Below are 57,671 nucleotides of genomic sequence, written 5' to 3'. Positions count from 1 at the left end.
GAGTGCGCTTCACTCTTGGAACAAAAGAAAACATGATAGAATAATTGAAGAGTGGTATAGGATTATAATAGTAAAACTTGGTTGGTTTTTTTAGTTGAAAAAAAGCACTCCCCTTTATTTAGGGTTTTATTCAGAAAAACAATATTGGATTACAATGGAAGTCTTAAAAATAGGAACAGCAGGAAGTGTCGATGATGGGAAAAGTACCTTAATTGGTCGAATTCTTTACGATACAAAATCTCTTACAACAGATAAATTAGAAGCAATTGAAAGAACAAGTAAGCAAAAAGGATTTGATTATTTAGATTTTTCTTTAGCTACAGATGGTTTGGTTGCAGAAAGAGAACAAGGAATTACAATTGATGTGGCACATATTTATTTTTCAACAAATAAAAGAAGTTACATTATTGCAGATTCTCCTGGACATGTAGAATACACAAGAAACATGGTAACTGGAGCTTCTACTTCGCAAGTTGCAATTATTTTAATTGATGCAAGAAAAGGAGTTGTAGAACAAACAAATCGCCATTTCTTTATCAACAATTTACTTCGAATTAAAAATGTAATTGTTGCAATTAATAAAATGGATTTAGTAGATTATTCAGAAGAAGTTTATACTAAAATTAAAACAGATTTTGAAAAATTAATCGAAAAAAGAGAATATAAAGAACAAGAAATTTCATTCATTCCTGTTAGCGCATTAAAAGGTGATAATGTTGTTTCTACTTCTGAAAATATGTCTTGGTATTCTGGAGAATCTATTTTAGAACATTTAGAAAGCTTAAATATTGAGAATATATATAATGAAGGAATAATGCGTTTTCCTGTACAATATGTTATTCGCCCTAAAACAAATGAATATCACGATTTCAGAGCATACTCTGGAAAAGTTTATGGAAATTCATTGACAGTTGGTGATGAAGTTGTTGTACTTCCTTCACAAACTACTTCTAAAGTAAAAGAAATTCATTTTTATGATGAAAAATATGAAACGGCAAATAAAAACACTTCTGTTTCTTTGACTTTAGAAGACGACATTAATGTAAGTCGTGGAGATATGATTGTAAAAGTAAATGAATTACCAAAAATAGAAAAGCAACTTTCTGCCACTGTTTGTTGGATGGATTCAGATTTCTTATCTTCGGGCAAAAAATATGCTTTACAGCATGGTGTGAATAAAGTATTGACAAAAATTGACTCAATTCAACATAAAATAAAGCCAGATTATTCTGGTATCGAAACAGAAGCAAGTCCTGTAAAAATGAATGATATTGTTTCTGTAACCTTAAAATTAAATAAGCCTATTTTCTTTGATTCTTTTAAAGATAATAAAGAAAATGGAGCATTTATCTTAATTGATCCACAATCTAACAATACTGTTGGAGTTGGGTTTGTTGAGTAATTTTAATTTTCTTTCAGTTTATTACATACAAACACGCGTTGATAAGACTAACTCCTTCAAGTTAGTCTTATTTTTTTGTATTATTTTCATAAAAAAAATCTACCAAATTAATGATAGATTTTTAAATTATTTCGTCTTTAAAATTCTGTTATTCTTGTTTCAAAACTTTTATTTGTTCTAAACTTTCTTTTTGATTTTTAATTAATTTTTCTTGATAAACCAACAATTCCTTTTTGGTATAAAAATATCTTCTAGAATTTAAATAAGAACAATCAGAAATCACATTGAACAACATTGTAATATTTTTTTCAAATAAAGATTGTTTACCAACATACTCCCAATCTTTGGTAAGATAAGCTTCCATATTCTCTTTTACTGCAATTATAAATTCTTCTTTTAAAGCTTCATCTTCTAAATAGCTTTTGGCTGTTTCTTTAAGTTTTTTCTCAAAAGAAAATAAATTCGAAAAATTTCTTTTTGCATCTTCAATTGTCATTGATGACTCATGTAAAAACTCCAATTTTTGCATCATTTTTTGATATAACTCCTCTTTTTCATCAAATTCTTTATCAATATCAAACAATTTTTGATACAATTCTTTTAATTTGTTCTTATCCTGTTTTTGTTCTAATTTCAAAAAGAAATAAAATATATTTTGATCGTTTTCTTCAATTATTCTATCTAATTTTTCTTTTTCTTTTTTAATTTTTGAAATCAATGAAGAAGCATCTTTACTGTGATATTTTCTACCATCATAATCAAATGTTTTAATTGAAATTTCTTTAGATTCAATTAATTTTAAAGTTTCCAAATCACGATTATAAGCTAATAAAGTATATACTCGATTTTTAATTTCATCAGAAAATAATATTTTTTCATCAAAATTAACATCCTTAGAACTAGATTCATTTATATCAAAAATTACAGGATTTTTAGTATTATAATATTCATTATATAAATCTGAAAAAGTATTTTTTAAATGATTTTCAACATATTTTCTTTCAAATTCTTGAAATGAAATAGTGGAAGTTTCTCCTTTATATTCTATTTGTTTAAAAAAGTTAAATGTAAATTCTTCTTGGATTTTCTCAATATCTTTAAAAATAGAATTCGCAGATTCTATAGTAGAACTTGTAGTTTTATAGTTTAAATTCTCTAACTTTTCAACTCGATCTTCTGTGCTTGGATGCGATGCCCATTGATCTTTTATAACTAGTTTTGATTTATTAAATTTATTTAAATAATCTAAAGAAACTTGAGGATAATTTTCTTTAATTTTTATCTTGTTGTTTTTTGCAAGAAAATTCATTACATAAAATTGATCTTTATAAAAATTATGTGACTTTATATTTTCATCGTAAAAATCATTATAAAAATGATAAACTTCATTTAAAGCATAATCACATAGGGACATTCTTAAAAGCGACGTTTGTAAAGGTTTACTTCCTGTAATACTTGCAGCAATTTCATCTGCATGAAACTCCATTTCTCGTGACAAAGCCAAATGATTTTTATTTACAATATGATATAATTGAATTAAAATCCATCTGATTCCTAAAACAATATAGGCAGTTATCAATACAAATAAGGAAACAATTTGAGAAATATTTGCTACACCTTGCATCGTTTTATCAAAAAATTCATCATCATTAAGCATGTTGTAAATCACATGATTTACATGATAAACATAACTTCCAATTTTCATTGTTTTCTGAGAAAAGTGTCCAAATTCATGTGCTAAAATACTTTTCAATTCATCTTTTGTACATGTATTTATAAGGCCTAATCCAATATTTAAGTTTTTCTGAACAGGAAAAAACATACTCCAAAAACTAGAATCATAAAATACAGAAGCATTTACCTCAGGAGAAAGGTAAACTTTCTTAGGGAAATTCGTTCCTACCTCATCTACAATTTCATCAATCATTTGAAACAATTCTGGTTGCTCATTTCTTGTAATTTCTTTCAGGCCTGTTCGATCTTTTTTATGAAAACTAAAAACGAATTTTACTAAAAAGATAAAAATTAGAATTCCCATACTTGCAATTCCTCCACCGATAAGAAATGTAAAAATCATCGGTTTTGCAGCGATAATTGAAATTCCTCCATAAAGACATAAAATCGTAATTCCAATAGCAAAAGCTAATAAAATTAGATAACTAATAATAAAAACAATTATTGAAATAATCGCATTTGTGGTTTGCTTTCTAAACTCAAGTGAGAGTTTTACTTCCTTTTCTTTCATAATTTATTTTTTTAAGCTTATTTGAATAAGCAATAGCAAATTTGCTCCAAAAATAGAAAATGATTTTAATAAAACAAGGAAAGACTTCTTTAAAAATAAAGCATAAAAAAACCTGCCTCAAAACGAGACAGGCTATATTGTAACTTAAAAGGGGGATGTTACTTTCTTATCACAATTCTTTCTGAAATTCTCTCTGAGTTATTCTCTAATAAAATAGAATACACTCCAGATTTCATATCTTGAACATCAATTTGTTTTGTTTCTGTATTTCCTTTCTTTACAACTTTTCCTAACATATCATAGATAGTATAATTATAAGTTGTAGAAGAATTAATATTTAATACTGTAGTTACAGGGTTTGGATAGAAACTTACTGTTGAAGTAATTACATTTTCATTTGTATTCGCAAATCTTGCACTTGAAATATTCACTTTATAATCTTCTACTTCACCATAATCAAATGTTTCACAAGCTGTTCCATCTGCGTCATATTTCATTGAAACTCTCATTTTTGTAGTTCCAGTTAATGCACTACTTGGAATCGTGAAAGTAAAACTTCTGTTTGATGATGAAGAAGAACTGTTTTTTACAACATTTTCACTAGATTCAAAAGTTCCATTTTTGTTGAAATCAATCCAAACGTTCCAAAACTCTGTATAACTTTGTCCAGAGAATCCAGCACTTAAAGTAATTGAATTTGAACCTTTAGAAACATAAGCAGTTTTATTTACATCAATATATCCTCCATTATCTGAAGAACTATTTGTCATTCCTCCTAAAGCAACATAATCAATCCACTCATAAGAAGAATCAGATCCTTTTGAAGTACAATAGTTTGTTGGTGTTGGAGTTGGCGAAGTTGAAGATGAACCTCCAAAAGATCCTAATCCGCTATACGTATCAATACTTAAAGAATTCCACTCTCCAGATTTGTTGAAAGTAGTATTTCCTTTACTTACAGAAGATTTTCTTTCTAGAGTTGTATTTTGAGCGAAATAAGTACTTCCTCCATTATAATTTCCAACAACATCAATTAAAGTATTGTTTTTAAATAAACCTACGGGATCATTTCCGTTGAAAGTCAAAGCAGAACTATTTGTAGTTACATCTGCTTTTGATTTTAAAGTAGAAGAAGCATATGTATAAACAATTACATATGTTTCGTTATTTGCTAAAGTTCCAGATAACGAATAAGTTGAAGACCAACTTCCGCTTCCATTTGATTGTTTCTTTAAAGAATAGTTTGATAAATTAACAGTATTTCCTGTTTTATTTACGATTTCAATCGCTTTATTATTAGAAGAACCTTCTACATATTCAGAAATAAATAAATCATCACCTGAAGGCGTTGGATTTGTTGTTCCAGATCCAAATCTGTCTTCTGCTTGTGGTCCTCCCCAAATTGCTGTAGCAAATGCAGGATTGTCAATAAATGGATTTCTGTTTCCTTGTAATCCTTCTAAAACTGGGTTTCTTTGTAATTCTAAAGGAGAAACTGGATCTTCAGCATTCCATTCTAAAAATAATTGTAACATGTTTGAATCAGAACTAGCAGAGCTACCAACACCTACATTTTTTGGTAAACATCTGTTTCCGTAACGTAAATACATATACATAATCATTCTTGCTACATCACCTTTCCACTCATCTCCAGGATACCAATTTCCATTGATAATTCTAGATGTACCTGAATTGTCAACAAATTTTCTATTTCCTCTAGTACTGTTTTTATTAGCATCTGCTGGTCTTAAATTGTGTGCATCCGCTCCAGCTCCAGAAGTTCCTAAATTTGGAGTTCCTAAAGATTTTGGATAAACATGTTCTCTATTCCAAACATCTTGTCCTCCACCATAATCATTTTTACCACGAGTTCTATCATTATGGAAATCGCTATCAAAATCGTTATAACCATAAATTAAAAGAACTTTTGATGAATTTGACGGATCAAGATCTGTTTGCCTCAAAGCATTCCATACACCTGGTGTATAAGAAAGATTTGTGTGATGTGTCGAAGTAATTTTTGAAGCTAATGCATTCTTCAAAGTCGTTCCAGTTGCATCTACATTCACATTATTGTAATATGCCGGAACCTGTGCAAACACACAAAATTGTGTGATTAATAGAATAAAAAAAAGTAATTGTTTCTTCATCTTTTTAGACGGTTTAATTTTTAAATTATCCGGAAACGAAGGTAAATAACTTATATTAATAAATTATTTCGAAAACATTTACTTACTTATTTTAAGTTATTTAAAACGGAAAATATAAATCTCTTAATTTACTTAAGATTAAAAAATTAAGTTAAAATAGTATTAGTTCTAAGTTAACAAAACATAACAATTTCATAACATTAAAGCCTATGATTTTATGCCAAAAATGGAAAAATCTGATAAACAACGGATTATAAAATGCAATAAAAATGTTAAAAAAAAGACTTTGATACTAATTTATCAAAGTCTTTTTTAGCATTATTAATAATAATTCTGCAAACTTTCTAAGTATATCTTTCTTTCATCATTTGTTCCAAAAGCTACATTTCCAAAGAAAATAGTTTCTGATTTCATTCCGCAAAAATCAAAGATTGCTTCATCTGTAACTTGTTTAATACTTTTATGCATTCCTAATTCTTTATAATAATCATAAGGTGCTCCAGTATTGATAAAAGCTTTTGCTGATTTATCTTTAAATAGACCTTCTGCCCCACTTTCATCATAAGTAAAAGCAAAACCATTAGAGAAAACTCTATCAATAAAACCTTTTAGCATTGCAGGCATTTGTCCCCACCATAATGGATAAACAAAAGTCAATTCATCTGCCCAAGAAACTAAATCTTGGTATTTTTTTATGTCTTCTGGAGCTTCTTCTCCTCCATACATATAACCTAAATCTTTTTCATCAAAAACAGGATTAAATTTATCTGCATATAAATCAATTGTCTTGAAAACTTCTCCTCTTTCTTTTAAAATTTTCTCAATTTCTGTAACAATAGCTTTAGAAAAGCTATCTGAATTAAAATGTGTGTATATAATTAAATGATTCATTTTTATAAAGTGTTTTCGTTTTTAAACTTTAGTAAAAGTAGCCTTTAATGCTTATTTTTGCAGCATTCAGACTTACTTTTTGAAAAATAAGTAGTAACGAAAATGTAACCATGACAAAGAAAAAAACGAAAATTCCAAATGCTTGTCCAATTGTAAATGCCTTTCATTTAATTGGCGGAAAATGGAAACCTTATATCATTTATTATTTACAAAAAAAGAACCAGCGATTTGGAAAATTACACTTTTTAATTCCAGATATTTCAAGGAAAGTGTTGACAGAACAATTAAGAGAAATGGAAAGTGACGAATTAATACATCGTAAAAAATTTGATGAATCACCACCAAGAGTTGAATATTCATTAACAGAAAAAGCAAAAGAAGTCATTCCGATTTTAGAAGCATTAGGCGAATGGAGTTTTAAGATTCATAAAGAAAAAATGACGGAAAGTCTGGATGAGGAAATTTATATCGATTATTGTCAAGATTATTTATAAAAAAAGGAAGTAATTTTCGTTACTTCCTTTTTAAATTTTAATTCTATCTCAAATAAAATTACCATAAAGATTGCACAACTTTGGAACCATGTAAAATAGTCATATTACACTTTTTTAACCATACCATCATCGGTTCAAAATCTTTCCAAACTGTTTGTCCTAATCGCCAATGTTCTGCAACACCTTCTTCCGATTCATAAATTTCAACCATCAAAAAAACAGTATTCCCAGTTGGCGTTAACTCAATAGCTAAAGGATCTAAAAACTCAGGCCCGTGTGCTATATCATAAGAAATCATTTTAAATTTTCCTTCTTTATAATGTGTTTCTTCCATAAATTTCGCATGACTTGCAAACAATCGCTTTCCTTCTTCCACTTCTTTTGGTCCTGCAATTACTTGCATTGAAATCAATACTTTACCTAAATTTGACATAATTTATTGTTGTTTTAATTATAAAAACAAAATTAATTTCATTCTAAAGTTCGTTGATAACCAAAGTAAACTTAAAAACAACCAAAATCAAAGTTTTATATTTGTATCATTAAATAAAAGAAATTTATGAATAAGAATAAAATCATAAAATTTGATACAATAGAAGATTTTCTGGATATAATTAATCAAAAATCTAAAAGACCATTTTCAACGTTTCATATGTTTTCATTTGAAGATGTAAATGAAAATACACCAACTTCTATGCCCCCGTATCAGATAAATTTCTTTCAGATTAGTTTTATTGAATCGAGCTTAGATTCTAAAATTAAATTGAATATTTCCGATGATATTTCTATTGATAAATCAGTTTATTTCGTTTCTCCTGAGCATGTTTTTTCTTGGAAATGGTATAGAGATGTTAAAGGATTTCTATTATTTTTTGATACTTCTTTTTTGAATTTTTCCAGAATTAAATTGGAAGAGGAATTTTATGATTTATTTGATTTTAGAAGAGAAAACGTCTTGAATTTATCAACACAAGAAAGTTTAGAAATTAAAGAAACTATTTTAAAATTATACAATGATTTTAAGAGTGATAGTTTATATAAATATCAAATTATACAAACGAGCTTATTAACACTACTTTTCAAATTAAAAAATATTTATGCAAAAGAAAAGCTTCAAGAAAATAAAAAACAAAGTAGAGTTGAACTAAAATATAGAGAGTTTCAAAACTTAATTAAAAATAGTTATATCATTCAAAAAAAAGTAAAATTTTATGCTGAACAACTTCATATTGAACCAAATTATTTGAACGAAATTTGCCAACGAATTGTGCAAAAAAGTGCAAAACAAATTATTCAAGAATTTGTTCTAAACGAAGCAAAAAAAATGTTGATTTATACTTTAGACGATATAGCAGAAATTTCTTTTAAATTAGGATTTAGTGAAACAACACATTTTATAAGATTTTTTAAAAATCAAACAACAGTAACTCCTAAAGCATATCGAAAATTAAATATTCAATGAGAAGAAATAATATCTCAAGATAAAATATTATTTCTTCTCATTGAATAAAGTTTTACTTCTGAAGATGTTTTTTCACTTCATCAGCAAAAACACCAACTTCTTCAACGGCCTTTTCAATTTGACTTTGAGAAACGTTAAATTTATTAGCCCAGTAATTCAATTCCCAAGGTTGATTTACATTAATTTTTTTTGGATCTTCTGGTCCTCTTCTTTTTAAATCATCACTCATAATATTTTTTTCGCCTTAATATTAAATTTTTAACATATTTTCTATAATTATATCCAAATATATATAATTAAGTTAATTATAATACAAACAAATATCATATTTTAAACAAAAAAAGGCTGATTTAAAAATCAGCCTTTTCAGTTTTTTTTATATCTTAATTCTAGTTATTATCTAAATAATCTGGAGTTCCATCATTATCCGAATCTCTTGCATCATCTGGATTTCCATCACGATTTTCATCTGCATTTTCTCTAATCGTTTCTTTTCCATCATTATCATCATCTGGATCTAAATAATTTGGAATTCCATCACCATCTGTATCAATAGCATCACTTGGATTACCATCACCATTTGGATCTGCATTTTCATATTTTGTTAAAATCCCATCATTATCATCATCTCCATCTAAGAAATTCAAGAAATTATCATTATCCGTATCATCATCATACTCACCATCACCATTTGGATCTTCGAATTTACTTAATAATCCATCTCCATCCGTATCTGTAATATTCACATCATCTAGATTAACTTGGAAAACTAAAGGAGAATTTGCAGGAATTAAACCTCCAGCGCTTGTTCCATATCCTAATCCAGAAGGCATTACAATAATTCCTTTTCCATTATCAACATAATCGAAAGTTCCATCATCATTCGTTTGTAAAATTCCTCCTTTAAAGTTTGGTAATCCATGAGCCCAACCTGCAATTACACTGTTTAATGTTAACCAAATATCGTTTTTTCTTTCTTCAAAAACATCTCCGTTTAACAAACTTCCTTTATAATTTACTAAAACAGAATCTACTGGTGTAGGAGAAATAGTTACACCTTCATTTTCTACATAATAATAAAGTGTATATTCAATATTATTTCTTAAAACTTTTTTCTCCAACATCTGATCAAAAAGAGGCGTTTGACTTCCATCTATATCCTTAATTTCATCATCAGTTGTGTCTAAGTAATGTGTCTTTAAATAATCTACAATATCTTCATCATCTGTAATTGCTTGCGCAGCATGATTAAATCCATCATCATCGCTTTTACATGCAATAATAGAAAGGGTAGCAAACAATGCTAATACGATTCTTTTTAATTTCATTTTAATACAAATTTAAGTCCGCAAGATACAATTTTCATACCTTTGTTAAAAGACAAACGAAAAAATTTAGATTATTGTATGAGAATAGATAAATATTTGTGGTGTATTCGTATGTTTAAGACACGTTCAATTGCTACAGATGCTTGTAAAAAAGGACATGTAAAGATTGAAGGTTCGAATGTAAAACCTTCAAAAGAAGTGTTTGGAACAGAAAAAATCATCGTTAGAAAAAACCAAATAAACTACCAAATAATTGTCATGGACATTCCACCAAATCGTGTTGGGGCAAAATTGGTTGATTTATACAGAAAAGATATTACTCCAAAAGAAGAGTTTGAACATTTAGAACTTCTGAAATATTCAAAAGATTATTATCGTAAAAAAGGAACTGGAAGACCGACGAAAAAAGATCGAAGAGATATTGACGAATATACAGATGATACATATATAGAAGAAAATCATGGAACTGAATAAAGAATATTGGGAAAACCGATATGAAGAAAATGAAATTGGTTGGGATATTGGCCATGTTTCAACACCAATAAAGGAATATGTTTTACAATTGAAAAATAAAGATATTAAAATTTTAATTCCTGGTGCTGGAAATGCTCATGAAGCAGCTTTTTTACATGAAAATGGATTTACAAATGTTCATATTTTAGATATTGCAAAAAATCCATTGGACAATTTTAAAGAAAAACATCCTACTTTTCCAAAAAAACATATTATTCAATCTGATCTTTTTCAATATGAAAATTCTTTTGATTTAATTATTGAACAAACATTTTTTTGTGCTTTAAATCCTGAATTAAGAGTTAATTATATTGAGAAAATGCATGATCTTCTTTCTAAAAATGGAAAAATTATAGGTTTACTTTTTAATACTTTTGAAGAACATACTTCTCCTCCATTTGGTGGAAATAAAGAGGAATATCTTTCTCTTTTTAACACACATTTTTCTGCTGTAAAAATGGAAAAATGTTATAATTCTATAAAACCAAGATTAGGAAAAGAATTATTTTTTATTGCTGAAAAATAAAATAATATGAAAAGAAAAAGATGGATTAGAATCATTTTTATAATCGTTTTTGCTGGAATTTCATTTTTTATAAGTTATGGGATTATCTATAATTTATTAATTCCAGATCCGTGCTTTTATCACACAAATGAAATGAATTCTTTTATGAAATTATTTTACGGAACATTTCCAGGTGAAAATGGGCATCCATCACCAAATCTTTTTAATATAATTTCTTCTTTATTTATAGGTGGGTTTATTGGAAATTACACATATTTAAAAGTTTTAAAATTAAAATATACTTAGAGAATAATATAAAAAGCAGAATTGATTTTAGGAAAGTCGATTCTGCTTTTTATTTAATTCAAATTTTCACGAAATTTTGTTGGAGTTATTCCAAGTTTTTTCTTGAAAAGTCTACTAAAATATGGTGGATATTCAAATCCCAGTTGATACGCAATTTCTGTCACAGAATTATTCGAATTCAACAACAAATATTTTGCTTTTTCTATCAATTGATAATGAATATATTCTTGAATATTTTTTCCTGTTTCTTTTTTTAATAAATCACTTAAATAACTGGAAGAAAGATGTAATTTATCAGAGAAATAACGCACATTTGGAATTCCTTTTGTTTCTAAATTTTCTTCTTTAAAAAATTTCTTTAATTCACTTTCAAATCGCGTCACTATATCTTTAGAAATAGAAGTTCTCGTAAGAAATTGACGATTATAATATCTCTTAATATAATTTAATAGTAATTCAATATTTGAAACAATAATGTCATTACTAAATTCATCTGTATTTAATTCACTTTCCTCTTTAATTTTCTTCATAATTGAAGTTATACTTTCTTTTTCTTTCATGGAAAGATGCAAAGCTTCATCTGTTTCATATTCAAAAAAAGCATATTCATGAATTTTCTCCATTAAATTTGACTTGAATAATAAATTAGGATGAAAATAAATTGCCCAACCATTAAAATCTCCTTTTTTTGAAATTCTATCATAAGCAAAAGATTGTCCTGGAGCCATTCCATATAAACTTCCTTCTTGAAAATCAATAAAACTTCTTCCATAAGAAAATCCTTTTGGTGATTTTATTTTTAAAGAAATTACATATAAATCTGAAACAACTTTTTTATGAATCATTTCTTCAGTGAATTCAATTTCAGACAAATCTATAACTAAAATCAAAGGATGCTGTGCTTCTTTTAAATTTGAAGTTTTCGCCAACTCACTCACAGATTTTATATGCAAAATATCTTTCATTATATTTCAAATTTAATTCCTGAAAATTCTTCTGTTTTTCCCCAAAGCTTTTTCGTAATTTCTCTATTATTAGCCATTACATTTATTTCATTCAAAACAGGAAATCCTCTCCAATTTGACATTTTTTCTGGCCCATAATATTCACCACCTTTTACATTAGTATCAGTTGCAGCTCTTAGAGAAGGTAAAATTCCCATTTCTATTTTTTGAGCCATTAAAAAATTCATCACAATTCCCTGAAACCCCATATGTTGTTGCAAATTTGTTGCAGTATAACCTGGATGTGCAAGAACAGATTTCACATGACTTTTCTTTTCTTTTAATAATTTATCCAATTCTATTCCAAACATCATATTAGATAATTTACTTTGCGCATAAGAAGCCATTTTATCATAAGACTTCTCCCAATGCAGATCATTCCAATAAATATCTGCTTTTTTCATTTTTGCAACCAAACTACTTAAAGTTACAATTCTTGAATTTGGTGTTTTATTTAAAATTGGAAATAAATATTTAGTCAAGGTAAAATGTCCGATGTGATTTGTACCAAACTGCAATTCAAAACCTTGTTTTGTTTGTTTTTTTGAATTTGGCATCATCACTCCAGCATTATTAATTAACACATGTAATTCTTGATATTTTCGAAGGAATTCATGAGAAAAATTTTTAATAGAAACCAAATCGCCTAAATCCAATTTCATCAAATCTAAATTTGCATTTGGAACTTCTTTTTTAATCTTCTGTACAGCTCTTTTACCTTTTTCAAGGTTTCTTACTGCCATAACGATTCTAGCATCTTTTTTAGCAAGTTCTTTAGTCGTCCCAAAGCCTAATCCACTATTCGCTCCTGTAATAACAAAAGTTTTTCCCATTTGACTTGGGATATTTTCTGTGTTCCATTTCTTTGCCATTTTCTATTATTTTATAGTTTATGACAAAGTTCTTTCAAATAGTGGTTTTTGAATTATACAAATTTTGGTTTCTATTATAATATTTCTAGATTTTATCATCTAATTTTTTTCTCAAAAATGAAAAGTATAATTAAAGGAAGTGCTAAACCGATTACAAGCCATTTTTCAGTAATAAACAAAGAAGGTTGCATCATTAAAGTTAAAACAAAACCTGTAACAGCTCCTCCAAGATGTGCGTCATGTCCAATATTACCTAATTGCTTTTTCATTCCATAAATTGTGTATAATAAATATAAAATTCCAAAAACATAAGCTGGAAGTGGAATTGGTAAAGGGAAAATTAGTAATTTCATTTCTGGCGAAAGCAAAATAGCTGAGTATAAAACTCCTGAAACAGCTCCTGAAGCACCAATTGCGCTATAATAATAATCATGTTTATGATAATATAAAGACAACATACTTCCAACAAATAAACTTCCAACATAAATCAATAAAAAGTTCCAGATATTTAAATTATAGATTACATTTTCTGAAAATAAATAAAGTGCATACATATTAAAGAATAAATGTATCCAATCTGCATGTAAGAATCCAGACGAAAACATTCGAAACTTTTCCCCTTGTAAAATTGGTCCTACTTGGAATTTATAACGATCAAAAAAATGTCTATCTCCAAAACCTTTCCACGACACTAATACATTTAAAACAATAATTCCTAATACAATTTTGTTCATATTTTTTCTTCTTTTTTTATCAAAGATAAAATTATATCCGATATTTGCATATTTTTAAAGTTATGCAATTAATAGTATTTATCTTAGTTTACCCGATTATTTGGCTTATTTCCATTTTGCCATTTCCTTTATTATATTTATTATCAGACGTTTTGTTCTTTTTACTTTATTATGTAATTGGATATAGAAAAAAAGTTGTTTTTAATAATTTAAAATTAGCTTTTCCTGAAAAATCACATAAAGAATTAAAAAACATAGAAAAAAAGTTCTACAGCCACTTTGTAGATATTTTTTTAGAAATGATGAAAACATTCACTATTTCTGGAAAAGAAATCAACAAACGCTATAAATTTAAAAACATTGAACTTTTAAAAGAATTAGAAAAAAAGAACAAAACTGTTATTGTCATGGGTTCTCATTATGCAAATTGGGAATGGATGGCTCATTTGGCTCGTTTTTTAGATTTTGAAGGTTTTGCTGCTTATACAAAAATTGGAAATCCATATTTTGACAAAGCAATTAAAAATACAAGAGGAAGATTTAATACAAACTTAGTTCCTTCAACAAGAATTAAGAGAAAAGTACAAGATAATTTCGAAAATAATATTTTATCTATTTATGGTTTATTAAGTGATCAATCTCCACAATTGAAAAAAGCAAATTACTGGTCTACTTTTCTAGGAGTAAAAGTTCCAATTTTTGTTGGAACAGAAGTTATGGCTAAAAAATATGACTTTGCAGTAGTTTATATTAATGTGGAAAAAATTAAAAGAGGATATTATGAAGCAACTTTTAAAACTATCACAGAAGAACCAAATTCAGTAGAAAATTTTAAAATCACTGATACATATATTTCACTTTTAGAGAAACAAATTAGAAATAAGCCGGAATATTACTTTTGGACACACAAAAGATTTAAACATATGAATAAAGCACCAAAAAATTAATTTTTTATACTATTATTTATCAATCAGTTAAAAAATTTATTAAAAAAAATAAAAATATTTTTTACGAAAACCCTTGCAAATATCAACTAAAGACGTATATTTGCACCCGTTAAAACAAAACGCTATAACAAGTAAAATGGTGATTGTAGCTCAGCTGGTTAGAGCGCCGGATTGTGGTTCCGGAGGTCGCCGGTTCGAAACCGGTCTTTCACCCTAAGCTTTTTGTTTTAACATGGTGATTGTAGCTCAGCTGGTTAGAGCGCCGGATTGTGGTTCCGGAGGTCGCCGGTTCGAAACCGGTCTTTCACCCTACAAAAAAAGGATTCCAAAAACGGAATCCTTTTTTTGTTTTATGTATTTCTTTTAAAACCTTTTAATTTAGAAAATAAAAAAGCTTAAAGAGTAAACTTTAAGCCTTTTCATATTATAATTGAATATTAATAATTTATCTCGCTGTTTTATAATCAATGTACATTCTACCAAAATTTGGTGCATGTGTTTTAGATAAATCAAATTCTTCATTAAAGTCAGTTGATTGGAAAACTCTTGAAGTTGCACTACTTGATCCAGTAATTAAACCTAAAGCAGCATTTAACAATGGTTCATTTTCATCACCTAAAACTCCTAAATTTCCTGATTGCTCACCAATTTGTTCCGTTGGAGCAATTCCTTGTGGGAAATTTACACCATTTTTATTTTCAATAGAAAGAACAATTGGTTGCATTGCCCAAGTATGATTTGGGTTAGCTCCTTCTCTACCAAAATTCGTAGAATCGTAAATTGTAATAGAACCTACGTATTTTCCACTTGTAGTTTGTCCAATTGTTTTTACATTAATATATGGTAAAAGAGAATTAATTAATAATTCACTAGCAGAAGCTGTATTATTAGTCGTAATTACATATAAATTATCTAATTGTAAACTTTGAATTGCAGTTCCATCTGTCATTGAACTAACAAAATGATTTTCTAAAGTTCCTGGATTGTTATTTACAAAATAATCTTGTACTTCTGCATTCCATTTTTCTTTACTTGCAACTTGTCCTGTAAATTGTCCTGTTACCATACTAGATAAATATGTAGCAGTTCTAACAGAACCTCCACCATTATATCTTAAATCGATAATTAAATCTGTTACGCCTTCTGCTTTTAATTGACCGAAAGCATTATTTAACTCTTTATCATATGAGCTAACAAATCCATTATACATTAAATAACCAATCTTTTTTCCAGATTGTTCGATTACTTCATTAATAAATACAGGATTTTCATCTAATTCTGTTTTTACTAAATCTTTTGTAGTTCCATTTTCAACTGGATTTCCACCATTATAATTTGCCAAACTAATAGTGTACGAATCCGAAGAGAATAATAAATCTCTATAATTAGATTCTGTAATTCCAGTTCCATTTACTTTTGTAAAAATATCACCTCTTGTGATTCCTTTTGCTTTTGCATCTGAATTTGGTATAACATAAATAACTTCACCATAAACTTGAGAAGGCGAATCTTTAAATCTATATAAACGGAATTCCATTCCATTTGATTTTGTTACTCCTTGAAATGATTTTTCAAGTGCAACATAATCATCTACAATCCAAGACCATTTGTCCGTTACATTTCTTTGATATAATAACGATTCAAAAAGTGGATCAGGTTGATAATTTGCGATAAAATTATTTAATTCATCTTGACTTGAAAAACGATCATTTGCTAAATTAGGAACTTGATCTTTCCAAAAATAATACGTATTTAAACCTTTCCAAATAAAATTTTGAACCTCTAAATTTTGAGGAACATTTCCAGAGTTATTCGAAGAGTCATCATCACTACAACTTGCTGAAATAAACAGCAATACCAAACTCATTAATAAACTAATTTTCTTCATTATTTCTTCACTTATATATTCTACATTTCTCGCAATTTAAAAAAAAATTAAATTACTCTGTAACAAATAATCGCAATCCTCGTCGTTATATTGTATTTGCAGTGTTAAAATAATGCTTTATAAAATGAAACAAAGTGAATTTTTAAAATTAGTGATGCCTTTTAAAGATAAGGTTTTTAGAGTAGCAAAAAGAATGCTAGTTTCTACAGAAGAAGCAGAAGATGCTACCCAAGAATTATTCTTAAAACTTTGGAAGAATAAGAAAAGTATTTCTAAGTATAAAAATTTAGAAGCATTCGCAATGACCGTGACGAAAAACTATTGTTTGGATAGGCTAAAATCAAAACAAGCAGGAAATTTAAAATTAGTTCATAGTAATTATAAGGAAAAAGAAACGTCTTTAGATAAGAAAATAGAAGCGAAAGACTCTGTTTCCAAAGTTCATGAAATAATAGAGAATTTACCTGAACAACAAAAATTAATCATCCAATTAAGAGATATCGAACAATACGAGTTTCACGAAATTGAAGAAATGTTAAACATCAAACAAACAGCAATACGAGTTTCATTATCAAGAGCAAGAAAAACAATCAGAGAAGAACTTTTAAAACAACACAATTATGGAGTTAGCTAACATAGAAAAGTTGTTGGAAAAATACCTAAACGCAGAAACAACAATTCAGGAAGAAAAACAATTACGATTGTATTTTACTAATGACGAGATTCCTCCTCATTTACAAGAATACAAGCCATTGTTTAATTATTTTGAAGAAAGTAAAAATGATAATTTCACACAGAACATTCGTCTAAACACTAATGAAAATAAGGAAACGAGATGGAAATGGTTGAGTGTGGCAGCAATGTTGATACTATTTGTTTCCGTTTACACTTTTATTCAAAAGAAGAAAGAATATGAAGCGCAAGAAGCTTTTGCACAAACACAAGAGGCATTGAAGCTCATTTCGACAAACTTGAATAAAGGAACTTATGCAGCAATTGTTCATATAGAATCAATTGAGCAAAACCAAAGTAAAATTTTTAAAAATCCAAAACAGTAAAAAAATGAAAAAATTAGTTTTAATAGCAATATTATTTATATCAGGAATCACATTTGGTCAATCAAATTTATTTTCAAAATTTGATGACAACCCAGATATTACAAAAGTTGTAGTAACAGAACACATGTTTAAATTAATGAAAGAAATTTCTTCTGAAAGTTCTGAAGGAAAAGAATATGCAGATTTAATTTCTGGAATCAAAGCTTTAAAAGTGTATACAACAGATGATCCAGTGATTTCAAAAGATATGAAATTGGAAGTGGATAAATTCTTAGCAAATACAAAATTAAAAGAATTAATGAGAATTGATGAAAAGGATGTTCAAGTTAAATTTTATTTTGCGGAAGGAAAAGATTCTGATCATGTAAAAGAACTTTTTATGTTTGTTACGAATTCTAATCCAAAATCGGATAAAGAAACAGTAATTCTTTCTTTAGAAGGTGACATTGATTTAAAATCAGTTGCAAAACTTACAAATCAAATGAACATTTCTGGAGGAGAACATTTAAAAAACCTAAATAAAAAATAATGAAAAGATTAGTCGGAAATTTTATATGGATCTTTGTATTGGCTTTCACAATTATCTCTTGTGACTCAAAACCTAGCTTGCAAAAGTTTTTTGTGGAAAACCAAAATAACGAAAACTTTATAGTACTTGATGTTCCATCAAGTACTTTAATTAATTTGTCTGATGATATGACTCCTGAAGACAAAAAAACGATTGAATCATTTCGTAAAATCAATGTATTGGCTTTACAAAATGAAAATAATAAAAATGAAGAATTATATGATTCTTCAAAAAGTAAATTAAATACGATTTTCAAAGATGAAAATAAGTACAAGCCTTTAATAAAATCAAATTCAAAATTTGGTAGCTTCGATGTTTATTTTCAAGGGAAAGATGACGCTATAGATGAAGTTATTGTTTATGGTTATGACAAAGAAAAAGGTTTATTAGTTGCTAGAGTTATTGGTAACGATATGAATATTGGGAAAATCACTCAAATAGTAAATAAAATTAAACCTAATGAAGACGGAATGAAATCTCTTACAGGTTTATTTACAAAGAATTTTGAGATCAATTAAGTTTTTGTTTTATAATAATGGATCAAAAGCTACTAGTTAATTCTAGTAGCTTTTTTATTTCTACCTACTTCATGGTATTCTAAAATTTTACCTCTTTTATGGTATAAATAAATCTATAAATCCTCGGAACTTTACATTATTATTAAATTAAAAATCAAAATTATGAATACAGTAAAATTAAAATTAACTAAGCAAGATGGAAGTTCTTATGGTTATGTAGGATTAGTAAATGACCGATTTATTGGAGGAGTTAGTGAAGATAAAGCTGTTATTTTTGAACAGGAGGATTACAAAAATGGGAATTCAGAAGCTTATTATTACAAAGTTAAAGGAACTCACTATTATATGGATCAAAGTTCTAGAGATGGTCATATTTTTAAAGATAAACCATTTCTAAGTGTTCATCAATCATCTATTTATGCATGGAAATATACGGATAAAGAACTTCATGCTTTTATTGCTAATAAAGATTCTAGGCAAGTAATGGGATTACCAAGAAATTCTAGACAGGATCATACTTTACCAGAAAATAGTCTATTTTCAAACTTTGATGGATTTCCACTAAATGTTGATTTGGTTCAGGTTTAATATTAAAAATAAAAAGAGGTTTTCAAATTACAGAAAACCTCTTTTTGTATGTACCAAACTTTAAACTATAACTTAAACATTTCTAAATACTAACTTGTCATCGAAAGCATCTAACATTATTTTACTTTCTCCTCTAACTTTCCCTGCTAAAATTTCTTTGGAAAGTTCATTTAAAACTTCTCTTTGTATAACTCGTTTTACTGGTCTTGCTCCATATTGCGGATCAAATCCTTTTGCTGAAAGTGATTTTAAAGCTTCATCACTTACTTCCAATTTAATATTTTTCTGCGCTAAAAGTTTCGAAACTCCTTTTAATTGTAATCCAACTATCTCAGAAATTTCGTGCTCATTTAATGGTGTAAACATAATTACCTCATCAATTCTATTTAAGAATTCTGGACGAATACGCTGTTTTAATAAACCAATAACTTCAATTTTTGTAGATTCTGTAACAGCTTCACGCTTATTCATATCTAAATCTTCAAAATTTTCTTGAATAATTTCAGCTCCCATATTCGATGTCATAATGATAATCGTGTTTCTGAAATCTGCTAATCGTCCTTTATTATCAGTTAATCGCCCTTCATCTAAGACTTGTAATAAAATATTAAATGTATCAGGATGTGCTTTTTCTATCTCATCTAAAAGAACTACAGAATATGGCTTTCTACGAACTGCTTCTGTTAATTGTCCACCTTCATCATATCCAACATATCCTGGAGGTGCTCCAACCAATCTACTCACTGCATGTCTTTCTTGATATTCACTCATATCAATTCTTGTCAATGCATTTTCATCATCGAAAAGATATTCTGCCAAAGCTTTAGCAAGTTCTGTTTTTCCAACTCCTGTTGTTCCTAGAAATAAGAAAGAACCAATTGGACGCTTATTATCTTGTAATCCAGCTCTTGAACGACGAACTGCATCTGAAACAGCTATAATTGCTTCTTCTTGTCCAACTACTCGTTTATGTAATTCTACTTCTAAATTTAAAAGTTTTTCTCGCTCACTTTGTAGCATTTTCTGTACAGGAATTCCTGTCCATTTTGCAACAACCTCAGCAATATCATCTGCTGTAACTTCTTCTTTAATCAATGATTTTCCTTGATTTTCTTGAAGTTCTTTTTGCAGTTTTTCTAACTTTTCTTGCTCATCTTTAATCTTTCCATATCGTAACTCAGCAACCTTACCATAATTTCCTTCACGCTCCGCTCTTTCAGCTTCTAATTTGTAATGTTCAATTTCTTCTTTTGCAGCCTGAACTTGATCAATTACATCTTTCTCACTTTTCCATTTTGCGTTTATTTCATTACGCTTTTCTTTAATGTTTGCTAATTCTTCTTGTAAACTAGAAAGCTTTTTCGAATCATTTTCTCTTTTGATTGCTTCAATTTCAATCTCAATCTGCATAATTTTACGATCTAGAACATCTAATTCTTCTGGTTTTGAATTAATTTCCATTCGCATTTTTGCAGCAGATTCATCCATCAAATCAATCGCTTTATCTGGTAAAAATCGATTTGTAATATATCTTTGTGAAAGTTCAACAGCAGCAATAATTGCTTCATCTTTAATTCGAACTTTATGATGTGTTTCATATTTATCTTTAATTCCTCTCAAAATTGAAATCGCACTTTCCACATCTGGTTCATCTACTGTAACTTTCTGAAAACGTCTTTCAAGTGCTTTATCTTTTTCAAAATATTTTTGATATTCATCCAAAGTTGTTGCTCCAATTGCTCTCAATTCTCCTCTTGCTAAAGCTGGCTTTAAAATATTCGCAGCATCCATCGCTCCTTGTCCACCTCCTGCTCCAACTAAAGTGTGAATCTCGTCAATGAAAAGAACAATATCACCTTCTGCGGAAGTAACTTCTTTTACAACAGCTTTCAGACGTTCTTCAAATTCTCCTTTATATTTTGCTCCAGCAATCAAAGCTCCCATATCTAAAGAATAAATTTGCTTATTCTTTAAATTTTCAGGAACATCTCCTTTTACAATTCGATGTGCTAATCCTTCTGCAATTGCTGTTTTACCAACTCCTGGTTCTCCAATTAACATCGGATTATTTTTTGTTCTTCTGGAAAGAATTTGTAAAATTCTACGAATTTCTTCATCTCTTCCAATTACTGGATCTAATTTTCCATCAAGTGCAAGTTGATTCAGATTTTTAGCATATTTACTTAGAGAATTATACGATTCTTCTGCACTTTGTGAATGTACATTCGAACCTTTACGTAATTCTTGAATTGCAGCTTCTAAGTCTTTTTTTGTAACTCCTTGATCTTTTAAAATCTGTGAAGTTGTGTCTTTTGTATCTAAAATTGCTAAAATTAAATGTTCAATTGTTACAAACTCATCGTTCATTTTTTTAGCGATTATCGAAGCTTCTGTCAAGGTTTTATTTGCTTCTCTAGAAAGCATTACTTGCCCTCCAGAAACTTTCGGATAATTTTGAATTGTATTATCTAATATTTGATTTAAAAGTGTAACGTTTACATTTAATTTTTTAAATAAAAATGTTGTTACATTTTCATCAACTTCTAAAATTGCTTTTAGAATATGTGCATTTTCTATTTGTTGTTGGCCATTCTCTTGCGTCAATAATTGCGCTCTTTGAATAGCTTCTTGTGATTTGATTGTATAATTATTAAAATTCATAGTCTGTGTTTTTATTCGAATCAGCTTAGTCAAATAGTATTCCTACTTAAAATTACAAACTAAACAAGTCAATTTGTCTTGTATATTCGTTAATTTTATGACAAAATGACTTTAAATTTTCTTATCGAATGAAAAATTTACAGATACTTTAAAAAGGAAGTGAAATAATTTGAGGTAAGCTAAAAATAAAATTATGATTTTTATGATTGAAAAGAAAAAACACCTCTCTTTTATGTACTTTTACGAAAACCAAAAAGCTAATGAGAAATTTCTTTGAACATTTTTTTTTATTCTTCTATAATACATTTTTCTTTTTAAAATATAGAAACAAATTACCTAAAGAATCGACAATTGAAAATCCAAAATTAGAGTACGATTGGATTCGTGGTGGAATACATTGGAATGATGAAGGTTTAACCGATAGACGAGATTTAAGAGAACTTTATCATCCATTCATTTTTATTTGTCTTCACAGAAAAGACCTTGTTACATATCCAAAAGAAGAACTTAAAACCAAAACTTTTAATGTGATTATGTTCCATACTGCAAAATTATTTTTTCCAGATTGGATTGGTTTCTCAAAAGAAAGGTGCTCTTATAATCCAGAGTTATCCAATCGAATTAAAAGAATAGAAAAAGTATCTGATTGGAAAATACAAAAACATTTTGAAGAATTAGAAAGAGATGAAGAAGATTCATAAAATCATTTTGATTAAAATATAATTTTCACATTTTTACGATATTAATCCTAGAAAAAAATAGTAGTTCTGTAATTTTTGAATACATTTGCCGACCAAAATAGCAAATTAGAAATATGGGAATTTTTGGAAAACTATTCGGAACTCCAGAAAATGATATAAATACAAAGAATTCTGTTTCACAATGGATTGAATTAAAAGATTTAAAAACATTAAGTGAAATAAAAGAAATTTCGAAAGAAAAACCAGTTGTCATTTTTAAGCATAGCACACGTTGTGGTGTTAGTCGTGGAGTATTAAGACAATTTGAGAGATTGATGTCTGACTATAAAGAAACAGATTTTTATTTTCTTGATTTATTAGCACATAGAAGTGTGTCAAATGCAATTGCAGAAATATTTCAAGTAATTCACCAATCTCCACAAATGTTAATTATAAAAGACGGAGAAGTGGTAAAACACGAATCACATTATCAAATTGTTGATGTGCCACTTACTAAATATTTATCATAATTAGTAACGTAATCTATGATTTACCCTGCCTAGACTGATTTTAAAGTCTAGGTTTTTTTTTGAAATAAAAAAGGGAACTTTTTCGTTCCCTCCTATTAAATATTTTCTTGATTCATCAATTCTTGAAATTTTTCCAAAAATCTTGAAATATGTAAGCCATCAACTAATCCGTGATGTACATCTACAGAAATTGGCAAAAACCATTTCCCTTCTCTTTCGAAAATTTTACCAAAAGTTATTTTTGGATTGCTCGATTTAAATTTAAAATTCTTTGCGTGTGTTAATCCAGTAAATTTATTCCAAGGTAGCGTTGAATAATGAATTGCATCCATTCTTTTTGCTTCTTCATTAAATCGAATTCCTGTAGAATTTGCAACAGCATCAATTTCTTTCTTTAAATCTTCTAAAAAAACAGAAAATTCTTCTTGATAAGCTACAAAAGAAAATCCAAAAGTTCCATCTTGTCTTCCAATTGTTGAACCTGCATGAATTTTATCATAACAAAACACTTTTCCATCTTCGATTCTGTATCTAAATTCTTCAACAGAATTTGCTGCTTTTAAAGATTTATATAGATAAAAAGCAAAAAATGAAAAACCATTTATTTTTGCATATTTTTTTGCAATTGAACAATCAATTTCCGTTACAACTCCATAGAATGGATCATCATAACTTGTAAAAAACTCAAAATGTTCTTTTCGATTCCAATTTTCTATATCAATTTCTCTTTTCATACTTTTAAAACATTAAAAAGATCTAAAATTCCTTCTAACTCTTCAAAATTTTCATCTTCTACATCATGAACAACTTCATGTTGCCAAGTTGTATGAAAAGGAACATAAATTGCTTTTGCTCCAAGTTTTAAAACAGGAAGCACATCAGAACGTAAAGAATTTCCAATCATTAAAAATTCTTCTGGCTCAATATCTAAATGCTTAATTAATTTTGTATAATCTTTCTCTTTTTTATCACTCATCACTTCAATATGATGAAAATATTTATCTAAACCAGATTTTTCTAACTTTCTTTCCTGATCTAATAAATCACCTTTTGTCGCTAAAACCAAGCGCATTCCTTTTTCATGTAATGTTTTTAGAACTTGTTCCACATTTTCAAGTAAAATCACAGGTTTATTCAACATATCTTTTCCGATTTGAATAATTCTTTCCATGATATTATGTGGAACCTGGTTATTTGTAATTTCCAAAGCACATTCCATCATCGAAAGAGAGAACCCTTTGATTCCATAGCCGTAAAGTTCTAAATTTTGAATTTCTGTATTGAAAAGTTTTGTATCAATCTCTTCTTTATCGCCATAGTCTTTTAAAAGCTCACAAAATTCTGCTTCCGCTTCTCTAAAATAAGTTTCATTTATCCAAAGTGTATCGTCTGCGTCAAATGCGATTGTTTTTATATTGCTATACATTTTTTTAATCTTTTTATCGATTTTAATAAATTATTCAATAGCTCACATCGAATTTTGGAAAAGGTGCTGCAAAGTTACTATTTTAATTTTGATTTTTTCAATCTTATAATTTTCATAACAACGAAAGGAATTCAAAAAACAACATTAAAGTTAAAATTTTGATTTTCAATTATTTATTAATTATTTTTAAAATAAATCTGTACAGATAATTTATTATTTAAGGAGGAAGATTATGGGAATGAAGATTAATAAATCATCGGATAAAAAAAAAGAAAATTCAATAAATAAAGTTTCGCAACTTAAAAAAAAAGAAAATCCGAATTATCAATTTAAAGATAACAGGAATGAAACCACAAAACAATTAAAATTACAGAAGTTAGCAAATAATAATTCTTCTACTTTTAAAAATATTCAATTTCAGAAAACTTCTTCGAATCACAATATTATTCAACAAAAAAATAATCATACTGGACTTCCTGATAAATTAAAAAATGGTATAGAAAATCTTTCTGGATATTCTATGGATGATGTAAAAGTCCATTATAATTCTAATAAACCAGCTCAATTAAAAGCACATGCTTATGCACAAGGCACAAATATTCATTTAGCTTCTGGACAAGAAAAACATTTAGCTCATGAAGCATGGCATGTTGTACAACAAAAACAAGGTCGAGTACAAACAACTACACAATTAAAAGAAAATATAAACATTAATGATGATCAATCTTTAGAAAAAGAAGCTGATATCATGGGAGCAAAAGCATTAGAAACCTCCAACTACTCTACCAAATCATTAACAAAAAGTCATAATTCTGGAATTATTAATCAAAGAATTGTTCAAGGACAATGGTGGAAAACTCCTTTAAGGTATGCAATGGAGCTAAGACAAAAATATACTAGCCAATCAAGTTTTTTACCAAAAAAAGAACATTTTACCAATCAAAAACCAATTCGTTTAGGACCAATAGAACTCAATTTTTTAGCACGTAACTTTGGAGGACAAGAAGTTAAAACAGAATTTACATTTCTAAAAGCAAATTATTTACGATCTAAAAAAGGAATACCTTTCTTTGATTATATATTGAATTGGGCAGTTCCTTATTATGGTTTAAGTAAATCAGATGAAGCATATATAAAATCTAAATTTTCAATTGATTTTCTTGGAGCAGAAAAATCTGCACATCCTGTAGAAAGTGAAAATATTTTCAAGCAACTTGATCTAAAATTTTATCTATTCAAACTAATAAAGGAAAGAAAAATTCAAAGAGTTAAAGAATCTATGTTTGGAAAAGAAATGGGAACTGATTTATTAGAAACAACGAATAAAATAGAATATGAATTTGATACCAATTTTACTTTTAAAGATATACTAGAGGGAAATTTAAATCTTTTCCCAGTATTTGCAGGAGAGCATAAACGAACAAATTCTCGATTAGGTTCTGAATTTGGTTATTCTTATAAAGCTTCTGGAAATATTAAAGAATTGATGTCAAAAAATCCAAAAGAATTATTTTTCTTTAATTTAAAATATCAAAAATTTAATTCAGCTACTAAATTTGAATTAAATCAAATTCCTGTAATATTTGATACTTTAATGCAAGAAGGTAAAGAATTAAGACATACAAATTCTATCAACTTTGGAGTAAATAGTTCTCAAGAAATGGATGTTCTTGAAGTGATGCAAATATTACATGCTCATGATGTAGCTCTAGCAGAAAAATTATTACCAAAACTTATTTTAGCTAGTAGAAATAATAAATTCCCTGATCAAAAGCAAGACAAAGAATTACCAATGGAAATGATTAGAGAACATAAAGATGGTTATCATGAAAATACTGTAGAATTATATAAATTATTATTTAAACATGGTATTTCATTACCACAACTAATCACAATAATTTCTTTCTTAATTCTATCAAGCCAATTGTATAAAAAAACAACAGGAAATAAAGAAACTTCAACTACAGAAACTAAATCTGAATAAATTTATAAATTCAAAATGTACACTTACTTTTATTATCTTGCACATTAAAAAAACAAATGTGCAATTCTTTTTTTAAAATTACTTTTTATATTTCTTTTATTTTATTTTGTGTTAAACAAACTAATGCTCAAAATAATCCTCTACAAAATATTTCTACGAAAATTTCTTTAGATGGAGATTCTAATTTTAGAGATTTAGGCGGAATTAAAAATTCAAAAGGAAAAACAATCAAATCTCATAAACTTTTTCGTTCTGGGCGACTTGCAAGTATTACAGATTCTGACATAGATTCTATTCATAAACTGGGAATTCAACAAATAATTGATTTAAGAACTACAGAACAAATACAACAAACTCCAGACAGGAAAATGGAAGGGATTTCTACAATTCATTTACCTTTAATCGAAGGAGAACTTGCAGGAGGAAATTTAATTGGAAAAATTTTAAAAAAAGAGTTGAACGGAAAAGAATTTATGTTGGAAACTTATACAACAATTGATTCTTTACGCATTGCAAGCTGGACAAAAATTTTCGATTTATTAGAAGAAGGAAAAACAACAGTTTGGCATTGTTCAAGTGGAAAAGACAGAGCTGGAATGACAACTGCATTAATTTTAGCTTCTCTAAATGTTACTGAAAATGATATTTTTAATGATTTTACTGCTTCAAATCATTTTCTTTCAGAATCTAATAAAAGAACTTTCACAGCTTTTGAACAACGTTACGGAAAAGAAGGGAAAGATTTAGTTCGTCCTTTAATGGTTGTAGAAAAAGAATATTTAGAAGCCTTTTTTACAACAATAAAAGAAAAATATGGAAGTGTTACTAATTTTCTTTCTGTTTTAGATGTTGACATAAAAAAAATGCAAAAGAATTATTTAGAATAAGATTTTCAAATGAATCACACAGAAAAATTAATTTCAATTATCCAAAATGATTCTTGGATGATTGAAGTTTTAAAAATTGTTCGTGAATTAAACCTAAATGATTGTTGGATTGGAGCTGGATTTATAAGAAATAAAGTTTGGGATGTTCTTCATAAAAAAGAAAGAACAAAATTAAATGATATTGATGTGATTTATTTTGATTCTATTAAAAAAGAAAAAGAATTTGATCAAGAGATAGAAGAAAAACTTAAAAAATCAAATCCAAATTTAAATTGGTCTGTGAAAAATCAAGCTCGAATGCATTTACGAAACCAACATAATCCTTATTTAAATTGTTTAGATGCCATGTCTTTTTGGACGGAAACTGCTACAGCAATTGCAATACGAATTAATGCTGAAAATCAAATTGAAATTATCGCTCCTTATGGTTTATCAGATTTATTTGAGTTAAAAATTTGTCCTTCATCAAAAGGAAATAAACAAGTTTACAAAGAAAGAATCGCCAAAAAGAATTGGGAAAAAACTTGGACAGATTTGAAAATAGAAAAAGTTTCTTTTTAAAAGTAAAAATAATTAGTTTTAAAAAATGAAAGTAAGAGTAGCCGTAGTTCAAGATAGTCCTATATTTTTTGACAAAGAAAAAACAATTCAAAAAGTTAGAGATATTATTACAGAAAATGCAGATAAAAAATGTGAATTATTTGTGTTTCCTGAAACATTTATTCCAGGATATCCTAGAGGTTTCGATTTTGCAACAAAAATTGGAAATCGAAAAGTGGAAGGAAAAAAATTATATGCAAAATACCATTCTGAAAGTGTTGATTTAGAAAGTAAGGATATTCTTTTATTAGAAGAAATTTCAAAAGAATTCAACACATTTATTGTTATTGGTATCACAGAAAAAAATAACATTAATGGAAGTTTGTTTTGTTCTATGGTCTATATTTCTCCAGAAATTGGATTTATGGGAGTACATCGAAAAATTAAACCAACAGGAACTGAACGTTTAATTTGGGCAGAATCTGATGGAAGTTCTTTTGTAACTTTTGACACAAAAATTGGAAAATTAGGCGGTTTAATTTGCTGGGAAAATTACATGCCTTTAGCAAGAATGGCAATGTATCAGAAAGGCATTCAGATTTATATTGCACCAACTGCGGATGCAAGAGAAGATTGGATTAATACAATGAAACATATAGCTTTGGAAGGTAGATGTTTTGTTTTAGGTTGTAATCAATATTTCCGAAAAGATATGTATCCTGAAGAATTTCAAAAACATATGAAAGATATTCCAAATAATTTTTGTGAAGGTGGAAGTGTGATTATTTCGCCATATGGAAGAATTTTAGAAGGACCCGTTTTTGGAGAAAATAAAGTTTTGATTGCTGAATTAGATTTAAATGAAATTATAGAAACTAAATTAGATTTTGATGTTATTGGACATTATAATCGTTCTGACATTTTTGAATTTAAAGTAAACAAACAACCAGAAATAAAAAAAATTTAAAAACTTCGTTCTTAACTTATGTTAAGAAGTAAAGAAAAATAATTCTATTCATTTGCATTTCTAATCAAAATAATTATTATGAAATCAATTATCATAGAAAAAGCTTATGGAATAGAAAATATTTCTTTAGATGAAACAGAAATTCCAACTTTAAAATCAAATCAAGTTTTAATTAAAGTTCATGCTATTTCATTAAATCAATTAGATTTATTAGTTACAAAAGGAAATTTCGGTAATAAAATACCTCATATTTTAGGTTCAGATGCTGCTGGAATTATCGAAAAAATTGGAAAAGATGTTACAAATTTTAAAATTGGAGATAAAGTTACAAGTCATTTTATTCAAACTTGGCAACACGGAATAATTAAAAACACTGATATCCAAAATTCATTAGGAACAAGTGTTTCAGGAGTTTTTTCTGAATATATCGTGTTGGATGAAAATTCGATTGTAAAAATTCCTTCTAATTTAAATTTAAAAGAAGCTTCAACACTTCCAATCGCAGCACTCACAGCATTTGAAGCAGTTTTTACAATTGGAAAATTAGAAAAAAATCAAACTATATTACTTCAAGGAACAGGAGGTGTTTCAGTTTTTGCATTAAAATTTGCAAAGGCTATTGGAGCCAAAGTTATATTAATTTCTAGTAATGATAAAAAATTAGAAATTGCTAAAAAATTTGGAGCAGATGAAATTATTAACTATAAAAAAGAAGAAAATTGGCAAGAAAAAGTTTTGGAATTAACAAATGGAAATGGTGTTGATGTTGCTTTAGAAATTTCTTGGGCAGACATTAATAAAACAATTGAAGCAATGAAAATTTCAGGAAAAATTGTCGTTGTTGGAATGTTGGGCGGACATAATGTAGAAATAAATGTTTTTAGTTTAATTCAAAAAAGTTTGACAATTACTGCTGCTCATGTTGGTTCTAAAGAAAATTTTATAAAAATGAATTCATTTATTGAAAATCATAACATCCAGCCTTTTATCGATTCTGAATTTGCTATTTCTGAATTTAAAAAAGCATTTCATCATTTTGAAAATTCAAATCATATTGGGAAAATTGTGCTTACATTTTAATTTTTCTACTTACATTTTTTGAGTAAAACTTTGATTTCTCATTCCTTTTTTTAAATTTGTTAGAAAAAAAGAAAATATGTTATTAATTGCCATCTTATTACCATGGTTATCATTTTTCTTAAGAGGAAAAATTTTAACTGGAATTTTATGTATTATTTTACAATTAACCATTATTGGTTGGTTACCTGCCGCTTTATGGGCAGCTTTTTCATACAACAATGCAAAAAATGAAAAAGCAATAAGAAATTTAAAAAAATCAATGTAAAATACTGAAAATAAAAAAGACTGTCATTTGACAGTCTTTTTCTTTATATTTTAAATCAATTATCTAAAATTGATTTTACGCATTCTTAAGCTTTCTGGAGTTACTTCTAAGAATTCATCATCTCTAATGTATTCCATACACTCTTCTAAAGAGAAATCAATTTTTGGAGCGATTTTTACACCATCATCAGAACCAGAAGCACGAACGTTTGTAAGTTTTTTACCTTTAATTAAGTTCACACCCATATCTTCTTGACGAGAGTTCTCTCCTACTACTTGACCTTTATAAATTTCTTGATTTGGATCGATGAAGAATTTCCCTCTATCTTGTAATCTATCAATTGCGTAAGCTGTAGCTTTTCCAGTTTCAGAAGAAACGATTGCTCCATTCTTTTGAGAACCAATTTCACCTTTGTAAACATCATAACCTCTTAATCTGTGGTTGATGATTGCTTCTCCAGCTGTAGCAGTTAATAATTTATTTCTTAATCCAATTAATCCACGAGAAGGAATATCAAATTCTAAGTGTTGTAAATCTCCTTTTGGCTCCATTACCATTAAATCTCCTTTTGCTAAACTAACTAAGTTTACAACTTTACTAGAAGATTCTTCTGGAACGTCTACAACTAAAGTTTCGTATGGCTCACATTTTTTCCCATCAATTTCTTTGATGATTACTTGTGGTCTACCAACTTGTAATTCGTATCCTTCACGACGCATTGTTTCGATTAAAACAGATAAATGAAGAATTCCACGTCCAAATACGTTGAATTTATCCTCAGTATCTGTATCTTCAACACGTAATGCTAAGTTTTTCTCTAATTCTTTGTATAAACGATCTCTTAAGTGACGAGAAGTTACAAATTTACCTTCTTTTCCGAAGAAAGGAGAATTGTTAATTGTAAATAACATACTCATTGTAGGTTGATCTACTTCAATTCTTTCTAAAGCTTCTGGGTTTTCTAAATCAGCAATTGTATCTCCAATTTCGAAACCTTCAACTCCAGTTACCGCACAAATATCTCCAGAACGAACTTTATCAACTTGTACTTTCCCCATTCCTTCAAAAACGTGAAGTTCTTTGATTCTTACTTTCTTCTGAACTCCATCAGCTTTACATAAAGTATAATCTTTTCCAACTTCTAAATCTCCTCTAAATACACGTCCAATTGCGATACGTCCAGTAAATGCAGAGAAATCTAAAGATGTAATTTGCATTTGTGGCGTTCCTTCATTGTAAGGAGCTTCAGGAATTGTTTCCACAACAGCGTCTAAAAGATCTAAAATATTTTCTTTAGGATCTTGCCAATCTGTAGACATCCATCCATTCTTAGCAGAACCATAAATTGTTGTAAAATCTAATTGCTCTTCTGTAGCCTCTAAAGCAAACATTAAATCGAAAACTTTTTCATGAACTAAATCAGGCGTACAGTTTTCTTTATCTACTTTATTTACAACTACGATAGGCGTTAAACCTAATTCAAGTGCTTTTCCAAGTACAAAACGAGTTTGCGGCATTGGTCCTTCAAATGCATCTACTAAAAGTAACACACCATCAGCCATTTTTAATACACGTTCTACTTCCCCACCAAAATCGGCGTGGCCAGGAGTATCGATGATATTAATTTTTACTCCTTTATAATTTACAGAAACGTTTTTAGAAAGGATTGTAATTCCTCTTTCTCTTTCTAAATCATTATTATCTAATAATAAATCTGTTCTTTCCTTTCTCTCATCAAGAATTTTAGCTTGATCGATTATCTTATCAACTAATGTTGTCTTACCGTGGTCAACATGCGCAATAATTGCGATATTTCTAATAGATTGCATACGATTATTTTTGAAGTGGCAAAACTACTATTTTTTTTGAATAAATTTATTTCTATTCTTTTAAGATTTTTTTTCTTAACAGAACTTCTATTTTAATTTAAAATTTCTTTAAGAATCAAATAGTTACAAATTTCAATTCTAACAAGCATACACGTTGAAAATTCAATTCTTCTAAAAAAACTATCTAAAATTGGAAATTTTATTAAAAACTTTACAATTTGTTAAAGTACGAATCGCTTGAAAAAAGTTATATTTGCCTGCAATTAATTTCTAAGTTAGTTGCACCATGATATCAGATACTACAAAGTTTGCTGGAGAAGGATTAACATATGACGACGTTTTGTTAGTCCCAGCTTATTCGGAAGTCTTACCAAGAGAAGTAAATATTCAGACAAAATTTTCTAAAAATATTTCATTAAACGTGCCTATAATTTCTGCTGCGATGGATACTGTAACAGAATCTGCAATGGCTATTGCTATGGCTCGTGAAGGAGGAATTGGAGTGTTACACAAAAACATGCCAATTGAAATGCAGGCAGCAGAAGTACGCAAAGTAAAAAGATCAGAAGCAGGAATGATTTTAGATCCTATTACTTTAAAAGCTACTGCAACTGTTTACGATGCTAAAGTTTTAATGAAAGAATATAAAATTGGTGGAATTCCAATTGTAGGAGAAGACAATACTTTAATCGGAATTGTAACAAATCGTGATTTACGTTTTGAAAAAAGTCTAAATAGAAAAATTTCGGAAGTAATGACTTCTGAGAATTTAGTTACAGTTCAAGAAGGAACTTCATTAAAAGATGCAGAAATTATTCTTCAAGAAAACAAAATTGAAAAATTACCAGTTGTAAATCCAAATGAAAAATTAGTTGGATTAATCACGTTTAGAGATATAATCAAAGTTCGTGAGAATCCTAATGCTAATAAAGACAAATACGGACGTTTACGTGTTGCTGCTGCTTTAGGAGTTACAGGAGATGTAATTCAAAGAGCAACTGCTTTAGTAGAAGCTGGCGTAGATGCTTTAATTATTGATACTGCGCACGGACATACAAAAGGTGTGGTTCAAGTTTTAAAAGAAGTAAAAGAAAAATTCGATTCTATTGATGTTGTAGTTGGAAACATTGCAACCGCAGAAGCTGCTAAATATTTGGTAGAAGCTGGAGCGGATGCTGTAAAAGTTGGAATCGGACCTGGATCAATTTGTACAACAAGAGTTGTTGCAGGAGTTGGTTACCCTCAGCTTTCTGCGGTTTATGAAGTTGCAAATGCAATAAAAGGAACTGGAATTCCTGTGATTGCGGATGGAGGAATTCGTTATACTGGAGATATTCCAAAAGCAATCGCTGCTGGAGCTGACAGCGTAATGTTAGGTTCTCTTTTAGCTGGAACAAAAGAATCTCCAGGTGAAACAATTATTTTCGAAGGAAGAAAATATAAATCATATAGAGGAATGGGATCTGTTGAAGCGATGAAACAAGGTTCTAAAGATCGTTATTTCCAAGATGTGGAAGATGATATTAAAAAATTAGTTCCAGAAGGAATTGAAGGTCGAGTACCTTATAAAGGAGAAATGTTTGAAACAATGCACCAATTTATTGGTGGTCTTCGTGCAGGAATGGGATATTGTGGCGCAAAAGATATAGATGCACAAAAGAAGGCAAAATTTGTAAAAATCACTTCTTCAGGAATTAGAGAAAGTCATCCACATGATGTAACGATTACAAAAGAAGCACCTAATTATTCGAGATAATATCTTTTAATTTAATTTTTTTTGAAAAAAGCAAAGGCGATTATGTCTTTGCTTTTTTTCTTTATTTTTTTTATGAATTACAATTTTATGTTTATAAGAAGAATAATTAGTTTCAACAATAACAAAATAAATTCCAGGATTTTGGATCGTACTTAAATCACAAGTTTTCGTATTTGAGTTTTCATTAATTTTAAAACTTTTATGAAACTGCATTCCATTTGTAATTTTCAAAGATTCAATAGTTTCATTTGCAGGAACTTTAATTGTTATTTTTTCAAAAGTAGGATTTGGAGAAACAACTAATTTCTTAGCATCATAAGAATAAGAAGAAACTGAAATAGGCCAACAATCATCAATAATTTCCTGATAATAATTACATGAATTTTCATTTCCACTTAAAAAAACAGTTCCTTTTATTGCATCTTTTATATCACAAAAAAACTCACAATCAGCTAAATTTTCATTATTAATTAAAGAAACATTTCCACCTATAAAGCATAAATTAGCCAAACCCGATAAATCTGAAAAATTAGTACTTTCAATTAAAATATCACCTTTTATACTCACTAAATTTTGAAAAACATTTAAATCTTCTAATTGATTATTTGAATAAATTCTCAAAGAACCTTCAATAGATTGAATTTGATTTAAGTTTTGAATATTATCAATATCATTTCCTCTAATAATCAAATCTCCCACAATATTTTTGCAATTTTCTCCATCTGGATTATAATTATCGATTTCTTCTTGTGTTGTAAAAAATAAATTTTTCGCACAAGCAATCTCACAATTTTCTTCAATATTTGATTTTGAATTGCATCCTTCTTTATTATTACCAATATTATAACTAGTTGAAGGAGAATTTTCAAGAATATAGCAAACTCCACTACACAAAGAAAGATTAGAATTATTAATAATTGCAACTTGTTCTACAGAATCTACATTCTGAAAACCTGTAATTGATTCTAAATTATTATTATCTCGAATTGCAATTCCTAAAGCATCTTCAAATAAACCAATTCTATTAAATTGAGAAATAGAAATTAAGGACGGATTATTGAAAATTCGAACGCCACTATTTGCTCCAGCACCTAAATATTCTAAACTTTCTATTCCGTTTAAAAACAGCAAATTGTCATTGTATTGAATAATGATTCCAGCACCAACCGTTTTTAAATTATCCAACCCGTTTAAATCTCTTAATCCATCATTATATTGAATCCAAAGTGTTCCTTCTGAATGAGATAAATTATTTAATCCATCTAAATCCACTAATTGATCATTTGCTTCAATTCGAATTTCACTAACTCCTTCTGAATCATCATTTACACTTGTCAAATTTTCTAACCCCTTTAAAGAAATTAAATTTGGCATATTAGAAATTACTAAAGTTCCATTAACCGTTGTTAGAGAAGATAAATTTTCCAGATTTGTAATATCCGAATCTCCTCCAAAGGGAGCTCCAATATTTAAACCTTGATTTACAATAGTACAATTAAAATTGTCTACATCTTGTTGTGTCATCAAATTCATTCCATTACAAGTTTGCGCAACATTTTTAATTGAAAAAAATAAAAATAAAAGTAGAATTATTTGTTTCATTTTTTAGCATTTTTGATTTACTACTTTTAAATTAATATTAAAGAAAAATAAGTTGAGTTAAAAGAATTATAAACATTCTATTTAAAACAGAAATTAGCGCATATTACAATACCGTTAATTTTAACGAGTTTTTTTATTTATATAAAAAAATATAACAGTCTTTTTTTTGAATTCATAAAAATATAAAAATTACTTTTCGATGATATAAGTCATCATTTTCCAAAATCTTTTCAGATACTTTTGAGGTATGAATTTTTAAAAAAACAAAAGTATTATGAGAAAATTGTTTGGAGCGTTATTGCTATTTGCATTATTCTTTTCAACAGGAATGAATGCACAAGAGGATTCAAATTCAGAGTTCAAAAGATGGCAAGTAAGATTTAGAGCTGTAGTTGTTGCACCAGATGTTGATGCGACTGTTGGAGTTATTGGTGGAGATGTTGATATTTCAACGCAAATTATTCCAGAACTTGATTTCACATATTTTTTTACTAAAAATATTGCTGCGGAATTAATTTTAGGAACAACACAACACAATGTACAAGATTTAGGTGCTGATTTATCTGCTTTAGGAATTGATGTTCCTGTAGATGTTGATTTAGGAAGTGTTTGGCTGTTACCACCAACTTTAAATTTACAATACCACTTCTATCCTACTGAAAAATTTAAACCTTATGTAGGAGCTGGTCTTAACTATACAATTTTCTATGGTGTTGATGAAGGATATTCAGTTGCAGATGTAGAATATGATAATGCTGTTGGATATTCATTTCAATTAGGTTTTGATTATAAAATAAGCGAATGTTGGTTCTTTAATGTTGATGCTAAAAAATTATTATTAAAAACGGATGTAACAGTTGATGCATCAAATTTAGCAGATGGATTAAGTATTCCAGCAGAAGTAGAAATAAATCCTTGGATCATCGGAGCAGGTGTAGGATTTAAATTCTAAAAAAAGAAAATAAATACATTTTTCCTTTATTCGATTAATTCACTTTTTTCTTAAGCCGTGTTTCTTCACTTGAAGTTGCGCGGCTTTTACTTTTTACTTTTCATACGATTCCATTTCATTTATTCGTTACAATAATGTAATTTTAAGTAAACGATTTTATAAAATTTCGAATTTATGGCAAGAAAAAATACATTTTTACCAGTATTACTTTGTTTCATAAGCATTTCTCTTTTTTCTCAAAGTACTGTTTATGTTAGCAAAATGGAAGGAATTGACGATGTAAGTAAAATTCGTAAAGCTATATCTTTAATTAAAAATTCCGAAAAAACGACAATTATTTTTGAAGATAAAGAATATAAAATTAGACTTGATGAAGGTTCTTTTTTGATGGATTTATCGAACAAAAAAAGAGTAATGTTAGAATTTAACAATGCAACTTTTGCTTTTGAAAATTATACTAAGTTTTTAAAAACAGATAATTCAGAGCATATTCATTTAAAAAATCTTTCTATCGATTATGTGAATTTACCTTTTTCACAAGGAATAATTACTTCTATTTCAAAAGATCGAAAAACTGTAAATGTTCGTGTTGATGAAGGATTTCCTGCTTTTCAGAGAATTATCAATAATACAGATAATTATTTTGCAATGATTAATGAAAAAGAAGGAAAAAATCCTAAAAAAGGAACACCATCTTTCTTTGAAGTTTCTGAAATTAGTAGAATAAATAATAATACAGCTTCCATCACTTTCAAAAATGGAGGAAATATTGAAATGGGTGACACTTTTTTGTTTGTTGGAGCAAAAAGAGATAATGATGCTCTTTTCACAATCAATAATTCTACGAATATTTCTTTTCTTAATACAACCGTTTTTACAAGTCCATTTCAAGTTATTTTAACGGATAACTCAACAATTGAATTGGAAAATTTTCAAATTAAACCAAAAGAAAATCGTTTGTTTTCCACTTCCGGAAAAGGAATTGTTTTAAAAAATAGCAGAAATGGAGCAACAATCAAAAATTCTTTGTTTGAAGCAATTGGTTCAGATGTAATTTCTGTAGAAAATGATTTTCTAAAAGTGAAAAAGGTAATCAATAAAAAAGAGTTTGTTTTAAAGAATAGAAAAGATTTTTTAATTGATTTAAAAGAAGGAGATATTTTAGCTTTTTTTAATTATGATACAGGAATGAAAGTCGAAGATATAGAAATTGAAAAAGTGCAAATGTTAAATAAAACCGATTTAATGATTACTTCGAAAGAAAATTCTCGCTTATTTAATATTTCGAAGAAAAACATTAAAAAATTGGTTGTATATAATTTATCTCAAAATGCAAAAGGACTTTCTATTACTGATTCTAAATTTGAGAAAAATCATGCAAATGCCGTAGTAATTTTCTCTGGAAATAATATTTTATTGGAAAATTTGTCTTTTGAAAAAAACGTAAAATATTCTATTAAAATCCAGAAGAATATTTTCTTAGAAAATGGTTTAACAATTCATGATGTGATGATTAAAAATTGTCAATTTATGGAAACTTATACAGGTAGAAATGATATCGATAAATCGTATAGTTCTATTATTTTGAGTAATCCTTATTATCAAAAAGAAAACTTAATTCAAAATACAACAGTAGAAGGAAATACATTTAAACAAAAATGTGATATTAGTGCGATGATTTTCCAGAATACAATGGATTTAACCGTAATTAATAATCGAATTGAAATAAGCAATCAATGCAAATCAAATCAAGATTATTTTATTCAATTTCTAGATAAAAACACGAAATTAACAGAGAAAAACAACGAATTTTTAATTGGTAATTAGTCAAATTATGTTGCAGGATACAAATTGTTATATCATTTATGGTTTTTGGGGAATTCTTTTAATTCTTAATTGTATTATTCTTTTACTTTTTCAGAAAAGAAAAAAGCAATTGAAGAGATTCAGTAAGCAACCTATTTTGGATATGCAATTTAATTATACTAAAAAAAGTGTGGCGAAATATTTTAATGAATTGGGAATTGATGGAAGGAAAATTTATAAAAAAATGATTACAAATTTGGATATGATTTTTCCAGTTTTATATTCTTTATTTTTTATTTATTGTTATCTAGCAATTTATTGTTTTCAAAATAATAATACATTTTCAATTTTTCCACTTTTTATTCCAATCCTAGCAATGTTTTTCGATTATTTAGAAAATTTATATTTTTTAAGTTTTCTAAAATTTCATCCAATTTTATCAGAAAAAGAAGTAAAACGAAGTCTCATTTTCACTAGACTAAAATGGATTTTCGTTTTACTTTCTATATTATTTTTGATTTATTTATTGATATTTTAATTATTTGTAATTACCAAATTTTTTACAACTTCAATAGTATAATTTTCAGATGTATGCGAATAACACAATCCATCACCATCTTCATTTAAAAAAGGTGTATCATAATCAATATCATCATAATAATCTAAATCTTCTACACTCAAGTTTACTGTAAATGTAAAATTTCCTTGTTGTTGAATGACACCATAAAAAACGAGAGTTCTTCTTCCTTTAACACGATAATGTAAAGTAGAAGGAAATTCTCCATCAACCGTAAAATGATAATCAAATCTATCATCTCGATAACTATTTTTCACTTCTGCTTCAATTTCAAAATAAATATCTCTATTTGCTCCTACTGTAAAAGGTTTTCTGGATGGTAATTCTGGCCCAGAAGGAATGATACAATCAAAAGGATCACAACTTGTAAATAAAAAAGAAAAACTAAAAAAGAAGATTAAAACAATTTGTCTTGCTAAAGGTAATTTTGGTTTCATATAATTTGGTTTTTCGCTTTTTTAACAAAAATAATACCAATTTAACAAAACACTTCTTTAGTATATTTATTTTATTTAAAATATAAACAAAAACATAAAACTTCCTTTTAAAATTATGTATCTTTAATAGAAGTAAATTAAATTTTGAATTATGAAAATAGAAATCAATGAAACGCATAAAAATCTTATAAGTATTGAAATTTCAGAGGAAATAATCACGAAAGCACAAGTCCAAAAAGTAGAAGAAACTATTAATAATTTAAAAGATGAATTTTCTGATGTTCGTTTAATCATTTTAATTGGAGAACATTCAAAAATTTCATTTAAAGCAGTACTTGAAACTTTAAAAATTGTTCGTGATGATCATAAAGTGATTCATAAAATTGCAATTGTAGGAAATAGTTTATTTATCAAAGAAGGAACAGCTTTGGATAACATCAGTTTACCTTGGACAGAAAAATATTTCAATATTGAAGATTTAGAAAAAGCTTGGGAATGGATTACACATTAAAATAAATAATCAGGATTATTTATTTAATCCTGGTTTATATTTTTATGAAAGGCAAATAAATTTCTGTGTATTTTCCTTCATTAATAAAAGATGTAATCAAAATCTTCCCTCCCATTTTTTTCAATAATTTTTTAATCCATTTAAACTTCAAATTATGTTTATTAAAAACAGTTCCATTATCTTTAATTGTAATTTTTAAAACGGAAGTTTGTTCACTAAAATTTATTTTAATTTTTGTTGGATTTGTCTCTTCTACTAGGATTTCAATTAATTTTTTAAACAAAATAAAAAATTCAGCTTTAAATTCCATACTAAATTCTTCCCAGTAAACATCAGAATAAATTCTAATTTTTTTCTTTTTAAAATATTTAGTTAAAAACTGGATAATCAACTCTCTAAACATTTCTTTATTTGAATAAACTTCTGTTTGATTCCTTAGTTGATGTGTCAAATCTCTAGTTTGTAATTCGATTTCTTCTAATTCATTTATCAGTTTTTGATAAAAGAAAAAATCTCTTTCATTTAGATTTACTTTTGTATAATTCATCAACAAACGAAGTCCCATAAATCGACTTAAAACTCCATCATGTAATTCACTAGAAATTCGAAATCTCTCTTGATTTTTCTCTTCCAACATATCTTGATATTGTTTTACAGATAATTGAAAAATATCCAATTTCATTTGTTGTTTATCATTTTCTAAAACTAATTTATTTCTTCGAATCATTTGAATATAAATGAAATAAAGGAAAACTAATAAAACTAAAACAATCGAAAAAACTAAATAACCTACATTCTGATTTTTAAGCTTTTTATTTGTGCTTTCAATGGAATTAGTTTTGTCTTTTAGTTCTTCAGATTCAAATTTAATCATAGAAAATTTTCCATTTTGCATTAAATCATTTTTACGCTTTTCTTTTCTATAATTGATAAAATCTTTTAGATATAAATCTTCATCTAAAACATCTATTTTTGTCAACAAATCAATTCCTTTTGAATACAATTCTAGATGGTCTATTTTTTTAGCATGAAAAATTGCTTTTTTAATATTTTCTTCAGCTTTATCACAATGTTTTAAAAGAAGATGATATTCACCTAAATGTAATAAAACATGAATTTTATCCTCTAAAATGTGATCCCATTTCCACGTTTTATAAACATAATCTATTATTTTTTTAGATAAAATAAAGCTTTCAAAAATTTCATTACTTGTATCTCCAAGCATCATTTTTGTATAACTCAAATTATCTAAATAATAAGCATATTTTATACTTTCCCAGAATTCATAATTATTAGATTTTATTCTTTTTTCACAGCTTTCAATAAAATTTACATCGAAATATTTTAATCCTCTTTCAAAACTTTTCAGTGCATTTTCAAATTCTCTTTTTTCTAAATAATACCTTCCTTCAGTTATAATACTTACCACTTTTATATCTCTATCCAAGCTTCTTCTAGAAAGATTTTTTAGTTTTTGTAGATAATAATATGCTTTCTCAAATTCACCTAATTGAATATAAATTTCAACCAAAAGATAATAAATAGGTGATTTATTATTGATTTTCTTTAATAATTCAACACAAATCTCTTCAGCGCCAATAAAATCTCCGTATTTAATTTTTATGTCAGCAATTTTAAGTTTTGTATCATAATATTCTTTAAAACCAGAAAATCGAAAATAATAACTCGCTTTTTCAAAATAATATAGAATACTATCTTTTTTTTCGAATTTTTCGTAAGCATTTGCTTTCAAAAAGGAAATAATTCCCATTCCAAAAGTATCTTTTTTTTCAAAACTTAAATCTTCGATTCTTCTAATATTCTTATAAAAAATACTTGGTGTATTTAATATATAACTATAAGATAAAATTGCATTTTTATTTTCATAAAGTAAATCATCATTTATATTGACAAGCGTATCAATTTTTTTCAACAATTCTTTTCCGTCATTTTCGGAATAATCTTGCTTTTTCAACGATTTTCTTAATTCCTGAATACTGTCTAAAACATTAAAAAAAAGATTTTCTTCCGTTTGTGCATTTAAAGGAATTTGTGAGGTAAAAAGGATAAGAAAAAAAAGTAATTTTCTATACAAGATTTTGAATTTAAACTCAAATTGTTAAGAAAACAAATATATAAGATTTTTTTGATGTTAATTTTACTGATTTTAATAAATTATTTCTCTTTATATTATTTTTTTATTCTTATTTATAAATAATTAAAGTTTAAATATTTACAAATATCAATCTTTATTGTGAAATATAATTTTGACTATTTTTCCTTTCTTAAATTCAGTATGCATCATCATTTCTCCATCCATAAGCTGTAGTTTTTTTTGAATTTTTTTAATCTCAGAATTATATTTACTAAAAAAAGAACCATTGTCTTTTATTTCAATTACAATTCGACCAATTTTTTTCTGTAAACTGATGGAAATCTTTGTAGGTTTTGTAATTTTAATATTTAATTCTAAAAAATTATTTAGAATATAAAACAATTTCATTTTATCTTTAATTTCGAAATTTTCCCAAGGAACATTAGAAGTTATTTCATATTTTAAATTTGGTTTTAATTCTTTTAATTTCTCTTCTAATATAATTTCAAAAATTTCTCGAATTTCTAATACTTCCGTGCATTCATTTAACTCATGAGAAATTTCTCTAGCTTTATTTTCAATTTTTTGAAGGGAATTTATTATTCCTTCATAAATTAATTTTTGTTGTTTATCAAGATTAATTTTTGAGTAATTCATCAATAAACGCAAACCTAAAAATCTTGTCAAAACACCATCATGTAATTCACTGGAAATTCGAAATTTCTCTCGAAGTTTTTCTCTTATTAAATTTTCATGTAATTTCTCTGAAAGCTGAAAAACAGCAATTTGCATTTCCTGTTTTTCGTTTTCTAATTGCAATTTTTTATTTCTATTTTTTTGGATATAAATTAAATACAATACAAAAAAAAGTAAGAAAAAAGCAAGAGAAATAGAATATGTTTGGTTTTGTTTTTTTAATTTATTTCTAAGTATTTCTAAAGAAACCGATTCTAATTTTAATTGATCTGCTTCAAAGCGAATCATGGAAAATTTTCCTTTCTTTTTATATTGTTCTTTTTGATATTTTTTATTGAATTCAATATATTCATTTAACATATCGATTTTTAAATCAGAGTCAATTCGAATTATTTTTTTAACACCTTCTTTATAATGTTCGATATGATTGATTTTTTTTGCAAGTGCAATAGACTTTTTCAAATAAAATTCAGATTTTTTAAAATCGTTCAAATGATAATAATACTCCCCTATACTATTTAAAATCATAATTTTATCTTCTAAAATATAAACCCATCCATATTGTTCATAGAAATATTCCGTAACTTCTAGAGCATCAATAAAATCTTGCAAAAACTCCTCATGAATTTCGCCTTTTAACAAATATGCATTATTCAGTTTAGTTAAAAAATAAGCAAAATTCATTTGTTCAAATTCATCTTCTTTTTCAAAGTTTATGTTTTGAAACTTTTTTTTAAAATCAGTATCATATTCTGAAATTACTTCTTTAAAAATTTCAATTGCTTTATCATAATCTTTCTTTTTTAAAAAATATTCACCTTTTGTAATCAAAAAAGATTTTTTAATAATGGAAACATCATCAGAGGTATTTTTTAGATAATCATCCATTTTCAACATAATACTTTCAAATTTATCAAACCATTCCAGTTTTTGATAAATCGTTAATAAACTTAGATATGCGTAATCAGGATGATACTCTGCTTCTAAAAGTTCTATACAAAGTTTTTCAGCACTTATGTAATCTCCAACTCTGATTCTGAAAGTAATTGTAGTTAAAATAATTTTATAGTAATTTTCATCGTTTTTTATCAATTTATATAAATATTTTGCTTTATCATGATAATAAATAATACTATCATAAACACCATATACATTACAAGCTGAAGATCTGCTACGGGAATAATAAGCTAATAAAGAAGTGTCTTTTCTAAAAATTGCACTTTTTTCTAGTTCTCCTATATATTTATAAAAAAATTCTTTGGATTGTGCTTTAAAACTGTAAGAAATAAATTTCTTCCGATATTTTTGATAAAGCTTCTCATCAGAAATTATAATAGTTTCAAAGTTTTTAAGGAATTGTTTTTTATCTGTTGGAGTATATTTTTGATTATACATCAAACGATCTATTTTCTTCAAACTATCAATAACGTTGAAATCAAAAGTTTGTTCCATTTGAGCATTCAATGGAAGAAAATAAAATGTGATAAAAAAAATAAAAAGTAATTTTCTAATCAACGTTTTGGGATTTTCATTTGAAGTACATATACGCAAACAAATATATAAGAAAAAAAAGGTGTTTTTTTAGATTAATAAAAATATTTTAAAATAATTACTGTTAATAATTAAAAAACATTTTGAAAAACAAGCAATTAAACTTTCAAATAAAAACTTGAAAATTTTCCTAAATATTAATTAGAAAATTCGATTCAATTTCTTTATTTTGAAATTTATTATTTTAGCGAAAAACTTGAATACATTGAAGAAAAATATCATTTTCATTTTACATATTTTATTTATCACTTTTGGATTTAGTCAACATAAATATCCACAAAATTATTTTAAAAATCCTTTAGAAATTCCTATACTGCTTTCTGGAACTTTTGGGGAAATGCGAAGCAATCATTTCCATGCTGGTTTAGATATTAAAACACAACAAAGAGAAGGTTTAAAAGTGTTAGCTGCTGCAAAAGGAAGAATTTCTAGAATTAAAATTTCTCTTTGGGGTTATGGAAAAGTACTTTATATCGATCATCCAAATGGTTATACAACTGTTTATGCACATTTAAAAAAGTTTAGTCCAAAAATTGAACAATACATTCGTAAAAAGCAATATGAAGAAGAAAGTTTTGAAATTGAAGTGTATCCAGAAGAAGATGATTTAATTGTAGAACAAGGTGAAATGATTGCTTATTCTGGAAAAACAGGAGGATTTATTCCTGCACATTTACATTTTGAAATTCGTGATACAAAAACAGAAAATCCAATCAATCCACTTTTATTCGGATATGATATAAAAGATACGATTCATCCTACGATTAAAGAAACATATGCATATCCTGTTTCAGAGAATTCACACATTAATGAAGGATTTGAAAAGAAAAAATTAAGTTTAAAAAAGGTTGGAACTGGAAAATATAAAACACAAACAATTACTGCAATTGATTCGATTGGAGTTGGACTTAACGTCATTGATTTACTGAATAATTCTTTAAATAAAAATGGGATTTACAGTTTAGAAATGCGTATAAATGGAGAAAAAAAATACTATCATGAAGTAGAATTTTTCTCTTTTTCAAGAACAAAAAAAATCAATTTACATGTAGATTATCATCATTATAAAGAGAATAAAGAATTCATCCAAAAATGTTTTGTTAATTCTAACAATGATTTAAAAATTTATAAATTCTTAGAGGATGCAGGAAAAATTTATATTGAAGATGGTTTAGACTATAAAATTGAATTAATTGCAAAAGATTACAAAGGAAATACTTCTACTGTAACAATTCCAATAAAGGGGAAGAAAACAATAAATTCTCGAAAAGAAGAAAATTATGAAGATTTACATTATGTAGACACAAGTTGTAATACAACAATTCAACATGGAAATGCAACTGTAATTTTTCCTAAAAATACATTTTATAAAAGTGAAAGAATTGCATTAAAAGAAGAAAATAATACTGTGAATGTGCATCGAGATATTATTCCTTTACAAAAAAAATATACATTAGCTTTTGATATTCGAAATATGACTCCAACAGAGAAAAAAGGACTTTATATCGCAAAAGTTACCTATGGAAAATATCGTTCATATCAGAAGTCTATTCAAAATGATACAGCAATTTTCTCTAAAGTAAAGAATTTAGGGCAATTTAAATTATTGAAAGATACTATTCCACCTAAAGTTTCGTTGAAAAACTTTAGAGATGGTCAATGGATTACGAAATATAGATATTTAAAGTTAAAAATTTTAGATACTGGTAGCGGAATCAAATCTTATTATCCGACAATTGATGGTGAATGGATTATGATGGAAAGAGATTTGAGAACTGGAGTTTTAACTTTTGATTTATCAGAAAAGAAATTTACAACAGCAAAACACGAATTAAAAATTGAAGTAATTGACAATGCAGGAAATAAAAGTATTTTAAGAGCTTCATTTTATAGAAAGAAATAACACGAACAACCAAAAATTAAACGAACAAAATTGAAAACAAATTACTATTTATCTGTTCTTTTTTTATTATTTACAACCGTCATTTTTGGACAAAATGCGATTATAAAAGGAACAGTAAAAGATGAATATGGAACACCTATAGAAAATGTTTCTGTTGTTTTTGAAGGTGATGGAGCAAAAACAGATAGTCAAGGGAATTATGAATTTGAAACAGATGTAATTGGTCGAGGAACAATCATTTTTAGTCATCTTTCTTATGTAGGTTATGAAAAAAGAATTTCTACTTCTAAAAATAAAACAGTTCGAATTTCTCCAAGATTAAAAATTCAAACGGAAAATATTGATGAAGTAAAAATTAAAAACAATCGTAAAGCTGTAAAAGGACTTACTACTGTAAATGTCGAAAAAGTAAAAACAACACCAAGTGCAAATGCAGGAGTTGAAGCAGTTTTAACCTCTTATGCTGGAGTAAACAGTAGCAATGAACTTAGTACGCAATATAATGTTCGAGGAGGAAACTTTGATGAAAATTTGGTTTATGTAAATGGTTTTGAAGTTTTTCGTCCGTTTTTAATTCGTTCAGGACAACAAGAAGGATTAAGTTTTATCAATATTGATATGGTAAAAAACGTTGATTTTTCTGCTGGTGGATTTCAAGCTAAATATGGTGATAAACTATCTTCTGTTTTAGATATTACTTATAGAAAACCAAGAGAATTTGGCTTAACATTAAATGCAAATTTACTAGGTGGAGCTTTAACAGCTGAAGGAACAGCATTAAATAAAAAGCTAACATATATTACAGGATTCCGTTATCGAGATAATAGTCTTTTAGTTAATAGTAAAGATATTGAAACAAACTTTAAACCACGATTTTTAGATGTTCAATCTTTTCTCTCTTATGAAATTACAGAAAAATTTACTGTGGAGTTTTTAGGAAATATTTCTTCAAATCAATATGATTATATTCCAAAAACTCGTAGAACAAGATTTGGAACTGTGAATAATCCTTTAGAATTAATTGTAAGATATAGAGGTCGAGAAGAAGATGATTATTTAACTACTTTTGGAGCTTTAAAAGGATTTTATAAGGTAAATGATAATTTAGCTTTAGAATTGACAACTTCAGTTTATAATACACAAGAGCAAGAATATTATGATATTGAAGCACAATATGATTTAGGAGAAGTTGATGGTGATTTTGGTTCTGACTCTTTTGGAGAAACACTTTATGCACAACAAATTGGTTCACAACTTTCTCATGCAAGAAATGACTTAGATGCTTTAATTAATAATGTAAAATTAAGAGCTATTTATAAAAAAGATGGAAATGAATTTGAAGTTGGAGCAAAATATCAAATTGAAGATATTCGTGATCGAATTGTAGAATGGGAAATGATTGATTCTGTTGGGTTTTCTGTTCGTCCTCCACATCATATTCCTAATAATCAACCTTACGAACCTTATACTGGAGAAATTATTCCTTTTCAGAATGTAAGAGCAAGAAATAATACAAAAATTAATCGTCTTTCAGCATATGTGCAATATGGAAGAAAAGGTTATATCAATGATCATGAAATCTATTTCAACATTGGTGCAAGGATGCAAAATTGGACAGTAAATGATGAGAAATCTGCTAAAGTTTCGCAAACAGTTTTTAGTCCAAGAGCACAAGTTGCAATAAAACCAGATTGGGAAAACACAGATATGTTGTTTCGTTTTGCTACAGGATTGTATTACCAACCTCCTTTTTATAGAGAATTAAGAGATGCAAATGGAAATGTAAATCCTAATGTAAAAGCGCAAAATGCCTTACATTTTATTTTAGGAAATGAATATAGTTTTAAAATGTGGGGAGGAAGACCTTTTAAATTAATTACAGAAGCTTATTATAAAAGTTTAAATGATGTAAACATTTACACAGTAGATAATGTACGAATTCGCTATGCTGCAAATAATAACGCTAAAGCTTATGCTGCTGGATTAGATTTAAGATTAAATGGAGAATTTGTTCCAGGAACAGAAAGTTGGATTAGTATCGGATTTTTACAAACAGAAGAAAATTATGAAAATAGAGGATATATTCCTCGTCCAACAGATCAACGATTTAAATTAGGATTCTTATTACAAGATTATGTTCCTTCTATTCCAAACTTACGTATGTACTTAAATATGGTTTATAATTCTGGAGTTCCAGGAGGTTCTCCTTCTTATGCAGATCCATATTTATATCAAACAAGATTAAATGCTTATAGAAGAGCAGACATCGGATTATTATATGTTTTCACAGATGCAAACAAAAGATATGAATCTGGTTGGTTAAAGAATTTCAAAGAATTAACAATTGGAATAGAATTATTCAATATGTTCGATATTAAAAATTCCATAACGAATACTTGGGTTAGGGATGCTTACTCAAAAACATCCTATGCAATTCCAAACTATATGACAGGAAGAGTGTTAAATGTACGTTTAGGAATGAAAATATAAACTCACCCCTCCTTTTTGGAGGGTTTTTTATTTATATACGTTTTTTAACAAATCTGAGAATCTGTGATTTTTAGCATATAAATAACAACTCTTTAACATATTTTAATAAAAATAACGATGAATTAATCACAGTAAATTCGTAATTTTAATATGAATTTGAAAATAGACTACTAAAAGGCTAAATAATATGCAATAAAATTAAATTTTTATTATTTTTTTCTCAATAAAACATAGTTAAATAATTTTTTTTAATAAAAATTGCGATAAAAATTTGTTTTTAAGAAAAATTTAATTCATATTTGAAAAATATTAACCAAACGAACTTGCTTATAGCCAAAAATTACTTTTTAGATTATTTATAACATATTGATTTTTGAAAAAACATTCCTCGAATAATGGAGAGATGTTGTTTGTATAATTAAAAGTAATATTTGGTATGCACAAATTAAAGTTACAAGACAGCGTATTAGTTAGTAGATACATTAAAGGAGACGAAAGAGCTTTAGAAATTCTTATCAATCGTCACAAGCAAAAAATTTATAGCTTCATCATGTCTAAAGTCTTAGACAGAGAAATTGCAGAAGATATTTTCCAAGACACATTTATAAAAGTTATAAACACTTTAAAGAGAGGAGTTTACAATGAAGAAGGTAAATTCTTACCTTGGGTAATGCGAATTGCACACAACTTAGTAATTGATCATTTCAGAAAATCTAACAGAATGCAAATGTTTAATAATAAAACAGATGATTTTGATATTTTTTCAATCATTAGTGATGATGTATTAAATGTAGAAAAGAAAATGATCAAATCTCAAATTGAAGAAGATGTTAGAAGTTTAATTGATAAACTTCCAGAAGATCAAAAAGAAGTATTAAAAATGCGTATGTATCGTGATATGAGTTTCAAAGAAATCTCAGAATCAACAGGAGTTAGCATTAATACTGCTTTAGGAAGAATGCGTTACGCTTTAATCAATTTGAGAAAGCTAATTGACAAACATGAAATCGTTTTAATTAACTAAACTTTTAAGTATTTTCATAATTTTCTCTTAAAGCCTTCCAATTTTCTATTAAAGAATAGTAAAATCAGGAATTTTAACTAACAGCAAACAATAAAAAATACGTATATTCGTTTTTAGAGTATAAAAAAGCTTTCAATGCTTAATTAAACTATATGAAATGAATATTTACGTTAAAAAATCTTCAAAAGGCAGAGAGAAGGAACCGAAGAAAGAGACGATTCAATTCTTGTTGAATTACTCAAAATCTTTAAAAGTTGTTAAAGATAAGAACAACAGATGCATAGAGATGAATTTAAATTAAATTATACATAAAAAGCTTATATCATTGTGATATAAGCTTTTTTTTGTAATTATTTTAAAACTGATTTTCTACCTATTGTTTTTGTAATGATATCTTTATCAATATCCCAACCGCGCGCAGGCGAATATTCTCTTCCATAAAAAATGATTTGCAAATGCAGTTTATTCCAAAGTTCTTTTGGAAAAAGTCTTTTTGCGTCCTTTTCTGTTGTTTCAACATTTTTTCCAGTTGTTAAATTCCAACGATACATTAATCTATGAATATGTGTATCTACTGGAAAAGCTGCAACTCCAAATCCTTGACTCATCACAACACTTGCCGTCTTATGCCCTACTGCTGGCAATTTTTCCAAAGCTTCAAAAGACATTGGAACTTCTCCATTATGTTCTTCAATCAAAATCTTAGATAATCCATAAATTCCTTTTGATTTCATCGGTGAAAGTCCGACAGGTTTAATAATTTCTCGAATTTCATCCACAGATAATTTTACCATATCATACGGATTATCTGCTTTTTCAAACAATAAAGGTGTAATTTGATTTACACGTTCATCTTTACTTTGTGCAGACATTAAAACCGCAATCAACAGAGTATAAGGATCTTTATGATCCAAAGGAATTGGTGTTTCTGGATATAATTTTTCTAAGGTATCAATAACGAATTGAACTCGTTCTTTTTTATTCATTTTTATGTATTTTTACGAAAGTAAATTTAAACATTATGATAACATTACAAAAAGGAGATAAAGCACCTGATTTTAAGGTGAAAAATGAAAACGGAGAATTTGTTTCTTTAAGTGATTTTAGAGGAAAAAAATTAGTTTTATTCTTTTATCCAAAAGCTAGTACACCAGGATGTACAGCAGAAGCTTGTAATTTGAGAGATAATTATGAAGAATTTAAACAAAAAGGGTATGAAGTTTTAGGAGTTAGTGCTGATTCTGAAAAAAGACAAACTAATTTTAAAACAAAAAATGAATTACCTTATCAATTGTTAGCCGATGAAGACAAAAAAGTTATCAACGCTTATGGAGTTTGGGGACCGAAAAAATTCATGGGAAAAGAATATGAGGGAATTCATAGAACCACTTTTATCATTGATGAAAATGGAATCATTGAAGATATTATTACAAAAGTAAAAACGAAAGAGCATACAGCTCAAATTTTATAATAACATAGATGAAACTACATTTGTGGTTTCATCTTTTTAAAAATTTATTGCATTGAAAAATACGCTTACGCACACAAAATACCTTTACGAATTTAAAGCCGCCATTCTTATTTCAATAATTATTATTTCCACAATTTCTATTTTAATAAACCTCTTCTTAGGATTTGTTTTAGTAGTTGCTTCTATTTATGGAATTCTTTATTTTGAAGATAATTTAGGTTATAAAGAAAATTCTTTTGAGATAAATGATGATTATTTTAGTTTGCATACTAAAAAGTATTATTTCAAAGATTTAGAATATTTTAAAATTAATTTTAGCAATAAAAATCATTTAATTTTAAAATCAAAAGAAGAAAAACTAAACCTACTAATTTCTAAAAAATGTGAAGATTTAAAAGCTTCTACAGAATTATTCAAAAAAATCGAAAAGCATTGTTTGGATAAAAATGTGGAACAAAAAGAATTTTTCTATAATTTTAAAGAATTCAAAATTTTCAATATTATTGTTTTAATAACAGCTCTTGGAAGTATTTTATACAGTTTTATATTTAATGTGAATGAACCTTATATAATTTTTCCAATCTTATTTTTAGTTGTTTTTAATTATTTCGCAAATCCTTCGATTAATCTTGGAGTTGATTTATAACAATTTACAAGATTAAATTTTCATTATCTCATTAGAATATTTATTAAAGTATTTGGAATTTCTTTGTAACTTAGATGCTATGAATGCATATAAAAGCGTAGTATTTCTTTGTATTAACTAAAGAAAACACGATATTTGCCAATTCAGTCTATTTGCAAAAATTAAACGATTCGTATTTTGGAAAATAAAATAATAAAAGGCAGTAAAATCCCAAATTTTAGTTTAGAAAATCAACACGGTGAATCTATTTCTATTCCAGAATTTATACAAGGAAAATCTGCTATTATTTATTTTTATCCAAAAGATGATACTCCAGGTTGTACAAAAGAAGCTTGCTCATTTCGTGATGCTTACACTTCTTTTTCGGATGCTGGAGTTAAGGTAATAGGAATTAGCGCTGACAGTGTTTCTTCACATCAAAAATTTGCAGAAAAATATGATTTACCTTTTACTTTATTAGCAGACACAAAAAATAAAGTAAGGAATCTATTCAAAGTTCCGACTACGTTGTTAGGTTTGATTCCTGGAAGGGTAACTTATGTTGTAAATTCTGATGGAATTGTTGAAGAAATTTTTAATAGTCAATTTGGAATTCAGAAACATATTGACACGGCGCTAAAAATATTAAAGAAAGAGAATTAATGAATATAATGTATCCGATAAAATTTACTCCAATTTTGAAATCTAAAATTTGGGGAGGGAGTAAATTAATAGATATTTTAGGAAAATCTTCAGATCGAAGAGATATTGGTGAAAGTTGGGAAATTTCAGATGTTGAAAATGATATATCTATAATTTCAAATGGTGAATTAAAAGGTAAAACATTAAGAGAAGTAATCTCATTATATAAAGATACACTTGTAGGAGACAAAGTATTTGAAATTTTCGGTGAAAAATTCCCATTATTAATAAAATTTATTGACGCAAAAACTACTTTAAGTATACAATTACATCCTGATGATAAATTGGCAAGAGAAAGACATAATTCTTTTGGAAAAACAGAAATGTGGTATGTTATGCAAGCGGATAAAGATGCTAATTTAATTGTTGGTTTTAAAGATAATGTTACAAAAGAAAGTTATTTAAAACATCTTGAAGAAAAAAATCTTCTTGAAATTTTAAATGTAGATAAAGTTTCTCATGGAGATATTTATTATATTCCTACTGGAAGAATTCATGCGATTGGTGCTGGTGTAATGTTAGCAGAAATTCAACAAACAAGTGATATAACATATCGTGTGTATGATTGGGATAGAAAAGATTCTTCTGGAAATTATCGAGAATTACATACAAACTTAGCAATTGATGCTATTAATTTTAAATCACAAGACAGTTATAAAACTCCTTATCAAAAAGTTGAAAATAATTCTACACAAGTAATATCTTGTCCTTATTTTACCACAAATATTTTACCTTTAAATGGTTCTGTTACAATAAATCATGAAGAGAAAAATTCATTTGTAATTTATATGTGTGTACAAGGAGAAGCTACTTTTCATTATTCTGGAAAAACAACAAAAATTAAATGTGGAGAAACTTGTTTAATTCCAGCTTGTCTCAAAAAATTTGAAATAAGTTCCGAAATGGAATCAGAACTCTTAGAAGTTTATATCGATTTATAAAAATATTTGAAAGAAGGATTTACTCCTTCTTTTTTCTTTTCTACCTATTTTTTTTACCCTCAATAACCGAAAACAGTTAGAATCTACATTCATCTACATGGTATATTGCAACAGAAAAAGGGTATTTTGCTTTCATAATTTTTTCATAAAGAAAATTTCCCTTATTCTTGTAATGCAAAATAAAGTTAACAACAGTAAAGTTATTATTTGAGGGGTAAAAGTCATCAAGTTTATTTAAAGGCAAAAATTTTGATGATAAAAAAATAGGAATGGATAAAACCATTCCTATTTTAATTTTCAGAAATAATTATCGTCGTATTAAACTAAAGTGTCCTTTATAATTTATCTCCTCTCCTTCTCTAGTTACTAAATTAATCGTAAACCAATAATCCGAAGAAGGTAATTCTAATCCATTATACGTTCCATCCCAACCTTTACTTTTAATATTAAATTGAGATATAACTTTTCCAAATCGATCGTAAATGATTACTTTATTTGAACTAAACTGATCTGTATCAAATCCTGTTACTTGCCAATAATCATGCATTCCATCATCATTTGGTGTAAAATATTGAGGGAATCCCATAATCGAGAATGGAAGTGAAATCGTCGAACATCCTTCTTGATTTCTAACATAAATCACATGATCTCCTGCTGTAACATGTTCAAAATAAGGTTCTGTTTGATAATTTCCATCTACTTCATCTAAAGAAAATTCAAATCCAGTATCAGATTCATTTTGCACATTTACAGTAACGGAATTTCCATTAATTTCTAAATCTGCTTTTGTAACTTCTGGAACAACAATTGGAATTAACTCTACAATTTTCGAACTTTCACAACCTGATGCACTTATGACAGTAACAGCATACATTCCTGCATTTTGTACATAAATTGCTTGTGAATCTCCAATATTTGCACCATTTTCATCCATCCATTGATATGTATATCCTCCTGGATTTTCAATAGAAGCATTTAAAACATGATCAAATCCTTCACAAATATATTGTGGTGAATCTAATTCAAAATCAGGTAAAGGATTTACAATTAACATAAATGATCTTTCTGTATTCGCACAACCATTTTCAATGCTTTCTACACGGATAAATAATTCCTGAGCATGTGGAATTGTATTTGTATAATTTCCAATTGCTATTGGATTACTTCCATTTTCTGCTTCTTCTGAAGAAATATGATATGTAATATTATGTGTTGTCAAATTAATTCCAGCAGCAATAATTCCATCATGTTCATGTAAATCAAACGTTTGAATTCCATCCGTATCATCATCACAAGCTTCTAAATCAGGGAAATTCGGAACTTTAGGCATATCATAAACATGTAAATTAAATGGAATGATTGGTGTTGAACAATTTGTTGCTGGATTTGTAACTACAACAAATAAAGTTTCAAAATCTGGTGTTGCATTTGTGTATTGTGTAGCAAAAATCTGATTTGTATTGTTTTCTGCATCAACTTGTGTTGGATAAATATTTGCAAAATGATTCTCAATTCCATTTTCTTGTAATAAGAATCCTATATGATTTGTAATTGAAAATTGTGCAAATCCGTCACCATCTTCATCACAATTTTCCATATCTGGAATTGCAGTAAAAGGAATTTCATCTGCCAGTTCTACTCTAATTACTTTTCTATTTTCACAAAATTGATTTCTCACAACCAAAGTATAAGTTCCAGCTTGTGAAACTTCCAATGTGCTATCTGTTCCAACTATAGTATTCACTTGGTCATACCAAATATATGTCGCATTTGTATCTGAAACATTTAAAGGCTCTAAAATCAATGTGGAATTTGGACACAATAATTGATTTTCTTCCATTTCAAAATCTACATATTCTCTTACAACCAAATCAAAAGTCGTATAAGCTGGACAACCATTTGAATTGTCAACTGCTCTTACCCAAATTGTTTGATTTTGAGGAATTATATTCGTATAATTTCCTATTGGAATTGCACTTGTATTATTTCTTGCATCTGACTCAGATTCATGATATGAAATCGTATGATTTGACATACTTGTTAAATCAGTATTTGTTTTAGAATGAATATCAAATAGACTCATAAAACCATCATTATCATCATCACACATTTCCATATTTGTCATTATAGGCATTACAGGAATTTCTCTAACATTTAAATTAAATGTAACATCTGTATTAAAACATCCAGTTTGATTGTCTATAATTCTTGTGTAAATCGTTTGACTATTAGGAATTATATTTGTGTATAATGTATTTAAATCCATTGGAACAATATTATTATCTGCATTATTCTGACTTGTATACATAAATACAGAATATTGATTCACAGGATAATTTGCCAAAACTGTTTGCATATGATTTTGTAAATCGAAACTCATCATTCCATCATAATCATCATCACACACAAACATGTCTGGAATAGCAGTCATTGCAATTTCTGGATGCGCTGTTATTTCAAAAGTTTTAGAATTTGAACAATTCTGATTTGTAACTGTTAAAGTATAAATTCCAATCTGCGTAACATCAATAGTTTCAGAGTTTCCAATCGAATTCCCTGTAACATCAAACCATTCATACATTACTCCTGTTTCACTTACATTTGCAGCTTGTAGCGTTACAAATGAATCTTGACATAATTTGTCATCCCCAACAATATCAAATTCCACAATTTCATTTACAATTAATTCAAAAGAAGAATAAGCCGGACAATTATTTGTGTTATCTTCTACTCTAACCCAAATTGTCTGATTTTGCGCTACAATATTTGTATAATTTCCAACAGCAATCGGATTCGAATTATTTTGTGCATCATTTTCTGATTCATGATACGAAATTGAATGATTTGTTAAACTCGCTAAATCTGTTGTCGTTACAGAATGAACATCAAATAAGTTCATAAATCCATCATTATCGTCATCGCACAATTCTAAATTAGAAATTGTTGGAATTGTTGGAATTTCTTGAACAATAACACTAAATGTAACATCTGTTGAAGAACATCCAGTGTTAGTATCCAAGATGTTTGTAAAGATAGTTTGGTTAGTTGTCGTACTATTTGTAAATAAGTTATTTAGGTCAATCGGATTCGTTGTATTTTCAGCATCATTTTGTGATGTATAAAGATCTATTGTATATTCTCCATTTGGATAATTTATATTTAAATATGTATCAATATGAGATTTTAAGTCAAAATTTGAAATTCCATCATAATCATCATCACATTCAAACATATCTGGAAGCGATGTAATTTGAACTAATGGATGTGCAGTTATTTCAAAAGTTTTAGAATTAGAACAATTCTGATTTGTAACTGTTAAAGTATAAATTCCAATCTGTGTAACATCAATAGTTTCAGAGTTTCCAATCGAATTTCCTGTTACATCAAACCATTCATATGTTACTCCTGTTTCACTTACATTTGCAGCTTGAAGCGTTACAAAAGAATCTTGACACAATTTATCATCACCAACAATATCAAATTCTACAATTTCATTTACAATTAATTCAAAAGAAGAATAAGCTGAACAATTATTTGTGTTATCTTCTACTCTAACCCAAATTGTTTGATTTTGCGCTACAGTATTTGTATAGTTTCCAACAGCAATTGGATTCGAATTATTTTGTGCATCATTTTCTGATTCATGATACGAAATTGAATGATTTGTTAAACTCGCTAAATCTGTTGTCGTTACAGAATGAACATCAAACGAATTCATAAATCCGTCATTATCATCATCACATAATTCTAAATTAGAAATTGTTGGAATTGTTGGAATTTCTTGAACAACAACACTGAATGATACATCTGTATTATAACATCCAGTGGTGTTATCCAAGATTTTAGTGAAAATAATTTGATTGGTTGCAGTTGTATTTGTAAATGGATTATTTATATCAATCGGGTTTACTTCATTAATTGCATCGTTTTGACTTGTAAATAATGTGATTGAATACTGATTTGCCGCATAATTTGAGACTACATTTTGAATATGTGTATTTAAATCAAAATTCGCAATTCCATCATAATCATCATCACATTCTAACAAATCAGGAATAGAAGTTATTTCTAAATCTGCTAATCTTCTAACTAAAATTTCTTTTGTGTTTGAACAATTTCCATTTGAAACTGTTACAGAAAAAGTTCCTTCATCACTTACAGTAACTGTATCTGTATTTCCAATTACCGTGTTATTTTCATCCAACCATTC

At 27.4% G+C, this 57,671-nt stretch carries 52 protein-coding genes and 2 tRNA genes (1 of these 54 only partly in view); 34 read left to right on the top strand and 20 right to left on the bottom strand.

Going from position 1 to position 57,671, the window contains the following annotated elements; translation table 11 throughout:
- The first annotated feature begins 154 nt into the window (after positions 1–154).
- Positions 155–1,402, top strand: a complete 1,248-nt coding sequence (locus tag I1A51_RS07320) for a sulfate adenylyltransferase subunit 1 (RefSeq protein WP_196892571.1) — start codon at positions 155–157, stop codon at positions 1,400–1,402.
- Between the two features lie 148 nt (positions 1,403–1,550).
- Here I1A51_RS07320 and I1A51_RS07315 read toward each other — a convergent pair whose 3' ends face one another.
- The 3 genes from I1A51_RS07315 to I1A51_RS07305 form a co-directional block, all read right to left on the bottom strand.
- Positions 1,551–3,647: a M48 family metallopeptidase gene (locus I1A51_RS07315; protein ID WP_196892564.1), complete on the bottom strand. Its 2,097-nt coding sequence runs from the start codon at positions 3,645–3,647 to the stop codon at positions 1,551–1,553.
- Positions 3,648–3,805: 158 nt separating this feature from the next.
- Positions 3,806–5,797, bottom strand: a complete 1,992-nt coding sequence (locus I1A51_RS07310) for an endonuclease (protein WP_196892562.1) — start codon at positions 5,795–5,797, stop codon at positions 3,806–3,808.
- Between the two features lie 321 nt (positions 5,798–6,118).
- Complete coding sequence (locus I1A51_RS07305) at positions 6,119–6,688, bottom strand: NAD(P)H-dependent oxidoreductase (protein WP_196892560.1); 570 nt, start codon at positions 6,686–6,688, stop codon at positions 6,119–6,121.
- A 110-nt stretch (positions 6,689–6,798) separates the two neighbouring features.
- Here I1A51_RS07305 and I1A51_RS07300 point away from each other — a divergent pair, with 110 nt between their 5' ends.
- Complete coding sequence (locus I1A51_RS07300) at positions 6,799–7,182, top strand: winged helix-turn-helix transcriptional regulator (RefSeq protein ID WP_196892559.1); 384 nt, start codon at positions 6,799–6,801, stop codon at positions 7,180–7,182.
- Between the two features lie 58 nt (positions 7,183–7,240).
- Here the strand turns inward: I1A51_RS07300 and I1A51_RS07295 are convergent, their stop codons facing one another.
- Positions 7,241–7,615 carry a hypothetical protein gene (locus I1A51_RS07295; protein ID WP_196892557.1) on the bottom strand — a complete coding sequence of 125 codons (375 nt, stop codon included), beginning with the start codon at positions 7,613–7,615 and terminating at the stop codon, positions 7,241–7,243.
- 126 nt (positions 7,616–7,741) lie between these two features.
- On the opposite strand from I1A51_RS07295, the gene I1A51_RS07290 reads away from it, so the two are divergent.
- Entirely contained in the window at positions 7,742–8,644 is a 903-nt protein-coding gene (locus tag I1A51_RS07290; RefSeq protein ID WP_196892555.1) for a helix-turn-helix domain-containing protein, read from the top strand.
- Between the two features lie 52 nt (positions 8,645–8,696).
- On the opposite strand, the gene I1A51_RS07285 is transcribed toward I1A51_RS07290, so the two are convergent.
- Both I1A51_RS07285 and I1A51_RS07280 read right to left on the bottom strand, forming a co-directional pair.
- Positions 8,697–8,873 carry a DUF3606 domain-containing protein gene (locus I1A51_RS07285; protein WP_196892553.1) on the bottom strand — a complete coding sequence of 59 codons (177 nt, stop codon included), beginning with the start codon at positions 8,871–8,873 and terminating at the stop codon, positions 8,697–8,699.
- Positions 8,874–9,033: 160 nt separating this feature from the next.
- Positions 9,034–9,972, bottom strand: a complete 939-nt coding sequence (locus I1A51_RS07280) for an FKBP-type peptidyl-prolyl cis-trans isomerase (protein ID WP_196892551.1) — start codon at positions 9,970–9,972, stop codon at positions 9,034–9,036.
- A gap of 78 nt (positions 9,973–10,050) precedes the next feature.
- Between I1A51_RS07280 and I1A51_RS07275 the strand changes: the two genes are divergently transcribed.
- From I1A51_RS07275 to I1A51_RS07265, 3 genes are read left to right on the top strand one after another with little or no spacing between them, the layout of a single operon-like run.
- On the top strand, positions 10,051–10,446 hold the full coding sequence (locus tag I1A51_RS07275; RefSeq protein WP_196892549.1) for an RNA-binding S4 domain-containing protein: 396 nt from the start codon (positions 10,051–10,053) through the stop codon (positions 10,444–10,446).
- On the top strand, positions 10,433–11,011 hold the full coding sequence (locus tag I1A51_RS07270; RefSeq protein ID WP_196892548.1) for a methyltransferase domain-containing protein: 579 nt from the start codon (positions 10,433–10,435) through the stop codon (positions 11,009–11,011). Before I1A51_RS07275 ends, I1A51_RS07270 begins: the two co-directional genes overlap by 14 nt.
- Positions 11,012–11,017: 6 nt before the next feature.
- Positions 11,018–11,296, top strand: a complete 279-nt coding sequence (locus tag I1A51_RS07265; RefSeq protein ID WP_196892546.1) for a hypothetical protein — start codon at positions 11,018–11,020, stop codon at positions 11,294–11,296.
- Positions 11,297–11,349: 53 nt separating this feature from the next.
- On the opposite strand, the gene I1A51_RS07260 is transcribed toward I1A51_RS07265, so the two are convergent.
- From I1A51_RS07260 to I1A51_RS07250, 3 genes are all read right to left on the bottom strand, one after another.
- Positions 11,350–12,261, bottom strand: a complete 912-nt coding sequence (locus tag I1A51_RS07260) for an AraC family transcriptional regulator (RefSeq protein ID WP_196892544.1) — start codon at positions 12,259–12,261, stop codon at positions 11,350–11,352.
- Positions 12,261–13,172 (bottom strand): oxidoreductase, encoded by a 912-nt coding sequence (locus tag I1A51_RS07255; protein ID WP_196892542.1) that lies wholly within the window; start codon positions 13,170–13,172, stop codon positions 12,261–12,263. The genes I1A51_RS07260 and I1A51_RS07255 overlap by 1 nt, the downstream gene beginning before the upstream one ends.
- A gap of 95 nt (positions 13,173–13,267) precedes the next feature.
- Positions 13,268–13,906 (bottom strand): rhomboid family intramembrane serine protease, encoded by a 639-nt coding sequence (locus I1A51_RS07250; protein ID WP_196892540.1) that lies wholly within the window; start codon positions 13,904–13,906, stop codon positions 13,268–13,270.
- 62 nt (positions 13,907–13,968) lie between these two features.
- Between I1A51_RS07250 and I1A51_RS07245 the strand changes: the two genes are divergently transcribed.
- The 3 genes from I1A51_RS07245 to I1A51_RS07235 all read left to right on the top strand — a co-directional run bounded on the left by I1A51_RS07245 (position 13,969) and on the right by I1A51_RS07235 (position 15,163).
- Positions 13,969–14,853 carry a lysophospholipid acyltransferase family protein gene (locus tag I1A51_RS07245; protein ID WP_196892533.1) on the top strand — a complete coding sequence of 295 codons (885 nt, stop codon included), beginning with the start codon at positions 13,969–13,971 and terminating at the stop codon, positions 14,851–14,853.
- 138 nt (positions 14,854–14,991) lie between these two features.
- A tRNA-His gene (locus I1A51_RS07240) sits at positions 14,992–15,067 on the top strand.
- A 20-nt stretch (positions 15,068–15,087) separates the two neighbouring features.
- Positions 15,088–15,163 (top strand) — tRNA-His (locus I1A51_RS07235).
- Between the two features lie 135 nt (positions 15,164–15,298).
- Here the strand turns inward: I1A51_RS07235 and I1A51_RS07230 are convergent.
- Positions 15,299–16,741 (bottom strand): S41 family peptidase, encoded by a 1,443-nt coding sequence (locus I1A51_RS07230; protein WP_196892532.1) that lies wholly within the window; start codon positions 16,739–16,741, stop codon positions 15,299–15,301.
- Between the two features lie 124 nt (positions 16,742–16,865).
- On the opposite strand from I1A51_RS07230, the gene I1A51_RS07225 reads away from it, so the two are divergent.
- The 5 genes from I1A51_RS07225 to I1A51_RS07205 all read left to right on the top strand — a co-directional run bounded on the left by I1A51_RS07225 (position 16,866) and on the right by I1A51_RS07205 (position 19,473).
- Entirely contained in the window at positions 16,866–17,375 is a 510-nt protein-coding gene (locus I1A51_RS07225) for an RNA polymerase sigma factor (protein WP_196892531.1), read from the top strand.
- Positions 17,362–17,799, top strand: a complete 438-nt coding sequence (locus I1A51_RS07220) for a hypothetical protein (protein WP_196892530.1) — start codon at positions 17,362–17,364, stop codon at positions 17,797–17,799. The genes I1A51_RS07225 and I1A51_RS07220 overlap by 14 nt, the downstream gene beginning before the upstream one ends.
- Before the next feature lie 4 nt (positions 17,800–17,803).
- Positions 17,804–18,328 (top strand): DUF4252 domain-containing protein, encoded by a 525-nt coding sequence (locus tag I1A51_RS07215; RefSeq protein WP_196892529.1) that lies wholly within the window; start codon positions 17,804–17,806, stop codon positions 18,326–18,328.
- Positions 18,328–18,885 (top strand): DUF4252 domain-containing protein, encoded by a 558-nt coding sequence (locus I1A51_RS07210; protein WP_196892527.1) that lies wholly within the window; start codon positions 18,328–18,330, stop codon positions 18,883–18,885. The genes I1A51_RS07215 and I1A51_RS07210 overlap by 1 nt, the downstream gene beginning before the upstream one ends.
- Before the next feature lie 162 nt (positions 18,886–19,047).
- Positions 19,048–19,473, top strand: a complete 426-nt coding sequence (locus tag I1A51_RS07205) for a hypothetical protein (protein WP_196892525.1) — start codon at positions 19,048–19,050, stop codon at positions 19,471–19,473.
- 72 nt (positions 19,474–19,545) lie between these two features.
- On the opposite strand, the gene clpB is transcribed toward I1A51_RS07205, so the two are convergent.
- The gene (gene clpB, locus I1A51_RS07200) at positions 19,546–22,134 is read right to left on the bottom strand and encodes an ATP-dependent chaperone ClpB (protein ID WP_196892523.1); all 2,589 of its coding nucleotides are present in this window, start codon (positions 22,132–22,134) and stop codon (positions 19,546–19,548) included.
- 260 nt (positions 22,135–22,394) lie between these two features.
- On the opposite strand from clpB, the gene I1A51_RS07195 reads away from it, so the two are divergent.
- Complete coding sequence (locus I1A51_RS07195) at positions 22,395–22,835, top strand: hypothetical protein (protein WP_196892522.1); 441 nt, start codon at positions 22,395–22,397, stop codon at positions 22,833–22,835.
- 113 nt (positions 22,836–22,948) lie between these two features.
- Positions 22,949–23,344 carry a bacillithiol system redox-active protein YtxJ gene (gene ytxJ, locus I1A51_RS07190; RefSeq protein WP_196892520.1) on the top strand — a complete coding sequence of 132 codons (396 nt, stop codon included), beginning with the start codon at positions 22,949–22,951 and terminating at the stop codon, positions 23,342–23,344.
- Positions 23,345–23,439: 95 nt separating this feature from the next.
- Here ytxJ and I1A51_RS07185 read toward each other — a convergent pair whose 3' ends face one another.
- The gene (locus I1A51_RS07185) at positions 23,440–24,078 is read right to left on the bottom strand and encodes a chloramphenicol acetyltransferase (protein WP_196892518.1); all 639 of its coding nucleotides are present in this window, start codon (positions 24,076–24,078) and stop codon (positions 23,440–23,442) included.
- Entirely contained in the window at positions 24,075–24,770 is a 696-nt protein-coding gene (locus tag I1A51_RS07180) for an HAD family hydrolase (RefSeq protein ID WP_196892516.1), read from the bottom strand. Before I1A51_RS07180 ends, I1A51_RS07185 begins: the two co-directional genes overlap by 4 nt.
- 232 nt (positions 24,771–25,002) lie before the next feature.
- Here I1A51_RS07180 and I1A51_RS07175 point away from each other — a divergent pair, with 232 nt between their 5' ends.
- The 6 genes from I1A51_RS07175 to I1A51_RS07150 all read left to right on the top strand — a co-directional run bounded on the left by I1A51_RS07175 (position 25,003) and on the right by I1A51_RS07150 (position 30,493).
- The gene (locus tag I1A51_RS07175) at positions 25,003–26,754 is read left to right on the top strand and encodes an eCIS core domain-containing protein (RefSeq protein WP_196892515.1); all 1,752 of its coding nucleotides are present in this window, start codon (positions 25,003–25,005) and stop codon (positions 26,752–26,754) included.
- A gap of 56 nt (positions 26,755–26,810) precedes the next feature.
- Positions 26,811–27,641, top strand: coding sequence for a tyrosine-protein phosphatase (locus I1A51_RS07170; RefSeq protein WP_196892513.1), 831 nt, complete (start codon positions 26,811–26,813; stop codon positions 27,639–27,641).
- Positions 27,642–27,650: 9 nt separating this feature from the next.
- Positions 27,651–28,202, top strand: a complete 552-nt coding sequence (locus tag I1A51_RS07165; protein ID WP_196892511.1) for a nucleotidyltransferase family protein — start codon at positions 27,651–27,653, stop codon at positions 28,200–28,202.
- 25 nt (positions 28,203–28,227) lie between these two features.
- Positions 28,228–29,148 carry a carbon-nitrogen hydrolase family protein gene (locus tag I1A51_RS07160; protein ID WP_196892509.1) on the top strand — a complete coding sequence of 307 codons (921 nt, stop codon included), beginning with the start codon at positions 28,228–28,230 and terminating at the stop codon, positions 29,146–29,148.
- A gap of 78 nt (positions 29,149–29,226) precedes the next feature.
- Positions 29,227–30,228: a zinc-dependent alcohol dehydrogenase family protein gene (locus I1A51_RS07155; RefSeq protein WP_196892507.1), complete on the top strand. Its 1,002-nt coding sequence runs from the start codon at positions 29,227–29,229 to the stop codon at positions 30,226–30,228.
- A 76-nt stretch (positions 30,229–30,304) separates the two neighbouring features.
- Positions 30,305–30,493, top strand: coding sequence for a YqaE/Pmp3 family membrane protein (locus I1A51_RS07150; RefSeq protein ID WP_196892505.1), 189 nt, complete (start codon positions 30,305–30,307; stop codon positions 30,491–30,493).
- A 59-nt stretch (positions 30,494–30,552) separates the two neighbouring features.
- On the opposite strand, the gene typA is transcribed toward I1A51_RS07150, so the two are convergent.
- On the bottom strand, positions 30,553–32,322 hold the full coding sequence (gene typA / locus I1A51_RS07145) for a translational GTPase TypA (protein ID WP_196892503.1): 1,770 nt from the start codon (positions 32,320–32,322) through the stop codon (positions 30,553–30,555).
- Between the two features lie 286 nt (positions 32,323–32,608).
- On the opposite strand from typA, the gene guaB reads away from it, so the two are divergent.
- Positions 32,609–34,078, top strand: a complete 1,470-nt coding sequence (gene guaB, locus I1A51_RS07140) for an IMP dehydrogenase (protein WP_196892501.1) — start codon at positions 32,609–32,611, stop codon at positions 34,076–34,078.
- A gap of 6 nt (positions 34,079–34,084) precedes the next feature.
- Here the strand turns inward: guaB and I1A51_RS07135 are convergent, their stop codons facing one another.
- A complete protein-coding gene (locus tag I1A51_RS07135; protein WP_196892499.1) occupies positions 34,085–35,680 on the bottom strand; it encodes a T9SS type A sorting domain-containing protein in 1,596 nt (531 codons plus the stop codon).
- Positions 35,681–35,954: 274 nt separating this feature from the next.
- Between I1A51_RS07135 and I1A51_RS07130 the strand changes: the two genes are divergently transcribed.
- The 3 genes from I1A51_RS07130 (at position 35,955) to I1A51_RS07120 (ending at position 38,976) form a co-directional block, all read left to right on the top strand.
- Positions 35,955–36,632 (top strand): OmpW/AlkL family protein, encoded by a 678-nt coding sequence (locus I1A51_RS07130; protein WP_196892497.1) that lies wholly within the window; start codon positions 35,955–35,957, stop codon positions 36,630–36,632.
- Positions 36,633–36,806: 174 nt separating this feature from the next.
- Entirely contained in the window at positions 36,807–38,459 is a 1,653-nt protein-coding gene (locus I1A51_RS07125) for a hypothetical protein (RefSeq protein WP_196892495.1), read from the top strand.
- A gap of 7 nt (positions 38,460–38,466) precedes the next feature.
- Positions 38,467–38,976, top strand: coding sequence for a hypothetical protein (locus I1A51_RS07120; RefSeq protein ID WP_196892494.1), 510 nt, complete (start codon positions 38,467–38,469; stop codon positions 38,974–38,976).
- Here I1A51_RS07120 and I1A51_RS07115 read toward each other — a convergent pair.
- Positions 38,973–39,452, bottom strand: a complete 480-nt coding sequence (locus I1A51_RS07115) for a hypothetical protein (protein WP_196892492.1) — start codon at positions 39,450–39,452, stop codon at positions 38,973–38,975. The genes I1A51_RS07120 and I1A51_RS07115 overlap by 4 nt on opposite strands.
- A 151-nt stretch (positions 39,453–39,603) precedes the next feature.
- Between I1A51_RS07115 and I1A51_RS07110 the strand changes: the two genes are divergently transcribed.
- Positions 39,604–39,963, top strand: a complete 360-nt coding sequence (locus tag I1A51_RS07110; RefSeq protein ID WP_196892490.1) for a SpoIIAA family protein — start codon at positions 39,604–39,606, stop codon at positions 39,961–39,963.
- 34 nt (positions 39,964–39,997) lie between these two features.
- Here the strand turns inward: I1A51_RS07110 and I1A51_RS07105 are convergent, their stop codons facing one another.
- Positions 39,998–42,058 carry an ATP-binding protein gene (locus tag I1A51_RS07105; RefSeq protein WP_196892489.1) on the bottom strand — a complete coding sequence of 687 codons (2,061 nt, stop codon included), beginning with the start codon at positions 42,056–42,058 and terminating at the stop codon, positions 39,998–40,000.
- Between the two features lie 147 nt (positions 42,059–42,205).
- Complete coding sequence (locus I1A51_RS07100; protein WP_196892488.1) at positions 42,206–44,269, bottom strand: ATP-binding protein; 2,064 nt, start codon at positions 44,267–44,269, stop codon at positions 42,206–42,208.
- Positions 44,270–44,474: 205 nt separating this feature from the next.
- Here I1A51_RS07100 and I1A51_RS07095 point away from each other — a divergent pair, with 205 nt between their 5' ends.
- From I1A51_RS07095 to I1A51_RS07085, 3 genes are all read left to right on the top strand, one after another.
- Positions 44,475–46,208: a M23 family metallopeptidase gene (locus tag I1A51_RS07095; RefSeq protein ID WP_196892487.1), complete on the top strand. Its 1,734-nt coding sequence runs from the start codon at positions 44,475–44,477 to the stop codon at positions 46,206–46,208.
- 30 nt (positions 46,209–46,238) lie between these two features.
- Positions 46,239–48,698: a TonB-dependent receptor gene (locus I1A51_RS07090; RefSeq protein ID WP_196892486.1), complete on the top strand. Its 2,460-nt coding sequence runs from the start codon at positions 46,239–46,241 to the stop codon at positions 48,696–48,698.
- A gap of 436 nt (positions 48,699–49,134) precedes the next feature.
- Complete coding sequence (locus I1A51_RS07085; protein WP_196892485.1) at positions 49,135–49,722, top strand: sigma-70 family RNA polymerase sigma factor; 588 nt, start codon at positions 49,135–49,137, stop codon at positions 49,720–49,722.
- Between the two features lie 350 nt (positions 49,723–50,072).
- On the opposite strand, the gene I1A51_RS07080 is transcribed toward I1A51_RS07085, so the two are convergent.
- A complete protein-coding gene (locus I1A51_RS07080) occupies positions 50,073–50,708 on the bottom strand; it encodes an endonuclease III domain-containing protein (protein ID WP_196892484.1) in 636 nt (211 codons plus the stop codon).
- Positions 50,709–50,743: 35 nt separating this feature from the next.
- On the opposite strand from I1A51_RS07080, the gene bcp reads away from it, so the two are divergent.
- The 4 genes from bcp (at position 50,744) to I1A51_RS07060 (ending at position 53,461) form a co-directional block, all read left to right on the top strand.
- The gene (gene bcp, locus I1A51_RS07075; protein WP_196892482.1) at positions 50,744–51,193 is read left to right on the top strand and encodes a thioredoxin-dependent thiol peroxidase; all 450 of its coding nucleotides are present in this window, start codon (positions 50,744–50,746) and stop codon (positions 51,191–51,193) included.
- Positions 51,194–51,245: 52 nt separating this feature from the next.
- The gene (locus I1A51_RS07070) at positions 51,246–51,839 is read left to right on the top strand and encodes a hypothetical protein (protein ID WP_196892480.1); all 594 of its coding nucleotides are present in this window, start codon (positions 51,246–51,248) and stop codon (positions 51,837–51,839) included.
- A 177-nt stretch (positions 51,840–52,016) separates the two neighbouring features.
- Positions 52,017–52,481, top strand: coding sequence for a peroxiredoxin (locus I1A51_RS07065; RefSeq protein WP_196892478.1), 465 nt, complete (start codon positions 52,017–52,019; stop codon positions 52,479–52,481).
- A 35-nt stretch (positions 52,482–52,516) separates the two neighbouring features.
- Positions 52,517–53,461, top strand: a complete 945-nt coding sequence (locus tag I1A51_RS07060; RefSeq protein ID WP_317192840.1) for a type I phosphomannose isomerase catalytic subunit — start codon at positions 52,517–52,519, stop codon at positions 53,459–53,461.
- A gap of 307 nt (positions 53,462–53,768) precedes the next feature.
- On the opposite strand, the gene I1A51_RS07055 is transcribed toward I1A51_RS07060, so the two are convergent.
- Positions 53,769–57,671, bottom strand: partial view of a T9SS type B sorting domain-containing protein gene (locus tag I1A51_RS07055; RefSeq protein WP_196892474.1) — the 3' portion only. Its footprint extends 8,595 nt past the window's final position; 3,903 of the gene's 12,498 nt are visible here — the last part of the coding sequence; its start codon lies off the right edge, out of view — the gene reads right to left on this strand; the stop codon is at positions 53,769–53,771.

This window comes from Aureivirga marina (assembly GCF_015767265.1).
GTDB lineage: Bacteria > Bacteroidota > Bacteroidia > Flavobacteriales > Flavobacteriaceae > Aureivirga > Aureivirga marina.
The sequence above is the reverse complement of the archived record's forward strand: the minus strand, read 5'-3'. Positions and strand labels throughout refer to the sequence as shown.

Bases quoted from the DNA above. Each gene is read 5' to 3' on its own strand.
- I1A51_RS07290 (WP_196892555.1), top strand. From the start codon at position 7,742: ATGAATAAGAATAAAATCATAAAATTTGATACAATAGAAGATTTTCTG.
- I1A51_RS07120 (WP_196892494.1), top strand. From the start codon at position 38,467: ATGTTGCAGGATACAAATTGTTATATCATTTATGGTTTTTGGGGAATT.
- clpB (WP_196892523.1), bottom strand. From the start codon at position 22,134: ATGAATTTTAATAATTATACAATCAAATCACAAGAAGCTATTCAAAGA.
- I1A51_RS07150 (WP_196892505.1), top strand. From the start codon at position 30,305: ATGTTATTAATTGCCATCTTATTACCATGGTTATCATTTTTCTTAAGA.
- I1A51_RS07265 (WP_196892546.1), top strand. From the start codon at position 11,018: ATGAAAAGAAAAAGATGGATTAGAATCATTTTTATAATCGTTTTTGCT.
- I1A51_RS07170 (WP_196892513.1), top strand. From the start codon at position 26,811: ATGTGCAATTCTTTTTTTAAAATTACTTTTTATATTTCTTTTATTTTA.
- I1A51_RS07250 (WP_196892540.1), bottom strand. From the start codon at position 13,906: ATGAACAAAATTGTATTAGGAATTATTGTTTTAAATGTATTAGTGTCG.
- I1A51_RS07085 (WP_196892485.1), top strand. From the start codon at position 49,135: ATGCACAAATTAAAGTTACAAGACAGCGTATTAGTTAGTAGATACATT.
- I1A51_RS07270 (WP_196892548.1), top strand. From the start codon at position 10,433: ATGGAACTGAATAAAGAATATTGGGAAAACCGATATGAAGAAAATGAA.
- I1A51_RS07110 (WP_196892490.1), top strand. From the start codon at position 39,604: ATGAAAATAGAAATCAATGAAACGCATAAAAATCTTATAAGTATTGAA.
- I1A51_RS07210 (WP_196892527.1), top strand. From the start codon at position 18,328: ATGAAAAGATTAGTCGGAAATTTTATATGGATCTTTGTATTGGCTTTC.
- I1A51_RS07280 (WP_196892551.1), bottom strand. From the start codon at position 9,972: ATGAAATTAAAAAGAATCGTATTAGCATTGTTTGCTACCCTTTCTATT.
- I1A51_RS07220 (WP_196892530.1), top strand. From the start codon at position 17,362: ATGGAGTTAGCTAACATAGAAAAGTTGTTGGAAAAATACCTAAACGCA.
- I1A51_RS07260 (WP_196892544.1), bottom strand. From the start codon at position 12,261: ATGAAAGATATTTTGCATATAAAATCTGTGAGTGAGTTGGCGAAAACT.
- I1A51_RS07300 (WP_196892559.1), top strand. From the start codon at position 6,799: ATGACAAAGAAAAAAACGAAAATTCCAAATGCTTGTCCAATTGTAAAT.
- I1A51_RS07230 (WP_196892532.1), bottom strand. From the start codon at position 16,741: ATGAAGAAAATTAGTTTATTAATGAGTTTGGTATTGCTGTTTATTTCA.
- I1A51_RS07080 (WP_196892484.1), bottom strand. From the start codon at position 50,708: ATGAATAAAAAAGAACGAGTTCAATTCGTTATTGATACCTTAGAAAAA.
- guaB (WP_196892501.1), top strand. From the start codon at position 32,609: ATGATATCAGATACTACAAAGTTTGCTGGAGAAGGATTAACATATGAC.
- I1A51_RS07255 (WP_196892542.1), bottom strand. From the start codon at position 13,172: ATGGCAAAGAAATGGAACACAGAAAATATCCCAAGTCAAATGGGAAAA.
- I1A51_RS07245 (WP_196892533.1), top strand. From the start codon at position 13,969: ATGCAATTAATAGTATTTATCTTAGTTTACCCGATTATTTGGCTTATT.
- I1A51_RS07165 (WP_196892511.1), top strand. From the start codon at position 27,651: ATGAATCACACAGAAAAATTAATTTCAATTATCCAAAATGATTCTTGG.
- I1A51_RS07295 (WP_196892557.1), bottom strand. From the start codon at position 7,615: ATGTCAAATTTAGGTAAAGTATTGATTTCAATGCAAGTAATTGCAGGA.
- I1A51_RS07310 (WP_196892562.1), bottom strand. From the start codon at position 5,797: ATGAAGAAACAATTACTTTTTTTTATTCTATTAATCACACAATTTTGT.
- ytxJ (WP_196892520.1), top strand. From the start codon at position 22,949: ATGGGAATTTTTGGAAAACTATTCGGAACTCCAGAAAATGATATAAAT.
- I1A51_RS07285 (WP_196892553.1), bottom strand. From the start codon at position 8,873: ATGAGTGATGATTTAAAAAGAAGAGGACCAGAAGATCCAAAAAAAATT.
- I1A51_RS07115 (WP_196892492.1), bottom strand. From the start codon at position 39,452: ATGAAACCAAAATTACCTTTAGCAAGACAAATTGTTTTAATCTTCTTT.
- I1A51_RS07315 (WP_196892564.1), bottom strand. From the start codon at position 3,647: ATGAAAGAAAAGGAAGTAAAACTCTCACTTGAGTTTAGAAAGCAAACC.
- I1A51_RS07125 (WP_196892495.1), top strand. From the start codon at position 36,807: ATGGCAAGAAAAAATACATTTTTACCAGTATTACTTTGTTTCATAAGC.
- I1A51_RS07130 (WP_196892497.1), top strand. From the start codon at position 35,955: ATGAGAAAATTGTTTGGAGCGTTATTGCTATTTGCATTATTCTTTTCA.
- I1A51_RS07155 (WP_196892507.1), top strand. From the start codon at position 29,227: ATGAAATCAATTATCATAGAAAAAGCTTATGGAATAGAAAATATTTCT.
- I1A51_RS07320 (WP_196892571.1), top strand. From the start codon at position 155: ATGGAAGTCTTAAAAATAGGAACAGCAGGAAGTGTCGATGATGGGAAA.
- I1A51_RS07215 (WP_196892529.1), top strand. From the start codon at position 17,804: ATGAAAAAATTAGTTTTAATAGCAATATTATTTATATCAGGAATCACA.
- I1A51_RS07135 (WP_196892499.1), bottom strand. From the start codon at position 35,680: ATGAAACAAATAATTCTACTTTTATTTTTATTTTTTTCAATTAAAAAT.
- I1A51_RS07205 (WP_196892525.1), top strand. From the start codon at position 19,048: ATGAATACAGTAAAATTAAAATTAACTAAGCAAGATGGAAGTTCTTAT.
- I1A51_RS07185 (WP_196892518.1), bottom strand. From the start codon at position 24,078: ATGAAAAGAGAAATTGATATAGAAAATTGGAATCGAAAAGAACATTTT.
- I1A51_RS07175 (WP_196892515.1), top strand. From the start codon at position 25,003: ATGGGAATGAAGATTAATAAATCATCGGATAAAAAAAAAGAAAATTCA.
- I1A51_RS07195 (WP_196892522.1), top strand. From the start codon at position 22,395: ATGAGAAATTTCTTTGAACATTTTTTTTTATTCTTCTATAATACATTT.
- I1A51_RS07225 (WP_196892531.1), top strand. From the start codon at position 16,866: ATGAAACAAAGTGAATTTTTAAAATTAGTGATGCCTTTTAAAGATAAG.
- I1A51_RS07180 (WP_196892516.1), bottom strand. From the start codon at position 24,770: ATGTATAGCAATATAAAAACAATCGCATTTGACGCAGACGATACACTT.
- I1A51_RS07160 (WP_196892509.1), top strand. From the start codon at position 28,228: ATGAAAGTAAGAGTAGCCGTAGTTCAAGATAGTCCTATATTTTTTGAC.
- I1A51_RS07275 (WP_196892549.1), top strand. From the start codon at position 10,051: ATGAGAATAGATAAATATTTGTGGTGTATTCGTATGTTTAAGACACGT.
- bcp (WP_196892482.1), top strand. From the start codon at position 50,744: ATGATAACATTACAAAAAGGAGATAAAGCACCTGATTTTAAGGTGAAA.
- I1A51_RS07305 (WP_196892560.1), bottom strand. From the start codon at position 6,688: ATGAATCATTTAATTATATACACACATTTTAATTCAGATAGCTTTTCT.
- typA (WP_196892503.1), bottom strand. From the start codon at position 32,322: ATGCAATCTATTAGAAATATCGCAATTATTGCGCATGTTGACCACGGT.